This is a genomic window from Streptomyces sp. NPDC001493, from assembly GCF_053597235.1.
The window spans coordinates 1-55,607 of the sequence record NZ_JBSFHV010000021.1; the positions used below are offsets into that span (position 1 = coordinate 1).

Below are 55,607 nucleotides of genomic sequence, written 5' to 3' on the forward strand. Positions count from 1 at the left end.
CGGTGAACGTTTCAACCCACAACGCCTCAGCCCGCAACACCCCACCCATACAGGAGAAATACCCGCAGCGCAGGCTTCTGCAACACGCTTTAGGCCGTGTGTCGAAAGTTCCGCCTGTCCGGCGACGCCCGGCACGCACGCTCGCCGCGTTGTCGGGATCACCCCGATACATCCAGTATCGGGACGACCCTCCGCCTTGCGATCGCACGCACCGGACGCCGCCGGACCCGCCCTCCGGGCGGACGGCGCCACTTTCGACACACGGCCTAGCCAGCACTCTTCGTGCGGATCACGCCGAGCCGGTGTCCCCCGGTCAACCGCCCGTGCGGCCGTCGAGCAGCAGCGCCAGGTCCACCGCGCCGGCCACCCGGACCGCCGTGCTCTCCGCGTGGGCGGCGTCCTCCCGCTCGAAGGCCGGGCGGTCGGCCGTACGCAGGAAGGTCACGACCCCGAGGGTCCGGCCCCGGCTGCGCAGGGCCGCGCACAGGGCGTGTGCCGCGTGCCGGGGCCACTGGCGCTCGGCCGCCCAGGACTCCCCGGCGGGGCCCGCGCTCACCCGGACCGGGGCGATCCGGTCCAGCGACTGGAGGGCCGGGTGGCCGGTGTCGTAACGCGCGGGGAGCGAGCCCCCGGCGACCAGCAGGCAGGGGCCCGGGGCATCGGTCGGGGTGGCCGCCGTACGGACCAGCCGCTCCCCCGCCACCAGGTCGAGCAGCGCGTGGTCGGCGAAGCCCGCCAGCGAGAAGTCGAGGGTGGTCGTCGCCGCCTCCCACGGGTCCTCGCACTCGGCGGCGGCCCTGGCAGCCCGGTGCAGCTGGGTGGAGCGGAACCGCAGCCGGGCCGAGGCCTGCTCGGCGGTACGCGCCTCGGTCACGTCCTGGAAGAGCCAGGCGACCCCGAGCGGCACCGCCTCCTCGGTGAGGGGGGAGCAGAGCCGGAGGAAACCGCTGCGCCAGCAGCGCCGCCGTCCCCCCTCGCGGCTGCGCAGGGTCAGCCAGAGTTCGGCGGGGGCGGGCGGCGCCCCGGCGGCGAGCACATGGTGGAAGGCGCCTTCGAGGTCCTCCACTCCCTGGAGCACGACCTCCCCGAGGGGGCGGCCGAGCAGGGAGGTCCGGCCGCCGCCGAGCGCCCGCGCGGCGTGCGCGTTGACGACGGTGGGCCGCAGATCGGCGTCGACCAGGACCACGCCCCAGGGCCCGTCCTGGAAGAGCGCCTCGCTCATCGCGATGGAGCGTTCCAGGTCGATCTGGGCGTGTGCCTCGCTGAACGCGCAGTAGACCCCGGCCGGCCCGCCGTCCCCGCCGCGCATCCCGGCGGCCTGCATCCGGACGAGGACCCGGCCGCCGTCCTTGCGGACCAGGGCGAACTCGTGGACCTGGCGGCCCGCGGCGTCCTGGATCGCCATCAGCCGACGGCGCACCTCGTCGGCGTCGGGCCCGCGCACCGCCCAGCCCGCGAAGCCGTCCCGGCCGACGACCTCGGCGGCGGACCAGCCGAGGACGCGTTCGGCCTGGCGGTTCCAGTGGGTGACGGTGCCGGCGGCGTCGAGGGCGAAGAGCGCGGTGTCCATGCCGTCGAGGAGCGCGGCGAGGAGTTCGGCACCGGGGGCGGGCCCGGCCGCACCCGTGGTGCCTGGGGCCCCGGTGGCCCCGGTGGCTTCTGTGGCGCCCGAGGCGTCCGACGCGGACTGGCCGGCCGTACCGCTGCCCATGGAAGGACTCATTCCGTACCCCCGCAGAACGTGCCGTCCCCGCTGTCCGTACCGCTGCTCCGGCGGTACGCGTACCGGCGTGCGTTTGCGCACGTCAGATACCCATTGAACTCGACCGTGACGCGGCGCACACCTGCTTCCGATAAATAGGTTGTGCGGCCCGGACGAGGTTTCTAGGCTTGCCGCACACGCTGAAAGGAGGTGATCCGAAAAGTGCAGTCTTATCGGATTCGTGAGGTGGCTGCGGGCTGACAGCCCGTCGTCGCACATCGTGCACCTCGGCAGGTTGTCTGCCGAAACCCAAGCAGTCACCGACCCGCAGGCTCGCCGGTAGATCCGGCCGGCTCCTCCTCACGGAGGGACCCGAGCCTGCGGGTTCTGCTTTTCCGGCCTACGGGAAAGCCCTTGCGCCCGGATCTCAGGGGCAGAGGCGCTCCACGCGCCAGCCGGTCCCGGGCGCCGGGGGACGTACGTACCGCAGCCGGTCGTGCAGCCGGTTCTCGTGGCCCTGCCAGAACTCCACCGTCTCCGGCACGACCCGGAAACCGCCCCAGTGCGGCGGTACGGGCACCTTCTCGCCCTCCGGGTAGCGGGCCGCCAGCTCCTCGTACCGCTCGGTGAGCTCGCGGCGGGAGCCGATGACCGTGGACTGGGCGCTCGCCCAGGCGCCGAGCTGGGAGCCGTGCGGGCGGGTACGGAAGTACGCCACGGTCTCCTCGCGGCTCACGCGCTCCGCGACGCCGGTGACGATGACCTGGCGGGCGAGCGGGTGCCAGGGGAAGAGCAGCGAGACGTGAGGGTTCGCGGCCAGCTCCCGGCCTTTGCGGGACTCGTAGTTGGTGTAGAAGACGAAGCCGCTCGCGTCGAAGCCCTTGAGCAGGACGGTGCGGGAGGACGGGCGGCCGTCCGGTGCGGCGGTGGAGACCACCATGGCGTTCGGCTCGTGCAGGATGCCTCCGGCAGCGACCTGCCGGAACCAGCGGGCGAACTGGTCCATGGGTTCGGGGGCGAGATCCTGCTCGGCGAACGCCTCGGAACGGTACTGCTCGCGCATCGCCGCCGGATCGATGGTGCAATCGGAGGACGGGGACACGGCCGGACGGGAAGCGGACGGAGGTGTCGGGTCAGCTGTGGGCACGGGCCCATCCTGCCGCAGCGGGTCGGACCGGCGGCAATGCGGGCGGGGGCCGACGGGCCGTGAACGGGGGCCTACGGGCCGCGAACGGAGCGTGGCGCGACACGCGGAGGTGTTGTGCGAGACATCACCCTTCCTTGCCCCGGGGGAAGCCGCCACTATCGGGGGTCAGGTCCCATCGAGGGCCTCCGGGGGCTTGAAGGCCACGCACCCGGGGCCTTCACCGACACAGCTCGCAGCCGCACAGAGGGAGCCGCCTGATGTCCGCATTCGTACCCGGACTTGAGGGAGTCGTCGCGTTCGAGACGGAGATCGCCGAACCGGACAGGGAAGGCGGGGCGCTCCGTTATCGCGGGATCGACATCGAGAACCTCGTCGGCCAGGTGTCCTTCGGCAATGTCTGGGGGCTGCTGGTGGACGGGGCGTTCAACCCCGGCCTGCCTGCCGCCGAACCGTTCCCCATCCCGGTCCACTCCGGAGACATCCGGGTCGACGTGCAGTCGGCGCTGGCGATGCTCGCCCCGGTGTGGGGCCTGAAGCCGCTGCTCGACATCGACGCGGCGACGGCCCGCGACGACCTCGCGCGGGCGGCCGTGATGGCCCTGTCGTACGTGGCGCAGTCGGCGCGCGGGCAGGGGCTGCCGATGGTGCCGCAGAGCGAGATCGACAAGGCGGAGTCCGTGGTCGAGCGGTTCATGATCCGCTGGCGCGGCGAGCCGGACCCCAAGCACGTCAAGGCCGTCGACGCGTACTGGACGTCCGCCGCCGAACACGGCATGAACGCCTCCACGTTCACCGCCCGGGTCATCGCCTCGACCGGCGCGGACGTGGCGGCGGCTCTCTCCGGCGCGGTCGGCGCGATGTCGGGGCCGCTGCACGGCGGCGCACCGTCCCGGGTCCTCGGCATGATCGAGGAGATCGAGCGGACCGGGGACGCCACCGCGTACGTGAAGCAGGCGCTGGACAAGGGCGAGCGGCTGATGGGCTTCGGCCACCGCGTCTACCGCGCCGAGGACCCGCGCGCCCGGGTGCTGCGGCGCACCGCCCGCGAACTGGCCGCCCCGCGCTTCGAGGTGGCGGAGGCGCTGGAGAAGGCGGCGCTGGAGGAGCTGCACGCCCGGCGCCCCGACCGGGTGCTGGCGACGAACGTGGAGTTCTGGGCGGCGATCGTGCTGGACTTCGCGGAGGTCCCGGCGCACATGTTCACCTCGATGTTCACCTGCGCCCGCACGGCCGGCTGGTCGGCGCACATCCTGGAGCAGAAGCGCACGGGCCGGCTGGTGCGGCCCTCGGCGCACTACGTGGGCCCGGCGGCACGGGACCCGCGCGAGATCGACGGGTTCGACTCGATCACGCCGATCACGGGCTGACGGCGCGACCGGGTGCCGTGCGCGGGCGTGCCCGCCCCGCACGGCACCCGGTCGCGGGCGGCGGCGGAGCGAGCACGGGCCCGGAACGCTCAGGGCCGGTGGCGGCCGTCGCGGCGTGTCGATCCGGTTGCCCGGGTCCGGGGCTTGTCGTGGGATTCGACGGTCAGGCCGAGCAGGCGCAGTTCACGGGTGGACTTGCCGGAGATCTTGCGGCCGAGGAGCGGACGTCCGTCGTCGTGGCGGTAGACACCGGACGGCTCGGCGGCCAGTGGCTCTTCCCAGCCCCGGTAGAGGGCGGTGAGGCGGACGGCGAAGCCGACGAGGAAGGCGAGCAGCGCGCTCGCGGTGCGTGGGAGTCCCGCCCGGTCGAGGGCGATCCACACGGCACCGGTCAGAGCGGCGATGGTCACGAACCACTCGCTGCGGACGAACTGCTTGGGCGGGACTCCGCAGGAGATGTCGATGAGGAAGCGACCTGCGGTGGGGCCGACGACGGCGAGGACGAGGGACCCGAGAACGGGCAGGCCGGCCTCCGCCCCGGTCTGCGCCCCGACGATGGCGTACCAGGGCAGGGCGAAGGAGGTGACGAACTGGAACAGCCCCTCGCGGAACAGCTGGCCCTCGGAATAGGCGAGGAGGTGTCCGATCGCCCCGGCGATCAGACACAGCACCACGTAGGAGGAGTTGGTCAGCGCGGCCGGGACCCGGCCGACCATGACGTCCCGGCTGACCCCGCCGCCGATGCCGCCGAGCAGCGCCATGAGCAGGATGCCGATCACCGTGAAGTTCTTGTAGTGGTCGGGGCGGCGGGCCAGCAACGCCCCGTTCAACGCGTTGGTGGTCGCCGCGACCAGGTTGATGAACGTGCCGCCGCCGGTGAATTCGAACGATCCGAAGCCGACGGCGCCCACGGCCAGGTGCGCCGGGCTCACCGGGCGGCTCCCGCGGGCGCCCGGCTCCGGCCGCCGGGCGCGGCCGGAGCGTGCGAGGTGCGGGGGGTCACGGTGTCACGATGGCGAAGTCGGGGTCGGGGGTGTCGAGCAGGCCGACGAGTGTGGCGAGGACCTGCGGATCGCCCTGGACACGCACCTCGTCGAGTCCCTTGCCCGCCAGGACGCCGAGGAGTTCCGCCTTGGTCAGGGTGAGGGTCAGGTCGGCCGCCGGGCCGGGCCCGTGCGTCCCCGTGGCGGTGCCGGCGCCTGTGTCGGTGCCGGCGCTGCGGTAGGTGAGTGCGCCGTTGGACAGCAGGATGTGCCAGGAACGGTGCTCGTCGGTGACGTTCCAGGTCATGGTGAGCCTCTCGTCCCACGCCCGGGGGCCGTCGACGCGGATGGCGAGGGAGTCGATGAGCATGTCGACGGTGAGTGCCATCGCCATCTCGGGGTTGGTCGTCTCCAACGCGGTGTGGGCGGTCGCGCCGCGCAGTTCCTGAGCCCCCATCAGGTAGAAGTTGCGCCAGGTGGCGTTCTCCGCGCCGTGCCCGAGCTTCTCGTACACCGAGGCCAGCGCCTGCTTGGCGGGCCCGTCGTCGGGGGCGGCGAAGACCGCGTGCCCCAACAGCGTCGCCGCGAACCGGAGATCCCCCGAGGCCGCGTACTCCTCGCCCTTGGCGATCAGCGCCGGCACACCGCCGTAGTCGGCGGCGAACCGCTTTGCCTGCTCCGTCGGCGGGTGCTCCCACAGGTGGGCCGGATTGCCGTCGAACCAGCCCATGTAGCGCTGGTAGATGGCCTTGACGTTGTGGCTGACCGAACCGTAGTAGCCCCGGTTCGCCCACCGGCGGGCGATCGCCGGGGGCAGTTCGATGAGCTCGGCGATCTCCGTACCGGTCAGTCCCTGGTTGGTCATGCGCAGGGTCTGGTCGTGGAGGTAGGCCCACATGTCGCGCTGGCCGGCCAGATGCTCGACGATGCGGCCCCGACCCCAGGTGGGCCAGTGGTGGGAGGCGAAGGCGACCTCGGCCCGATCACCGAACAGCGTGATCGTCTCCCCCAGGTAGTGCGCCCAGATACGGGTGTCCCGGACCACCGCGCCGCGCAGGGTCAGGATGTTGTGCATGTTGTGCGTCGCGTTCTCCGCCATGCACAGGGCGCGCCGGTCGGGGAAGTAGAAGTTCATCTCCGAGGGCGCCTCGGTGTCCGGCGTCATCTGGAAGACGATCCGCACCCCGTCGACCGTCTCCTCCTGGCCGGTGCGGGTGATGTCCAGCGTCGGCGGTACGAGGGTGATCGTGCCCTTGGAGGTGGTGATGCCGAGTCCGGCGCTGATGTGCCCGGCAGGGCCCTTGGCCAGTTCCGCGCCGTACATGTAGACCGCCCGGCGGGTCATCGCGCCGCCCGCGTAGACGTTCTCCGCCACCGCGTGCTCCAGGAACCCGGCCGGAGCGATCACCGGGACCGGGGCGTGCCCGTGCGGCAGGACCCCGCGGGAACCCCCGAAGTGGTCGCCGTGGGAGTGCGTGTAGATGAGCCCGGTGACCGGTCGGTCGCCGCGGTGCGCGCGGTACAGCGCGAGAGCGGCGGCCGCGGTCTCGGCCGAGATCAGCGGGTCGATGACGATGACACCGGTGTCGCCCTCGACCAGAGTCATGTTCGACAGGTCCAGGTTGCGGACCTGGTAGATCCCGGTCGTCACCTCGAACAGGCCCTGCTTGTTGCAGAGCAGGCTCTGCCGCCACAGGCTGGGGTGCGCGCTGTCGGGGCAGTCCCCGTCCAGGAATCCGTACGCGTCGCCGTCCCAGATCACCCGGCCGTCCTCCGTCCGGATCACCGCGGGAGAGAGGGCGGCGACGAACCCTCGGTCGGCGTCCTCGAAGTCGGACCTGTCGGCGTAGTCGAGATCACTCATGGACAACGAATAGCCCAGAATCCGACTATTCACGCATACCGGCATCACGTGCCCCGCCAGGTGTCCCGTTCGAAGGACGGCCAGGGCCGAGTGCGGGGACGGCGGACCGAGGGTGCGTCCGGCGGATCAGGACCGGAGAGGACGCGGCGTCACCACGGAGTGGAGCCCGGAGTCCGCGATCATCCGGAAGCAGTCGCACGCCCGCTCTCCCTCGGCCTCGCCCCGAGATCCGGCCCCGGCCCCGGCCCCGGCCCCGGCCCCGGCCCCGGCGTGATGGTGAACCTCGGCTCTCGTCCCTCAGTCCAGCGCGCCCTCGACCAGCGCCGCCCACTGCGCCACGACTCTCCGGCGGCGGGCGGTGTCGTCGGTGAGGAGGTTGGCGAGGCCGAGGCCCCGGGCCATGTCGAGGAGTCCCTGGACCGTCTCGCGCACCCCGGGACGGGTCTCGTCCGCGCGGAGCAGGGCGACGGCGATGCGGTGGGTCTCCCGGCCGACGCGGGCTTCCAGTTCGGTTACCCGGGGGCGGAGTTGGGGCTCGTTGGAGGCGGCCACCCAGAGCTGGAGCGCGGCGCGGAAGAGCGGCCCGGTGTAGAGGTCCACGAGCGCGGCGACGACCTCGGCGCGGCCCTGGACGGGGAGCGCCCGCAGTGCGGCGGAACGCTCCTCGGCGACGTACTCGACGGCGCCGGTGAACAGGTCCTCGCGGGTGGGGAAGTGGTGCTGGGCCGCACCCCGGGAGACCCCGGCCCGTTCGGCGACGACGGAGACCGTGGAGCCCGCCCAGCCGTGGACGGCGAGGCAGGCCACGGCGGCCTCCAGGAGCCGCTGCCGGGTGGCCCGACTGCGGTCCTGTTTGGGCGACTTGGCGGTGCCCACAACTGTTCCGGAGTGGGGCGGGTCGTTCGGGGGCGTCACCACACCCATGCGGGGTCCCGTCGTTCGAGGAAGGCCGTCATCCCCTCCCGTGCGTCGTCGGAGGCGAAGAGCGCGGTGGACAGGGCGATGAGGTCTTCGGCGTGTTGGTCGAAGCTTTCCAGCACGGTAGCCGTGACCAGCTGCTTCGATGCCATCAGCCCCTGCGGGGACGCCTTGCGCAGTCCGTCCAGTACGGGTTCGAGCGCCTTGTCGACCTCGTCCGCGCCCTCGCCGGGGGCGGCGGTCCCGGCCGGGTCTCCCGCCGCGAGGGTGACCAGTGAGATGCGGGCGGCCTCGGCCGCGTCGAACCGTTCCCCGGTGAGGAAGTAGCGGGCGGCCGCTGAGCGTTCGAGGCGGGGCAGCAGGGTCAGCGAGATCACCGCAGGGGCGAGCCCGAGGCGCGACTCGGTGAGTGCGAAGCTCGCCCCCGGCCCGGCCACCGCGATGTCGCACGCCCCGAGCAACCCGAGCCCGCCGGCCCGGACATGTCCGGTGATCCGGCCCACCACGGGCTTGGGCAGGGCGACGATCTTCCGCAGCAGGGCGACGAACTCCCGTGGATCGGCGGGAAACTTGAGGTCGGCCCCGGCGCAGAAGGTGGTGCCGGTGTGGGTCAGCACGACGGCGCGTACGGCGGCGTCGGCCGCGCAGGCGTCGAGCGCCTGGGCCAACTCGCCGACCAGCTCGGCGGAGAGCGCGTTGCGGCGGGCGGGGGCGTCCAGGGTGAGCGTGGTGATGCCACGGTCGTGGACGGGTGCGGCGAGGCTGCTCATGCGGGGCTCCCTTCGGTGCCGGCGGCCTGGCGCCCCGACACCTTTTCCCGGTCGCGGAGTTCGCGGCGGAGGATCTTGCCCGAGGTGGCCCGGGGTACCTCGTCGATGAACTCGGCCCGCCGGACCTTCTTGTACGGGGCGACGCGTTCGGCGACGTAGGCGAGCACGTCCTCGGGGGTGAGCTTCCGGGCCTCCGGGGCGGGCGAGCGGACCAGGAACGCCTTGGGGACCTCGTTGCCCGCGTCGTCGTACACGCCGATGACGGCGGCGTCGGCGAGGTGTTCGTGGCCGAGCAGCAGGGCCTCCAGTTCGGCGGGGGCGACCTGGTAGCCCTTGTACTTGATCAGCTCCTTGACCCGGTCGACGACGTAGAGCCAGCCGTCCGCGTCGACCCGGCCGACGTCCCCGGTGTGCACCCAGCCGTCCTCGTCGATCATGGCGGCGGTGGCGTCGGGGCGGCCGAGGTAGCCCTTCATCACCTGGGGGCCCCGGATCAGGATCTCGCCCTCGGCGCCGGGTGCGGCGTCCGTGCCGGGGTCGGCGAGGTCGACGATCCGCATCTCGGTGCCGGGGATCAGCTTGCCGACCGTGCCGTCCGGCGGGTTCTCCTCGGAGAGCGGCACGACGTGGGTGCCCGGGGAGAGCTCGGTCATGCCGTACGCCTGCCGTACGGGCGGCAGCCCGAGCCGCTCCGAACAGGCGCGGGCGAGGTCGGCGTCGAGCGGGGCGGCGGCGGAGACGATGTAGCGGAGCGAGGAGAGGTCGTAGCGGGCGACGGCCGGGTGCTTGGCGAGTGCCAGCACGATGGGCGGAGCCACGTACAGCCCGGCGATCCGGTGCTTCTCGATGGCGGCCAGGAACTGGTCGAGGTCGAAACGGGGCAGCACCACCACGGTCGCCCCGTGCCGGAGCGGCCCGTTCATCAGTGCAGTGAGCCCGTAAATGTGAAAAAAGGGCAATACGGCCAAAATGGGCTCGTTCTGGACCAGGGGGACGAACGGCTGGAGCTGTTCCAGGTTGGTGGCGATGGAGGTGTGGGTGAGCATCACCCCCTTGGGGGCGCCGGTGGTGCCGGAGGAGTAGGGCAGCACGGCGACGTCCTCGTCCGGGTCGGTCTCCACCTGCGGCTCGGGTGCGGTGGAGCCGAGCATGTCGAGCACCGAGGTGTACCCCTCGGCGGTGTCGCAGACGAAGATCTGCCGTATCCCGCCCGCCAGTTCGGCGGCCCGGCGGGCGGTGTCCAGGAGCGGCGAGACGGTGACGATCCAGCGCGCGGAGGAGTCGGTGAGCTGTTTGGCGAACTCCTCGGCGGTGGCGAGCGGGTGGACCGTGGTGACGGAGGCGCCCGCGCGCGTCGCGCCGTAGAACACGGGTGGGTAGGCGATGGTGTTGGGGCTGTGCAGGGCGAGGACGTCGCCCTTGCGGAGCCCGGCCTCGGCGAGCGCGGCGGCGATCCGCCGGTGGAAGTGGTCGAGTTGGGTGTAGGTGAGGGACATCCCGTTCGTGCCGTCGACCAGGGCGACGGTCTCCCCGAACTCGGTGGCCCGGCCGAGGACGGCCTCGTGGATGGGTGTGCTGAGGATGGCGACGTCTGCGTACTCGCTGCGGAACACCATGGCGGTCCCCTGTCGGCGCGGTGGGCGGCTGAGAGCGGTGCTTCTGGGCGCGGGCGCCCCGGGGCGCGGTCAGTACGACTTCGGCAGGCCCAGCGACTGGTGGGAGACGTAGTTCAGGATCATCTCGCGGCTGACCGGGGCGATCCGGGCGACGCGGGCGGCGGTGATGAGCGAGGCGAGACCGTACTCGCGGGTGAGGCCGTTGCCGCCGAGGGTGTGCACCGCCTGGTCGACGGCCTTCACGCAGGCCTCCCCGGCCGCGTACTTGGCCATGTTGGCGGCCTCACCGGCGCCGATGTCGTCGCCCGCGTCGTAGAGGGCGGCGGCCTTCTGCATCATCAGCCGGGCCAGCTCCAGTTCGACGTGTGCGACGGCCAGCGGGTGGGCGATGGCCTGGTGGGCGCCGATCGGGGTCTTCCACACCTGCCGGGTCTTGGCGTACTCCACGGCCTGCCCGAGGGCGTAGCGGCCCATGCCGATGCCGAAGGCGGCGGTCATGATGCGTTCGGGGTTGAGCCCGGCGAACAGCTGGAGCAGCCCGGCGTCCTCGTCGCCGACGAGCGCCTCGGCGGGCAGTCGTACGTCGTCCAGGACCAGCTCGAACTGCTTCTCGGGGGCGTGGAGTTCCATGTCGATCTGCGAGCGGCCGAAGCCGGGGGCGTCGCGCGGGACGATGAAGAGGCAGGGCTTGAGCTTCCCGGTACGGGCGTCCTCGGTGCGGCCCACGACGAGCGTGGCGTCGGCGATGTCGACGCCGGAGACGAAGACCTTCCGGCCGGTGAGCAGCCAGTCGTCGCCGTCGCGGCGGGCGGTCGTGGTGATCCGGTGCGAGTTGGAGCCGGCGTCCGGCTCGGTGATCCCGAAGGCCATGGTGAGGCTGCCGTCGGCGAGTCCGGGGAGCCACTGCCGCTTCTGTGCCTCGGTGCCGAAGCGGGATATCACCGTGCCGCAGATCGCCGGGGAGACCACCATCATCAGCAGCGGGGCTCCTGCGGCACCCAACTCCTCCAGCACGATGGAGAGTTCCGCCATGCCGGCGCCTCCCCCGCCGTACTCCTCGGGGAGGTTCACGCCCAGGTAGCCGAACTTGGCTGCCTCGGCCCAGAGTTCGTCGGTGTGCCGGCCCTCCGCGATGACGGAGGCCATGTAGGCGCGCCCGAAGCGCTTGCCGAGGGCGGCGACGGCGGCGCGGAGCGCCTGGTGCTCGGCGGATTCGAGGACGGTGCTCATGGCTGCGGTGCCTCCTGGACGTGGGATTCCTCTTCGGGCGTGTCCTGTACGTGGGGCGTGTCCTGTACGACGGCGAGCAGCGCGCCGACCTCCACCTGGAGGCCCGGCGCGGCGTGGAGCGCGGTGAGGGTGCCGGTGGCGGGGGCGAGGATGCGGTGCTCCATCTTCATCGCCTCCAGCCAGATCAGCGGCTGCCCGGCTTCGACGGCGGCCCCGGGGGCCAGCCCTTCGGCGAGGCGGACGACCGTGCCGGGCATGGGGGCGAGCAGGGAGCCGGGTTCGCTGCGGGTGGTGGGGTCGGTGAAGCGGGGCAGGGCGGTGAAGGTGTGGGAGCCGTCCGCCGTGTCCACGTACACCTGGTCGCCGTGGACGGTGACGGCGAACCGGCGGGTGACGCCGTCGAGTTCGAGGGTGACCCGGTCGGAGCGGACCTCCGTCACCCGGATTCCGGGGGCCTCGTGCGGGACGGGGCCGGTGCGGGTGGCCCGGTAGGCGGTCTCGTACTCCCCGGCGTCGGGCTCGGCGCGGTAGCGCTTGGTCTGCGGCTGGGAGGGGAGGTTACGCCAGGCGCCGAAGCGGGCGGGTACGGCGGCGTGCGCCGGGGTGCGTACCGCCTCCTCCCCTGCCGTACGGGCCGCACCCCCTGCCGTGCCGGCCGACGCCCCTGCCGTGCGGGCCGCCGCGTCGGCGAGGGTGGCGGCCAGGGCGGCGCGGCGGACGGCCGCCTCGTCGGGGGCGGGGGTGAGGGCGGTGAGGTGGCGGTCGTAGAACCCGGTGTCGAGGCGGACGGCGAGGAAGTCGGGGTGGCGCAGGGAGCGGACCAGCAGGTCGCGGTTGGTGACCGGGCCGTGGATCCGGGCGCGTTCGAGGGTGCGGGCGAGGAGCCGTACGGCCTCGGCGCGGGTGGCGGCGTGCGCGACGACCTTGGCGAGCATCGGGTCGTAGTGCACCCCGATGGTGTCGCCGCCGGTGTACCCGGTGTCGAGGCGGACCCCCGGCTCCTCGGGCAGGTCGAGCGCGTGCAGGAGCCCGGTCTGCGGGCGCCAGTCGTGGGCGGGGTCCTCGGCGTAGAGCCGGGCCTCCACGGCGTGCCCCTCGGGGGCGGGCGGCCCGGCAGCGGGCAGCGGCTCGCCCTCGGCGGTCCGCAGCTGGAGGGCGACCAGGTCGAGCCCGAACACGGCCTCGGTGACGGGGTGTTCGACCTGGAGGCGGGTGTTCATCTCCAGGAAGTAGGGGCGGCCCTCGGCGGAGACGAGGAACTCCACGGTCCCCGCGCCCCGGTAGCCGACGGCGCGGGCGGCGGCCACCGCGGCGTCGTGCAGCCGGGTCCGCAGCTCCTCGCCGAGGCCGGGTGCGGGGGCCTCCTCGACGACCTTCTGGTGACGGCGCTGGAGGGAGCAGTCGCGGGTGCCGAGCGCCCAGACGGTGCCGTGGTCGTCGGCCATCACCTGCACCTCGACGTGCCGGCCGCGTTCCACGTACGGCTCGGCGAACACCTCGCCGTCCCCGAACGCGGACTCCGCCTCCGCTCGAGCGGCGGTCAACTCGGCTGGGAGCGCGTCGAGTTCCCGTACGATCCGCATCCCGCGCCCGCCGCCGCCCGCCGCCGCCTTGAGCAGCAGCGGCAGGTCGGCCTCGGTCGCGGTGGCCGGGTCGACGGGGGCGAGCAGCGGGACCTCGGCGGCGGCCATCAGCTCCTTGGCGCGGGTCTTCGAGGCCATCTGCTCGATCGCCTTGACCGGCGGGCCGACCCAGAGGAGCCCGGCGTCCTGCACGGCGGCGGCGAAGGGGGCGTTCTCGGAGAGGAAGCCGTACCCGGGGTGCACCGCGTCGGCCCCGGCCGCGAGCGCCGCGGCGACGATCAGGTCGCCGCGGAGGTAGGTGTCGGCGGGCGCCGCGCCCGGCAGCCGTACGGCGAGGTCGGCCTCGCGGACGTGCAGGGCACCGGCGTCCGCGTCGGAGTACACGGCGACGGTGGTGATGCCGAGCGCCCGGCAGGTGCGGAAGATCCGGCAGGCGATCTCGCCGCGGTTGGCGACGAGCAGGGAAGTGATCACGTCAGTCCTCTCAGTCCTCTCTGTCCTCACAGCGCTCCCCGTCCTCCCGCCGCTCACATCCGGAAGACGCCGAAGCCGCCGCGGGCGCCTTCGACGGGTGCCGTGTGGATCGCGGAGAGGCACATCCCGAGGACGGTCCTGGTGTCGCGGGGGTCGATGACCCCGTCGTCGTAGAGCCGCCCGGAGAGGAAGACCGGCAGCGACTCGGCCTCGATCTGCTGCTCCACCAGGGCGCGCAGTCCGGCGTCGGCCTCGTCGTCGTACGGGCGGCCCTTGGCGGCGGCGGAGGCGCGGGCCACGAGGGAGAGCACCCCGGCGAGCTGCTGCGGGCCCATGACGGCCGACTTGCTGCTGGGCCAGGCGAAGAGGAAGCGGGGGTCGTAGGCGCGTCCGCACATGCCGTAGTGGCCGGCCCCGTAGGAGGCGCCCATCAGCACGGAGAGGTGCGGGACCCTGGAGTTGGAGACCGCGTTGATCATCATCGCGCCGTGTTTGATGATGCCGCCCTGTTCGTACTCCTTGCCGACCATGTAGCCGGTGGTGTTGTGCAGGAAGATCAGCGGGATGTCGCGCTGGTTGGCGAGCTGGATGAACTGCGCGGCCTTCTGCGACTCCGCGCTGAAGAGCACCCCCTGCGCGTTGGCGAGGATGCCGACCGGGTAGCCGTGCAGCCGCGCCCAGCCGGTGACGAGGCTGGTGCCGTAGAGCGGCTTGAAGGCGTCGAAGTCGGAGCCGTCGACGAGCCGGGCGATGACCTCGCGCGGGTCGAACGGCACCTTGAGGTCGCCGGGCACGATGCCGAGGAGCTCCTCCTCGTCGTACTTCGGCGGTTCGGCGGGTCCCGGATCGGCGTGTGCCTTGCGCCAGTTGAGGCGGGCGACGATCCGGCGGGCCTGGCGCAGCGCGTCGTGCTCGTCCACGGCGAAGTGGTCGGCCAGCCCGGAGGTGCGGGCGTGCATCCCGGCGCCGCCGAGCGACTCGTCGTCGCTCTCCTCGCCGGTGGCCATCTTCACCAGCGGCGGGCCGCCGAGGAAGACCTTGGAACGGTCCTTGATCATGACGGTGTGGTCGGACATTCCGGGGACGTACGCGCCTCCGGCGGTGGAGTTGCCGAACACCACGGCCACGGTGGGGATTCCGGCGGCGGAGAGCCGGGTGAGGTCGCGGAAGAGCGCCCCGCCGGGGATGAAGATCTCCTTCTGCGAGGGCAGGTCGGCGCCCCCGGACTCGACCAGGCTGATGCAGGGCAGCCGGTTGGCGAAGGCGATCTCGTTGGCCCGCAGCGCCTTCTTCAGCGTCCACGGGTTGGAGGCGCCGCCGCGTACGGTCGGGTCGTTGGCGGTGATCAGGCACTCGACGCCCTCCACCACCCCGATCCCGGTGACGAGCGAGGCGCCCACCGTGTAGTCGCTGCCCCAGCCGGCCAGCGGCGACAGTTCCAGGAACGGGGTGTCGGGGTCGATCAGGAGCTCGATCCGCTCCCGGGCGGGCAGCTTCCCGCGCGAACGGTGCCGTGCCACGTACTTCTCGCCGCCCCCGGCCAGCGCCTTCGCGTGCTCGGCCGCGAGGCCGTCGAGCTTGGCGAGCAGGGCGGCCCGATTGGCGGCGTACTCGGGTCCGGCGGTGTCGAGCCCGGTGGGCAGGACGGTCATCGGTGACCTCCGGTGCGGGAAACGAAGGGGGTGGGGTGATGCCTGCGGCTCAGGTCGCCGGGGCGAGCAGGGAGACCGGTACGGCGAGGTGGCGCGAGCGGAGCCACTCCCCCAGCGCCTTGGCCTGCGGGTCGAACCGCGCCTGTGCGGCGACCCCCTCGCCCAGCAGTCCACGGACGACGAAGTTCACCGCCCGCAGCTGCGGGAGCACATGCCGTTCGACTTCCAATCCGCCGGTCTCCGGCAGGAGTTCGCGGAACCGCTCGACGGTCAGCTCGTGCGCGAGCCACCGCCAGGCGCGGTCGTCACGCACCCACACGCCGACGTTCGCGTCACCGCCCTTGTCGCCGCTGCGCGCCCCGGCGAGCAGCCCGAGCGGCACGCTCCGGGTCACCTCCGGCTCCAACGCGGGCGGCAGCGGGGCCTCGGGAGGTACGAGGTCGAGCACCCGGGTCACCGTCGGCGCGGGCACGTCCTGCCGGGTGCCGTCGGGCAGCACGGCGGTGTGCGCGATCTCGGACGCCGGTACGTACGCGGCTTCGAAGACCCCGTACGGCGCGCCCTTCCCGGGCGGGGCGGTGACGTGGAACCCGGGGTAGCTGCCGAGGGCCAGCTCCACGGCGGCCCCGGAGACCGCCCGGCCGACCGCCTCCGCGTCCTGGTCGCGCACCACCAGCCGGAGCAGCGCGCTCGCGGTCTCCTCGGTGGGCGCGTCGGGGTGGTCGGTGCGGGCCAGCTCCCAGCGGACCTCGGCGGGCGCCTTCCCGGACCGGTCGAGCGCGTCGGCGAACTGCTCCTGCACCAGGAGGGACTTGGCCTCGATGTCGAGTCCGGTGAGGACGAAGACGACCTCGTTGCGCCAGCCGCCGAGCCGGTTGAGCCCGACCTTCAGCGTGGGCGGCGGCGCCTCGCCCCGTACCCCGCTGATCCCGACCCGGTCCTGGCCCTCCTGCGCGAGCCGTACGGTGTCGAGCCGGGCGGTGACGTCGGGTCCGGCGTACCGGGCGCCCCCGGTCTCGTACAGCAACTGGGCGGTGACGGTGGAGAGATCGACCACCCCGCCGGTGCCCGGGTGCTTGGTGATGACGGAGGAGCCGTCCGCGTGGATCTCGGCGAGCGGGAAGCCGGGGCGGCGGACGTCGTGGTCGCCGAAGAAGGCGTAGTTCCCGCCGGTGGCCTGCGTACCGCACTCCAGGACGTGCCCGGCGACCACGGCCCCGGCGAGGGCGTCCAGGTCGTCGGGGCCCCAGCCGAAGTGGGCGGCGGCGGGCCCGGTGACCAGGGCGGCGTCGGTGACCCGGCCGGTGACGACGATGTCCGCGCCCGCCCGCAGGCAGGCGGTGATCCCGGCGCCGCCGAGGTACGCGTTGGCGGTGAGGAACCCCTCCGGCACCGGCCGGCTGTCGCCCTCCACATGGGCGACCCGCACCGGGATTCCGAGCTTGTCGGCCAACTCCCGTACGGCGTCGGCGAGTCCGGCCGGGTTGAGACCGCCCGCGTTGGCGACGATCTTCACCCCGCGCTCGACGGCCAGCCCGAGTCCTTCTTCGAGCTGCCGCAGGAAGGTGGTCGCGTACCCGCGCGAGGGGTCCTTCAGACGGCTGCGGCCGAGGATGAGCATGGTGAGCTCGGCGAGGTAGTCGCCGGTGAGGACGTCGAGCGGGCCGCCGGTCAGCATCTCGCGCATCGCGTCGAACCGGTCGCCGTAGAACCCGGAGGCGTTGCCGATGCGGAGCGGGGTGGGCGCGGGCGGGTCGAGCGGGCTCGTGGGGGCGGGGTCCACGGCGGGGCCGGTCGGCTCGGTGACGGAGACGGGGATCGCGACGGGGGCGGGGAGTTGTGTCCCCAGCCCGAGGGGGGCGGGCGACGCGGTGGGGTTCTCCGTGGGCGGGACGGTGGTCATATTCCCTCACTTCGCAGGGGGTTCGCGGCTTCTTCGGACTCGCCCTCTCTCCTGCCCCCGCCCGCGCTCCTGTCTCCGCGCGCGCTCTCGTCCCCACCCGCACCCTTGTCCCCGCGCGGCGCGCGCCCCGCACCCGGCAGCCCGGCGAAGGCCTGCGCGATGTCCAGCCACCCGTCGGCCTCGGCGCCGACCGCCCGCAGCGCGAGGTCGTCCCGGTGGGCGCGCTGCGTCACCAGCAGGCAGAAGTCCAGCAGCGGCCCGGTCACCCGCTGCGCGGCACCCTCGGGCCCGAATACGATCAACCCGCCCTCAGGCACTGTCAGTTCGACCCGGAACTCCTCGCCCGGCGGTGTGGCGCCCCGCACGAACCAGGCGTAGTCCCGGGCCCGTACGCCGATCCTGGCGACATGCCGCAGCCGCCCGGTCGGCGCCCGTACGACCCCGAGCGCGTCGGCCACGTCCTGCCCGTGCGCCCAGGTCTCCATGAGCCGGGCGGTCGCCATCGAGGCGAGGCTCATCGGCGGCCCGTACCAGGGGACGCGGGTACCGGGCACGGCCTCCCGCAACACCTCCTGGAGCCGCTCCCGCCCGGCCCGCCACCGCCGCAGCAGCTCCGACGGCGAGGCGGCGGCGACAGCAGCCCCGGCGGCCTCGTCCACGAAGCTCTCCGGCGCGGCGAGCGCGGCCGCCACCTCCGCCGCGAACGCCCCGGGGTCGGTCGCGGCAGTCACCGCGACCCCGTCGGTCCAGGTCAGATGCGCGATCTGGTGGGCGATCGTCCAGCCGGGCGCGGGGGTCGCCGCCGCCCACTCCTCGTCGCTCAACTCGGCTACCAGAGCGTCGAGTTCTTCGCTCTCGTCCCGCAGGTCGTCGATCACGGCGATGGCATCGGACACGTGCGCTCCCCTCGGGGCATGGCGTGGTGCCCCGGAGCATGGCAGCGCCCGCAGAAACAAGCAAGCATGCTTGCATGATTTTCCGTTCCGGACGCTCCGGTCCCTTCCGCGGAGTGGCTAGGGTCGGGCCCATGACCTCCATGGATGTCTCCCTGCGTCCCGTGCACCCCAGTGATCTGCCTGTGTTCTTCCGGCACATGAGCGACCCCGAGTCGAACCGGATGGCCGCCTTCACCGCCGAGGACCCGACGGACCGGGTTCACTTCGACGCCCACTGGAAGCGCCTCTCCGCCACCCCCGACGTCGTCACCCGCACCGTGCTCGCGGACGGCGACGTGGTCGGGCATGTCGCCGTGTACGGCGAGCCGGGCGAGCGGGAGGTCACCTATGTCGTCGATCGCTACTACTGGGGACGGGGCATCGCGACCGCCGCGTTGCGGATCCTCCTCGACGAGGTCGCCGAACGCCCGCTGTTCGCCAGGGCGGCGGCGGACAACACCGGATCGGTACGAGTCCTGGAGAAGTGCGGCTTCGAGGTCGTCCGCGAGGAACGGGGCTTCGCGAACGCGCGGGGAGAGGAGATCGACGAGCTGGTGCTGCGGTTGGCCGGATGACGTCGCCGGCCCCGTCGACGCGTCGGTGCCGGTATCCGCGCGAGGGGGCGATCAGCACCGCGCGAGGGGGCGGTCAGCGGCGCCGCCGCGCGCCGCACCGGCGGGCCGGGGCGGCAGTCCCCGGTTCAGGGGATGAGCCCCGCCACCGTCCCCGTTCCGGCGGCGCGCCCCCGGTAGCGGAAGGCGAAGTGCCACCCGCTCTCCAGGGCCACGACCTCGTCCAGGGCGACCGTCGCACGGGCCGTGTGCAGCGGGTGGAGTACGTCCGTACCGGACGGCAGCGTCACGGTGCCCCGCACCCCTGCGGAGCCGAAGTAGAAGGTGCACGCGTCACCGTCGTGGACCTCCGTGCCACCGTGCTCCTCCGCCTCCGCCGCCGTCTCCGCCGACAGGACGATGTCCGCGGAGAAGGTGTCGTACGCGCCGATCGACCCCGGTCGTGCGAGGACCTGCCCCCGCTCGACCGCGTCCGCCACGGAGTGGGGCAGCAGGAGTCCGACGTTCCAGCCCGCCTCTCCGACACGCGTGGGCTCGCGGCCCGGCCCCTCGATCCCGGCGACGCGGACGGGCACGTGGACGGGCACGCCGTCGCCCGTACCGCCTCCGCCGGCGCCGACGACCTGCACCTCGTCGCCGACGAGGACCCGGCCCCGCTCGATCCGTCCGGTGACGAGGACCTCTCGGCCCTGGCTGCGGGGGAACACGTCCTCGACCCACATCAGGAACGGCTCCGGCGGGTGCTCCATCGGTTACTCACTCTCGACCATGCGCGGGATCGGATCACCTCGAATCCCCTCGGGAGGTCCGTGGAGAGCGCGCGGGAGCTATGGAAACACGACGCCTTCCTGGAAGCCCCTCAGGCCAGGAACCGTGGTGGACGGGTGAGTGTCCCCCGGCTCCACGACCGACACGCACACCTCGTACTTCTCGCCGTGCTTCAGCTCCTTGCCGACCCGCGCCTCCCTCCACTGTTCGTCGTCCGTCGGCACCTTCCAGACCGACATGTTGTGGTAGCCCAGCGCACCCGTGCTCGCGGCCGGGTAGACGAGCTCGTCGCCCGTGGCATCTTCCAGCCAGACGTAGACGTCCACCCGTTCGTTACCAGTCGTCGTGCGCCATTCGGCGCCGATGTACAGGTGCCCGTCGTCACCCACCCGATAACAGGGCTTGACCTGGACATGCGTCACGCCGGTGTCCGTCCAGGCGCGGCAGTTGTCCATCGGGTTCGGCGCCAGCCCCGCACCCGTCGCCGAAGCCGTGGTGTGCGGTGCCGCGTCCGACCCGGCGTACTCGTCCCACAGCTTGAGGGCGGCGAAGCCGCCGAGGGCCAGAATCACCACCCCGACCAGCGGCCACACCAGGCGGGCCTTCGGCGGTCGGTGCGGGGCGTAGTAATGGTGGTGGTGCTGGTGGTGGCTTTCTTCCTTGATCGTCTGGTTCCCGCCGGCCTGGTAGGCCCGGCCGTGGCCGGACGAGGTGGCCGCCTGGGATGTGGACGCCGGAGACGCGGCAGGCTCGGCGGGCGCGGCAGGCGTGGACGGGTCGCCGGGCTCTTCCGGCGCGGGACGTGCGTGCTTGCTCATCGTTCGTTGATCGTCTGGTCCCCGGCGGACTGGTAGACGCGCCCGTGCCCCGAGGCCGTCGCGTGGAAGACCGTGGAGGTGTTCTGCGGAGGGGTGGGCGCGGCCAGCGGCTCAAGCTCGTCCGCGACGACGCGGCGCAGCTCGTCCACGAGGTCGGGGCGGCGGGCGAGCAGCAGGCGGAAGTTCAGGCGCCACTGCTCTGCCGAGATCTGCGCTTCCTCGCTCTCCGGTGCCGTGAGCAGCAGGGTCCGGGTCTCCGTGAGACTCGCTTCGACCGTGTCGGCCCGCTCCGGGTGGGCGCGCCGCCAGAGTGCGGCCACCGATGTCTGGGCCTGCCGCCACAGGTCGGTGGTGAGAGCGTTCAGCAGTGCGCTTCCCGCTGTGGTCGCGAGCGTCGCCAATTCGGCGTCCATGGTCCCTTTTCCCCCGTTCAGAGCGCCGGTCGGACATCCGGCAAGGGCGCCATCGTAGGGCATCCACAAGGGAGTTCAAGGCCCTGTTCGGCCATGTGGAAACCACGGTCGCGGCGAGGTTTCAGACCGGCCGGAAAACGCCTTCCGGGTCCTCGGAAGCCATGGCGGCGAGCTCGTGGAAGTCCACATTGCTGAGTGCCAGGTCCAGTTGAACGGCGTGGACCTCGCCCGGCACGGTACGGAACTCGCGGGCGGGCGGGTTGTCGATCAGCTCCTGGTAGTACACCGGATCGAGGTCCTCGTCCTCGTCGGCGAACAGGTCCAGGGCGAGAAGCGCCCGAGAGGGGGACCGCATGGTGACCGCGTCGGCGAGGAACACCACGAAGAGGTTCTCCACCGCAGCCGCGGCACGCACGATTTCCTCGACCGTGGCACCGTCCCAGCGCGGATCGTCGATCAGGTGGAACCGCACCTCCGCGCCGCTGTCCTCGTCACACGCACTGCGCAGCCCGGCCACCACGGCCCGCCACGCCTCGCCGTCCGTGTAGTCGGTCCGTACGACGACGGGGTCGAAGCCGTCGTCCGGATACTCTTCGGTCAGCTCGAACGCGGGCAGGGTGCGCACGCCGTCTCCCTCACTCCGGACAGTCGGTCGCCGGGCATCCTCACATGCCCCACCGACAGAGGCGGCCTAAAGGCTGTCCCGCCGCTTCCTCTTCCGCGCCCCGCCGACCTGTCCCCGTACCGCCCCCACGCTCGCGCCGATGACGAGGGCGATGGCGAGGGCGTCCGTGGTGGAGAGGGCCTGGTCCAGGATGAGGAACCCGGCGAGCGCGGCGATGGCCGGTTCGAGGCTCATCATCACGGCGAAGGTGGAGGCGGGCAGGCGGCGGAGCGCGATCAGTTCGAGGGTGTACGGGAGTACGGAGCTGAGCAGGGCCACCGCGGCGCCGAGCAGAACGGTGGTCGGGACGGTCAGCTTCGTACCGGACTCCGCGATGCCGAGGGGCAGGGAGAGGAGGGCGGCGACGGCCATGGCGAGGGCCAGGCCGTCCGCCTTCGGGAAGCGGCGGCCGGTGCGGGCGCTGAAGACGATGTACAGGGCCCACATCGCACCGGCCGCGACGGCCAGTCCGGCGCCGAGCAGGTCGAGCCGGCCGAAGCCGCCCGCGCCGCCGAGCAGGGCCACTCCGACGAGTGCGAGCCCCGCCCACAGGAGGTTGATCAGGCGGCGGGAGGCGATGACGGAGAGGGCGAGCGGGCCGAGCACCTCCAGGGTGACCGCGATACCGAGGGGGATGCGGTCGAGTGCCTGGTAGAAGAGGTTGTTCATCGCGCCCATCGTGACGCCGAAGGCCACCACCGTCCCCCAGTCGGCGCGGGAGTGGCCGCGCAGCTTGGGGCGGCAGACGACCAGCAGCACCACGGCGGCCACCAGCAGGCGCAGCGTGACCACGCCGAACGCGCCGGCCCGGGGCATCAGCAGGGCGGCGACCGCCGCGCCGAACTGGACCGAGACCACACCTCCGACGACGAGGGCGACCGAGACGAGCGTGCCGCCGCGCCCCGTCGGCTGCCCGGAGCCGTGCGGACCGCCGGTGGGAGCGTCGGGTGCTCCGTCCAGGGCGGTCACCGCCTCGGGGACGGTGACGGCGGCGGCCGGCTCTACGGCGCTGCGCGGGTCGTTCACTGGGTGGCCTTCCGGGGTGGGGCGGGAGGGGCGGCGGAACACATCCCCTCAGTGCAATGTAATGCACTGAGAAGTACATTGCACGGGACTATGCGCGCGGGGCCCATCCGTCCACCGTAGGCAGCCGCGCGCCGCGCGTGAAATGCCTTCTGCGCTCCGGTTATGCTCCGCACGCATGAGCAGGGAACAGCGGGACGGCGACCAGGACGGCGACCGTACGGGGCACCGGGACGGCGACCGTACGGGGCACCGGGGCGGCACCGGCCGTACGGGTACCGGGCGCAGCGGCACCGGGCGCCCGGGCACCAGCCGCACAAGCGCCAGCACCGGCACCGGCCGCCCCATCGAGCTGCGTCATCTGCGGGCTTTCCTCGCCGTCGCCGACGAGCGCAACGTCACCCGGGCGGCCGAACGCCTCGGCCTCACCCAGCCCGCCGTCTCCCGGACCCTCGCCTCGCTGGAGGCCCACCTCGGCACCCGGCTCGTCGACCGGTCCACCCATCACCTGGACCTCACCCCGGAGGGCGTCGCCTTCCGGGACAAGGCGGCCCTCGCGGTCAGCGCCTTCGACGACGCGACGGGCACCGGGCGCCCGCAGCGCAGGCCGCTGCGGCTCGGGCACGCCTGGTCGGCGTTCGGTCCGTACACCACACCGCTGCTGCGGACCTGGCAGGCGCGGTACCCGGGGACCCCGCTGGAGCTGCTGCGCATCGACGACCGTACGGCCGGGCTCACCCGGGGCGAGGTGGACGCGGCACTGCTGCGCGGGCCGGTGGAGGCGCCGGGGCTGGTGACGGAGGCGCTGTTCAGCGAGGACCGGGTCGCGGCGGTCACGGCGGACGGCCCCTACGCCGGTCGCGCCGCACTCTCCCTCGCCGACCTGGCGGCAGGGCCGGTGGTCCTGAACACGGTGTCCGGCACCACCACGCTCGGCCTCTGGCCCCCGGACGCGCGCCCCGCCGCCACCCTCACCGTCGCCAACACCGACGACTGGCTCACCGCCATCGCCGCCGGACGCGGCTCGGGCGTCTCCGCCGCGTCCACCGCCGACATGCACCCGCATGCCGGGGTCGCCTTCGTCCCGCTGACCGACGCCCCGCCGCTGCCGGTGCTGCTCGCCCGCCGCGACGGCCCGGGGCACCCGGCGCTCCCCCGGCTCGTGGCCCTGGCGCGGGAGATCATCGCGGGCGGGGGCGGCCACGAGGAGCGGCGGCCCGGCGGCTGAGAACCCGACCGGGTGGTGTCCGACCTCGATCCGCCGGACACCACCTGAGCGCCGCTACCCCTCGCGTACGCCCCTCTCTCCCTCCAACCCCTCCGCCAGCTCCAGCCCCTCCGCCAGCAGCTCCGCGAGGTGCTTGGCCCGCACCCCCGCCAGCTGGTCCAGCTGGGTGCGGCAGGAGTAGCCGTCGGCCAGGATCTCCGTACCCGGGGCCGCCGACCGTACGGCGGGCAGCAACTGCTCCTCCGCGCAGGCCACCGAGACGTCCCAGTGCCCCTTCTCGTAGCCGAAGTTGCCCGCCAGGCCGCAGCAGCCGCCGGACAACTCGCCGTCCAGTCCGGCCCGTTCGCGCAGGCGGCGGTCGGCGGTGTCGCCGAGGACGGCGTGCTGGTGGCAGTGGGTCTGGCCGGCCACCGGGCGGTCCAGCCTGGGCGGCTCCCAGCCGGGGGCGTACTCCTCCAGGTACTCGGCCAAGGTCCGTACCGAGGCGGCGAGTTCGGCGGCACGCGGGTCGTCGGCGAGGAGTTCGGGGAGGTCGGTGCGGAGGGCGGCGGCGCAGCTCGGTTCGAGGACGACGAGGGGCCGGCCGAGGGAGGTGCCGAGCCGGTCCAGGGTGCGCCGCATGACCGTACGGGCACGGTCGAGGCGGCCCGTGGAGACGTAGGTCAGCCCGCAGCAGAGCCCCTGGCCCGTGTGGCGCACGGTCCGGCCTGCGGATTCCAGGACGCGGACGGCGGCGTGCCCGACCTGCGGGGAGAGGTACGTGGTGAAGGTGTCCGGCCAGAGCAGGACCTCCCGGCCGGAATCCGCACCGGCTCCGTCCCCGGAGGCCCCGCCCGCCCCCGCCCCCGCCCACCGTGTGAACGGCTCGCGCGCCAGCGCCGGGATCGGGCGCTCGGGGGCGATGCCCGCCAGGCGCTTGACGAGGGCGGCGAGCGGGCGGATCCGGGCGAGGGCGTTCAGCAGCGGGGCGACGGGGGCGGCGAGGCGGAGCCAGCGGGGCAGCGAGCCCAGGGCGTAGTGGGCGGCGGGGCGGATCCGGCCCTGGTAGTGGTGGTGGAGGAACTCCGCTTTGTACGTGGCCATGTCGACGCCGACCGGGCAGTCGCTGCGGCAGCCCTTGCAGGAGAGGCAGAGGTCGAGCGCGTCGCGGACCTCCGTCGAGCGCCAGCCGTCGGTGACGATCTCGCCCGCGAGCATCTCGTGGAGCAGCCGGGCCCGGCCGCGTGTCGAGTGCTGCTCCTCGCCGGTGGCGCGGAAGGAGGGGCACATGACGCCCGCACCCGGTGCCGCTGTCGTACGGCATTTGGCGACGCCCACGCACCGGCGCACGGCGGCGGTGAAGTCGCCACCGTCCTGCGGGTATCCGAAGGCGACGTCGACCGGGCGGCGGGGCAGGACGTCGAAGCGGAGGTTGGCGTCGAGCGGGTCCGGGCGGACCAGCATCCCGGGGTTCATCCCGCCGTACGGGTCCCACAGGTCCTTGAACTCGGCGAAGAGCGCAACGAGTTCGGTGCCGTACATGAGGGGGAGGAGTTCGGCGCGGGCCTGTCCGTCGCCGTGTTCGCCGCTGAGCGAGCCGCCGTGGGCGGCGACGAGGCGGGCCTGGTCCTCGGAGAAGCGGCGGAAGCGGGCGGTGCCTTCGGGGGTGAGGAGGTCGAAGTCGATGCGGACGTGGATGCAGCCGTCGCCGAAGTGGCCGTACGGGGTTCCGCGCAGCCCGTGTTCGGCGAGCAGGGCGCGGAACTCGCGGAGGTACGGGCCGAGTCGGGCGGGCGGCACCGCGCAGTCCTCCCAGCCGGGCCAGGCTTCGGTGCCGTCGGGCATCCGGGTGGCGGTTCCGGCGGCGTCCTCGCGGATGCGCCACAGGGCGCGTTGTCCGGCGGGGTCGGTGACGACGGCGGCGTCGAGGGCGTCGGCGGCGCGCACGATGCGGGTGGCCCGGTCGCGGGCTTCGGCGGGGGTGGCGCCGCCGGTCTCCACGAAGAGCCAGGCGCCGCCCCGGGGCAGCCCGACCGTTTCCCGCACCAGGTCGGCGGCCATGCCCTCGACGGTGAGCGGGCCGTGGGCGAGGAGTCCGGCGGCGGCCTCGGCGGCGGCCGCTTCGTCCGGGTAGCCGAGGACGGCGAGGGCGCGGGCGGGCGGGGACTCGACCAGCCGGACGGTGGCCTCGGTGACGACGGCGAGGGTGCCCTCGCTGCCGCAGAAGGCGCGGGCGAGGTCGGGGCCGCCGGGGTGTTCGGGGAGGAGGGCGTCGAGGGCGTAACCGGAGATGCGGCGCGGGAGGTCGGGGAAGCCGGTGCGGAGCGGGGCGAGGTGGCGGTCGACGAACTCCCGCAGCCCGGCGGGGGCGCCGTCCGCCTCCCGGCCCGGGCCGGGAGCGGCGCTCCCCGTCCCCCAGCCCCGGCCGAGGCGCAGGGTGTCGCCGCCGTAGCGGGCGACGGTGAGGGCGTGGACGTTGTCGGCGGTGGTGCCCCAGGCGACGGAGTGGGCGCCGCAGGAGTTGTTGCCGATCATGCCGCCGAGGGTGCAGCGGCCGTGGGTGGAGGGGTCGGGGCCGAAGGTCAGCCCGTGCGGGGCGGCGGCGGCCCGCAGGTCGTCGAGGACGACGCCGGGCTGGACGACGGCCGTACGGGACCCGGGGTCCAGCTCCACGATGGCGTCCAGGTGCCGGGTGAGGTCGAGGACGACGCCGGTGCCGGTGGCCTGGCCCGCGATGGAGGTGCCGCCGCCGCGCGGTACGACGGGCACCCCGTGGGCGCGGCAGACGGCGAGGGCGGTGGCGACGTCGTCGGCGTCGCGCGGGGCGACGACCCCGAGGGGAACCCGCCGGTAGTTGGAGGCGTCCATCGTGGTGAGCGCCCGGGAGGCCGCGTCGAAGGAGGTCTCCCCCCGGACCTCGGAGCGCAGGTCCCGGGCCAGGGCGTCGCTGAGGGCGTGCGTATCGGCCATGGCACCAGCATGCCGGGCGGGAACCCGCACTCTTCGGACAACACCGCCCGCACGGCCACATACGCAACACGGAACGAACAGAGAACGACACCAAGACTTCCCAAAAGGACCCTCAATTCTCCTATAGTGAGCACGACTTGCGCTGGAACAATCAGCTCCAGTTGTTACGGCTCCCTCACCCTCCGCGACGAAGGTGACGAAGACCGTTCCCCGACCGCCCCCCACCTGCCGCCCCGACCGCAGCCCCGACCTGACGCCCCGCCTGCCGTCGCGTCCGCCGCGCCGCCCGACCGGTCGGCGCCGCCCGTGCCGTCCGCCCCGAGGACTCCGATTGCGCCCCTCAACCCGGTCGACCGCGCTCACCGCGCTGGTGTCGGCAGTCGTCTCAGGCTCGCTGTGCGCGTGGGCCACCGCCGTGGCCCCCGCTTCGGTGCGGACCCCCCTGGCCTGGGGGGCTGGTGCGGCGGCCGTCGCACTGACCGTGGCCGCGGCCGTCGCCGCCCATGCGCTGGGCACCGCGCGGGCGCTGCGGGAGGCCCGGGCGGCGGACAGCCGGAGGTTCACCGACGAGACCACCCGCCTGGTGTCGTCCGCATCCGCCGACGCGCAGCGCTTCACCGCCGAGACCGCCCGGATCAAGGCCACCGCCCGCGCCGAGGCCACCCGCGCCGCGTCCGAGGCGGCCACCGCACTCGCCAGGGCCACCACCGAGGCGGCCACGGCCAAGGAGCGGCTGGCGGCCGAGACCGAGCGGCGCTCCGCCGAGAACGAGGCCGACCGGGAGCGGTTCGCCGCCGAGAAGGCCGCGCTCTCCGCCCGCCTCGCCCAGGCCGAGCGGGAGCGGTCCGCCGCCCTGTCGACGGGCGCCAACGCGGCGAGCCGGATGCAGGCGCTGGCCACCAGCATGCTGGCCGACCTGCGGGAGATGGAGAACCGGCACTCCGACGAGAACGTCCTCGGCGACCTTCTCCACCTGGACCACCGCACCGCCCAGGCCGGCCGCCTCGCCGACTCCGTCGCCGTACTGACCGGTGCCCGCTCGGGGCGCCGGTGGGCCAGGCCGATCGTGATGGAGTCCATCCTGCGCGGCGCGATGGGCCGGATCAGCGGCTACCGGCGCATCCGGCTCCACTCGACCAGCGACGTGGCCATCGCCGGGCACGCGGCCGAGGGCGTCATGCACGCGCTCGCCGAACTCCTCGACAACGCGGCCAACTTCTCGCCGCCCACCGCCGAAGTGCACGTGTACGTCGAAGAGGTACCGGCCGGTGTGGTGATCACCGTGGAGGACAGCGGGCTCGTCATGAGCGAGGTGCAGCTGCGCCGCGCCGAAGCGGCCGTCTCCCCGGGCGAGAGCGTCGCCGCACCCTCCGGTACCCGCCTCGGCCTCGCGGTCGTCGGCCGCCTCGCCCGCAAGCACGGGCTGCGGGTCTCCTTCCGGCCGTCCGCGCGCGGCGGCACCGGCGCCCTGCTGATGCTGCCGCAGGAGCTCATCGCCCGTACGCCCGTGGGCGCCGCGTCCCCCACGCTCCCGGCCGCCGCACCCAAGCCCCGCACCGCCGGGCCGGAGACGCCCACCGCCGCACCCGAGCCCCGTACCCCCGGCCCGGAGACACGGAGCACCCCCGAGCCCGAGCCCACCCACTCGGCGGCGGACACCGGAGCCACCGGGACCCCCGAGGGCACGGCCCGCCCGGCCGGGGAGGCCGGGCCCGCGGCCGGGGACGAAACGCACACCCGCGAGCCCGCCCCCGAGTCCGAGGCCGAATCGACCGGCTCCTTCCCGAAGTTCGGCGAGAGCGGGCTGCCCCGGAGGCGGCGCGGGCGTACCTTCGCCGCCGCCGAAGCGCGCGCGGCGGCCACCGCCACCGTCGACCCGGCCACCCCCCGGGACCGGGCGAACGACGCGAAGAGGCAGGCCGAGCGCTTCAGCAGATTCAGCCAGGCAGTACGGGCCAACTCACCGCTCCCGGAAGGCAACACCCCATGACCGCGACCACCGACGAGAAGCTGAACTGGCTGCTGGAGGGCCTGCTCGAACGCACTCCCGGCGCCCGGCACGCCCTCGTGCTCTCCCGGGACGGCCTGAAGCTGTGCCGTACCCCCGAGCTCTCCGTCGACCAGGCCGACCAGCTCGCCGCGATCTCCGCGGGCATCCAGAGCCTCTCGCACGGCGCGTCCGTCGAGTTCGGTGACGGCAGCGGCGGCGTACGGTCCGCGATGGCCGAGTTCTACGGCGGGGTGCTGTTCATCGTGGAGGCCGGTACGGGCGCCCATCTGGCGGTCGTCGCCGCCGAGGACTCCGACGTGGGTCTCGTCGGACACAACATGAGCGAGCTGGTCGAGCAGCTCGGCGAGCACCTCGTGGCGCCGCCCCGCGAGACCGACCCGTCCGCCGACCCGTCCACCGGGCCGGGCGCCGACGCGGGAACCGCCGGCTGATGCCCCCGGTGCCGCGCCCCCGCCCCGGCCGTGACGACTCCCCCGACCGGCTCTACACCCTCACCGGTGGCCGCAGCCGGACGGACTCCGACGCCTTCGACCTGGTGACGCTCGTGGTCTCCGAGTGCGAGCCGGCCCCCGGCATGCAGTCGGAGCACGTCGCGATCCTGCGGATGTGCGAGCGCCCCACCGCGGTGGTGGAGATCTCCGCGACCCTGAAACTGCCGGTCGGCATCGTCCGCATCATGCTCGGCGACATGCTCGACACGGGCCGCATCAGCGCACGCCATCCCCGTACCGCCCGTGTCTCGGACCGGCTCCCCGCCCCCGACATCCTGGAACAGGTGCTCGTTGGACTCCGCAACCTCTGACCGCGCCGCCCTTCGGGCGACGGCCGACAACGGACTGAAGATCGTCGTCGTCGGCGGATTCGGCGTGGGCAAGACGACCATGGTCCGTTCCGTGAGCGAGATCCGTCCGCTCAACACGGAGGAGACGATGACGCGCGCGGGCGAGGCCGTCGACCACCTCGACGGCGTGCAGTCGAAGGCGTCCACCACGGTCGCCTTCGACTTCGGCCGCATCACGCTGGACGAGCGCTCGGTGCTGTACCTCTTCGGGGCGCCCGGCCAGGAGCGTTTCTGGTTCCTGTGGGACCGCCTCTTCTCCGGCACGCTGGGGGCCGTCGTGCTGGTCGACACCCGTCGGCTCGCGGACTCCTGGTACGCCATCGACCGCCTGGAACACCACGGCACGCCGTTCATCGTGGCGTGCAACGACTTCGGCGGCCCGCTCCACACCGAGCAGCAGATCCGGGAGGCCCTCGACCTCTCGGCGGACGTACCGCTGGTGGAGTGCGACGCACGCGACCGGTCGTCCAGCAAGTACGTCCTGATCACGCTGGTCGAGCACCTCCACGCGCTGTCCGCCGCCCACGCCCGGACTCCGGAAGGGGCGCTCGCGGGCGCCCCCGAGGCGGCCGGCAGAACCCCGGAGACCACCTCGTGAACGCGTGCCCCGTCGACCACGGTCAGGGTGCGGCCAAGGATCTCGGTCCCGTACCGCTGTCCGGGCCCCGGTTCGCCACCGAACCGCACCAGTTGTACCGGGAGGTGCGCCGGGACCACGGCCCGGTGGCGCCGATCCTGCTGCCCGGCGACGTGCCCGCGTGGCTCGTGCTGGGCTACCGCGAGCTGCATCAAGTCACCACCGATCCGGCCCTGTTCACCCGGGACTCGCAGATCTGGAACCAGTGGCCGGACATCCCCGACGACTGGCCGCTGCACCCGATGATCAGCAAGGACCAGCCGTCGATCCTGTACACCGTCGGCGAGCGCCACAGCCGCCGCTCCCAGGTGATCAGTACGGCCCTCGAAGGCGCCGACCCCTTCGAACTCCGCAAGTACACCGAGGAGTTCGCGGACGAGCTGATCGACGCCTTCTGCTCGGCCGGCAGCTGCGACCTGATCGCGGAGTACGCGATGCTGCTGCCCGTCCGGGTCCTCGCCAAGCTGTACGGCTTCGCGGACGACAAGGGCCCCGCCCTCGTCAAGGCGATGAACGACATGATCAACGGCGGCCCGGACGCGCTGGCCGGCCAGCGTCACATCGCGGGTTCCGTCATCCAGCTGGTGACCGAGCGGTCAGCGGCTCCCGAGGACGACGTGCCGTCCCGGATGCTCGCCGACAACGAGGAGTTCACCGCCGACGAGGTCGCCCGGGACCTCATGGTGATGATGGCCGCCGGGCACCAGCCGACCGCCGACTGGATCGGCAACTCGCTGCGGCTGATGCTCACCGACGACCGGTTCGCCGCCTCGCTCTCCGGCGGGCGGCACAGCGTCGCCGAGGCGATGAACGAGGTGCTGTGGGAGGACACCCCCACCCAGAACGTGGCCGGCCGCTGGGCGAGCCGCGACACCCACCTCGGCGGGAAGCACATCCAAGCCGGTGACCTGCTGATCCTCGGCGTCGCCGCCGCCAACGCCGACCCCCAGGTGCGGACCGACGGCTCGGCCCTGACCGGCGGCAACAACGCCTTCCTCTCCTTCGGCCACGGCGATCACCGCTGCCCGTTCCCCGCCCAGGAGACCGCCGAGGTCATCGCCCGTACGGGGATCGAGGCGATCCTCGACCGGCTTCCCGACGTCGATCTCGCGGTCCCGGCCGAGGAGCTCACCCGGCGCCCGTCGCCGTGGCTGCGCGGCCTGACCGAGCTGCCCGTCCGCTTCACACCCACTCCCGCCCTTGGAGGCACGCGGTGACCGCGACGACCACGGAACCGACCGGCGCGCAGGACGACGAGCGCATCGTCCTCGACATGTTCGTCGGCGACCTCAGGGGCGAGAGCGCCCGGCTGCACGCGGCCGGTCCGCTCGTCCCCGTGGAGCTGCCCGGCGGGGTCCACATCTACGCCGTCACCCACCACGCCGAGGCGAAGGCGGCCCTCACCGACCCGCGCCTGGTGAAGGACATCGACGTCTGGAACGCCTGGCAGCGCGGCGAGATCGCCCCCGACTGGCCGCTGATCGGCCTGGTCAACCCGGGCAAGACCATGCTCACCTCGGACGGTGCCGAGCACCGGCGGCTGCGCGGTCTGGTCGCCCAGGCGCTGACCGTGCGCCGGGTGGAGCGGCTCCGCGAGGGCATCCAGGCCCGTACCGACGAGCTGCTGGACCGGCTCGCCGCGCGCCCGGCGGGCGAGCGGGTCGACCTGAAGGCCGAGTTCGCCTACCCGCTGCCGATGAACGTCATCAGCGAGCTGATGGGCATCGGCACCGAGGACCTGCCCCGGATGAAGGAGCTGTTCGACAAGTTCTTCTCCAACCTGACCCCGCCCGCCGAGGTCCCGCAGGTGATGGGGAACATCCACACCCTGTTCACGCGCATCCTGGAGGAGAAGAAGGAGTCCCCGGCCGACGACCTGACGGGGGCGCTGCTGAACGCCTCCGAGGACGGCGACCGGCTCACCGACGACGAGATCCTCAACACCCTCAAGCTGATCATCGCCGCCGGTCACGAGACCACCATCAGCCTCATCGTGAACACCGTGGTCGCCCTCCAGACCCACCCCGGGCAGCGCGCGCTGGTGCTCTCGGGCGGGGCGACCTGGGAGGGCGCGATCGAGGAGACGCTGCGCTGGTCCTCGCCGACCTCGCACGTCCTCATCCGCTTCGCCACCGAGGACATCACCATCGGCGACCGGGTGCTGCCGAAGGGCGAGGGCCTGATGGTCTCGTTCGCGGCGCTGAGCCTGGACGAGAAGCAATGGGGCCCGGACGCGGCCGAGTTCGACCTCACCCGCTCCCCCAACCGCCATCTCTCCTTCGGCCACGGCCCGCACATCTGCCCGGGTGCGGCGCTCTCCCGCCTGGAGGCGGCCGTCGCGCTCCCCGCGCTGTACGCCCGCTTCCCGGAGCTGGAGCTCGCGGTCCCCGCGGCCGAGCTGCGGAACAAGCCGATCGTGACCCAGAACGACCTCTTCGAACTCCCGGTCACCCTGGGCTGAGCCGTCCTGCCTACCGCACCGGCCTCCTGTTGTCCACGGGCCGGAGCGTCTGTCTCACCGGCCGGACAGGGGCTTTCGCCCCGTCCCCGAGGGACTACGCTCCGACTCGTGGCCGATATCCAGATTCCCGCTGACATCAAGCCCGCCGACGGACGCTTCGGCGCCGGGCCCTCCAAGGTGCGGACGGAGGCGCTCGACGCGCTGGCCGCCACCGGAACCTCTCTCCTCGGTACGTCCCATCGCCAGGCCCCGGTCAAGAACCTGGTCGGCGAGGTACGTGACGGTGTACGCAGCCTCTTCTCCCTCCCCGAGGGTTACGAGGTCGTCCTCGGCAACGGCGGGTCCACCGCGTTCTGGGACGTCGCGACGCACGGTCTCATCGAGACGAAGTCCCAGCACCTGAACTTCGGTGAGTTCTCCTCGAAGTTCGCCAAGGCCGCGAAGCTCGCGCCCTGGCTGGCCGACCCGAGCGTGATCTCCTCCGAGCCCGGCACCCACCCGGAGCCCAAGGCCGAGGAGGGCGTCGACGTCTACGCCTTCACCCACAACGAGACCTCCACGGGTGTCGCGGCGCCGATCAAGCGCGTCGCCGGTGCCGACGAGGGCGCGCTCGTCGTGGTCGACGCCACCTCGGGCGCCGGCGGTCTGCCGGTCGACATCACCGAGACGGACGTCTACTACTTCGCCCCGCAGAAGTCCTTCGCCTCCGACGGCGGCCTGTGGATCGCGGCGTTCTCCCCGGCGGCCCTGGAGCGCGCGGCGCGCGTCCACGCCTCCGGCCGCCACATCCCCGAGTTCTTCTCGCTGCCCACGGCGATCGACAACTCGACGAAGAACCAGACGTACAACACCCCGGCCCTCTCCACCCTCTTCCTGCTCAACGAGCAGCTGAAGTGGCTGAACGGCCAGGGCGGCCTGGACTTCGCGACCGGCCGCACCCTCGCCTCCTCCCAGAACCTCTACGGCTGGGCCGAGGACTCGAAGCACGCGACCCCGTTCGTCACCGACCCGGCGAAGCGCTCGCAGGTCATCGGCACGATCGACTTCTCGGACGACATCGACGCCGCCGCGATCGCCAAGGTGCTCCGCGCCAACGGCATCGTGGACACCGAGCCGTACCGCAAGCTGGGCCGCAACCAGCTGCGCGTGGCGATGTTCCCGGCGATCGACCCGGCGGACGTCCAGGCCCTCACCGCCTGCATCGACTACGTGATCGAGAAGCTGTAACCACCACGGCACCCCGGCTCACCGCCTGGCGCCTGGCATCCGGCACCTGCACGACGGCCCCGTACACCTCGGTGTACGGGGCCGTCGCCGTACCGCCTCACCCTCGCGGGTGATCCTGCGGCTTCGGGGCGGAGGGCGGTGTCCGGGCCCGCGATCATGGTCTCGGCGCCGGTCGAACCAGGAGGCACGTCATGTCGGGAGCAGCGGGCGGGTACCCCTGCGACGGTGAGCCGGAGTCGCTGCTCGACAGCGCCAACAGGCTCACGGAGCGGCTTCCGGGCCACCGCGTCGAGATCGTCGGCGGCGTCATCACGGTGGCTCCACGCATCGATGGCCCGCACGCCGACGCCCTGACCACTCTCATGGTTTCCTTCTTCGCGGCAGGACTCCACGGCAACGAGTCACGCGTGCTCCAGGGCATCGGCCTCTGGCTCCCCGGTGGTCCGCAGGACTACGTGATCCCGGACCTGGCCCTCGTCGACGCCGACTTCGACGCCCATCGGGCCGAGAACCACTGCTACGACCCGGCCGTCTTCCGTCTCGTGCTGGAGGTCACCTCCAGCAACTACCGCAGCGACCTCCACCTGAAGCCGGCCGTGTACGCGGAGGCCAAGGTCCCGGTGTACGTGGTCCTGGACCGCCGTCACGGCCGGGTCCACGTCCTCACCGAGCCCGGCGGCTCGTCGTACGACCGGCACGAGGTGTACGCCCCCGGCCAGACGGTCACGCTGCCCGCGTCGATCGGCGCCGAGGTGACGCTGGACGTGGCGGAGCTCGTCGCGGCGGGCAGCCGGACGGCGGAGGCCGCCCGGCCGACCGACTGACCCCGTCCCCTCCTACACGGGCACCCCCGCCGCCAGCACGGTTCTGAGGCGGCCGATCCCCGCCAGCCACTCCGCCGGCTCGGCGCTCTCCCCCCACAGCTCGCGCAGCTCGGACGTCTCCGCGGTGACCTGGTCGAGGGCCCGCACCGCGAGTCCGAGCAGCACCGGCGACGGGGCACCGCCGGGCAACGGCACCGGTTCGTCGGGGCCGTACGGGGTGTCCACCGGTTCGCCGCCCGGGCACTGGGCAGCGAGCAGCGCGGCGGCGGCGACCGCCTCCATCGCCTCGTCGCTGTCGAGGAAGCCCTCGGCGCCCGCGCGCACGGCTGCTTCCAGCGCCTGTTCGATCAGCGCCGCGCGCTTCTCGGGGTCGCTGTCGTCCAGCTTCCCGCCGAAGTCGGCAGCCGTGTCGTTGTCGAAGTGCCCGATGTCCCACGTACCCATGTGACTCCCCCGTTCTCGGATGGTGACTACAGCGTGTCACCCGCCACTGACAACGGCTTCTCCGGCAACCGTGGTCCCGGCCACCGGCTTCCGCGCCAGCACGAATCCCTGCGGGGTCGGCTCCGGGAACTCGCCGTCGGTGTCGGCTTCGCGCACGGTACGGACGCGGGGCTCGAAGCCCGCCGCCGCGAGCAGGGCCGCGACCGCCTCCGGGCGGCGGCGGTGGAAGTCGAGGGCGATCGGGCGCCCCCAGGCATCGGTCCGGTGCCGGGTCTCGTCGCCGGCCTGGAAGCCGAGTTGCAGGTGCGCTCCCGGGGCCAGTACCCGGTGGAACTCGGCGAAGACGGCGGGGAGCAGGGCGTCGGTGATGTGGATGACCGAGTACCAGGCGAGCAGCCCGCCCAGGGAGCCGTCGGGCAGGTCGAGCGCGAGCATCGAGCCCTCCTCGAACCGGAGGTCCGGGTGTTCGGCCCGCGCCACCGCGAGCATCCCGGGTGACAGGTCGATCCCGAAGACGTCGGCGCCGAGCCCGCGCAGGTGGCCGGTGATCCGTCCCGTACCGCACCCCACGTCGGCGAGGGGCCTGCCGCCGCCCGTCTCCCGTACGAGGTCCACGAACCCGGCGAGCAGCGCGCGTTCCAGCGGCTTGGCGTCCAGTTCGGCGCCGAACCGGGCGGCGTACTCGGTGGCCATGACGTCGTACGAGGCCCTGGTGGCGCGTACGAACTCGGGCTCGGATTCCGCCACCTGGACGATCTCCACGGGGGCGAACTCCACCTCGGAGGCGTTCAGTACCCGGATGCGGCGCCCGGGGTGGCGGAGGTTCCGGAAGATCGCGTTGTGGTGCGCGACCGACCGGTCCGGGGTCGCGTACGCCTCGTCGCCGGGGCCCCGTACGGAGGTGGTGTGCCCGTCCGCCACGAGCACCAGGTCGTACCCGCGGCTCAGGGCGGAGCGTGCGGTGGTGTCCACGCAGATCTCGGTGGCGAACCCGGTGACGACCACCTCGGTGATTCCGTGCGCCCGCAGCAGGCCGTCGAGACCGGTGCCGAGGAAGCTGTCCGGGGCGGTCTTGCGGAGAACCGACTCCCCCGCGCCGGGCGCGAGTTCGGGCACGACCTGCCAGCCCTCGGAGCCGACTTCGAGCCCGCCGCCGCCGTCCTGCACCGTGACGATCAACGCGCCTGCCCTGTGCGCGCGTTGCCGCAGTTCGGCGATGGCGGCGACGGTCTCGGCGGCCCGGTGGGCGATGGCCACCGTGTCGTTCTGCATGTCGATGACGAGGAGCGCGGAGGTGTTCGGCATGGGAGGAGAGCGTAGGGGGTGAGGGCGGGCCGGAGCGCCTCCGGGTCTGCCGGGGCGGCCGGGCGGGGCACGGTTCGGGGCTGGGCGATCCGGCTTCGCCCCGGCCGTTCACGGGCCGTGCCCTCTCGGTACGGTGAATGCGGCGGCTCCGCGCGAGGGGGGCGGTTCGCGGTCGGCGCGGACGGGCGCCGCGAAACGTGGGCGGATGGCGAGTGATCGAGTTCCTGGTGGATCTGGTGGTGGGGGCCGTGCTCTCCCTCCTGTTTCCCAACTTCGGCGCGAAGCGGCGGGCCAAGGCCGAGGGCCGTGCCTTCGAGCGGGGCGAATGGGTTCACTTCGAGGCCTGTCTCCTCGGCGAGCAGCCGTTCCACGAACCGGGCGCCGTCCAGCTCGCGGCTTCCAGGACCGCCCTGCGCCTGGCGCCCGCCAGGGCGGGGAAGGCCGTGCGGCGCGTCCTGCCCACCAAGGAGATCGAGGTCCGCCGGGTCCGCGAACGGAGCGCGTCGGATGCGGAGATCGTCCGGTCCGCGTGGGAGGTCGCCGAGTGCGGCTACGGGAAGGCCGAGTTCGTGATCGCCTGTGCCCCGTCGCACATGCGCCTGCTCGTGGTCTCCCTCGGCGGGAAGGCCGTGCGGGGGCCATCGGCCGCTGCCGGGTAGGGATGTCGGTGGGCGGGAGCAGACTGTCCGCTTGAGCCGTTCCCCGTGTTGAGCGACAGAACCCGTTCTATCTTCGGTGGGTGAACGATGAGCCCCTCCTCTTCGTAGGCGACTTCAGAGAGCTCGAGCACGGCAGGCCGGACGGGCCGTCGCTGCGGTCGGCCGTGCGCGCCCATGAGTCACCGTACGCACGCGAACTGGTCCAGTACCTGCGCAACGGTGCGCTTCTGGCAGCCACCGCCGCCCTCGTGCACGACGTCCTCAGCCCCGATGAGGCCGCGATCGGCGGGCTGCAGCTTCTGACCGACGGGCAGTGGCTGTGGTACTCCGACCTTGCCCACTACGTCGAGCACCACCATGTGGCGCTCGATCGCCAGTTCATCCAGCACGCGCGGGGCAATGACTGGACAGCTCCTGCGCTCAGTCCTGCGGATTTGCGTGAGTTGGAGGCCCTGTTTCTCGGTGAGGTCACGGACTGATCCCACCGGACGGGTCAGGTCCGGCCCGCGAGGGCAGACGGACTTCGGGAGCGGAAGAGCGATATGCAGGACGGCGGAATACGCGAAAGGGGTCATGCCGCCGGCCACCACGGATTCGCACGCATGACCATGCTGCCATCACGATGCCGTTGCTGGGACCGTCCCGCATCGACCCCTCATCACCTGCGCTCATTCGCCCGTTTCCTCGTCGGCCGACGAGTCCTGGTACGCCTCCACCGCCGCCCGAGCACCGGCGCGAGGCCGCATTTCACCAGGTAAGTCAAGACTTATCTTCCGGGGGCGATGACCCTATGGTGTGGCTCGAATCGAAGGAGCCTGCCGTTGTCGAAGATGAATGATTCCGCTGCGCGTGCCATTGACTCGGAGCGGGATTATGTGTCCTCCCTCTACGAGTTGCTCGGCGAAAGGATTTCCGAGGCGCGAGCGCACCGTGCGAAAGTCCTGAAGTCCCCGGCGGAAAGCGCCGGCGAGGCGTACGAAAGAGAAATCGCCGCCGAGCGCCTGACCAAGGAAATCGGCCGGCTGGAGGGTGCCGAACAGGGGCTGGTCTTCGGGCGCATCGACTGGACGGACGGTACGGCTCTGCGTATCGGGCGGATCGGGCTGCATACGGAGGGGGACGACCTGCCTCTGCTCGTGGACTGGCGGGCGAACGCGGCGCGGCCCTTCTACGAGGCGACTCCGGTCCATCCGATGGACCTGCGGCGGCGCCGTCACCTGCGCGTCGAGGAGCGCACGGTCGTCTCGGTGAGCGACGAGCTGCTGGACGGGACCGACCCGACCGACGAGGACGTCGTGGGGGACGGTCCGTTGACCGAGGCGCTGTCGGCCCGGCGTACGGGCAGGATGCACGCGGCCGTCGCGACGCTGCAGGCCGAGCAGGACGAGATCGTCCGCTCCGCCCACCGCGGGGTGACCGTGGTGCAGGGCGGGCCCGGCACCGGCAAGACGGTCGTCGCCCTGCACCGGGCGGCCTACGTCCTGTACGCGTTCCCGCGCGCCACGGAGGAGGGGGTGCTGGTGGTGGGCCCCAACGCCCGGTTCCTCGACTACATCTCCCAGGTCCTTCCGTCGCTCGGAGAGAACGACGTCGTGCTGGCGACCTGCCGGGAACTGGCCGGGCTGCCCTCGGACACGAGGGACACGAGGGACGCGGCGGACGCCGTGCACGCCGTCGGCCCGTTCGACACCGCCCGCCTCAAGGGCAGTTCGGGACTGGCCGACGCCCTGGCCGGTCTGCTGCGCGTCCACCAGGCCCCCTCCGGCGACTTCACCGTGCGGGTCGGTCAGGAGCTGGTGCGCCTGTCCGGCGAGGAGGTCGCCGCGGCCCGCGACGCCGCGAGAGCCGCCGCCCCGGGGCACAACCCCGCGCGCCAGGTGTTCAAGGAGCTCCTGGCCGATGCCGTCGCGGACGCGATGCAACGGGACATGGGCGATCTCCTGGAGCAGATCGACGCCGATGCCGTCGCGATGACGGGCCTGGACCTCGACCGGTTCACGGGAGCCGCCCAGCACCGTGCCGAGGGTGCGGCGGAGTCGGGTCCGGTCCACGAGCTGGACGTGGACGCCCTCCGGGCCGATCTCCTCGACGACGCCGGATTCGACCGTGCCGTCGAGGCGTTGTGGCCGCGGCTGGTGCCGGGTGACCTCGTGAAGGCGCTCCTGACGGACGCCGACGCGCTCGCCGAGCACCTGCCCCGGCTGGCCGAGCGGGAACGGTCCCTGCTGCTGCACGGTCCGGACACCCCGTGGACGGAGGCCGACGGGCCGTTGCTGGACGAGGCGGCGAGCCTGGTCGACGGCCCGCCGGAGCGGACGTACGGGCACGTCGTCGTCGACGAGGCACAGGAACTGACCGCCATGCAGTGGCGGATGATCGTCCGCCGCTGCCCGGCACGGGCGATGACGCTGGTGGGCGACTTTGCCCAGGCGGGTCCGGTCGCGACGGCACGCGACTGGAAGGAGGCGTTGAGCCCCCATGTCGGGCCGCGGTTCAAACTGCACCACCTGACCGTCAGTTACCGCACCACGCAGGAGATCCTGGAGAGCGTCCGGGACCTGCTGACACGGATCGCTCCGGACCAGAAGTCCACCCGTTCCCTGCGCAGCGGCGAGAGCCCGCGCACCGTGACCACGCCTCCGGACGGCTTGGCCGCCGCCGTCGTCCAGGAGCTCCGCGCCCAGAGCACCGCGCACCCGGGCGAGCTGCTGGGCGTGGTCTGCGCGGACACCAGGGTGGGCGAGCTGACGGCCCGGGGCGTCGCCCGCCACGCCCGTATCGTGCCGGCGTCCGAGGCGCGTGGCCTGGAGTTCGACGGGGTCGTCGTCGTGGACCCGGAGGAGATCATCGCGGCCCGCCCCGGTGGGGAGCGGGACTTGTACGTGGCCCAGACCCGGGCCACCAAGCGGCTCTGCACCATCACGGTCCGGCCCGCCTGACGGTCCGGCCCGCCTGACGGTCCGGCGCCCGTGCCGTCGGGCGGAGGCGCTCGGAGGCGGTACGGGCAGAGGCGGTACGGGCAGAGGCGCAGGCGCGCACCCCGGGGCGGTACGGCACCGCCCCGGGCAGCAGCGTCCCGGCCGGTGGGCGGCGGCGCCCCGGCCGGTCAGTCGTGCGATCGAGCCTGCGGTCGGTCGAGCGGTCAGTCGTCGCCGGCCGACGGCCCGAAGAAGACCGACCGGACCTTCAGCCGCTCCGAGCCCCCGCCGGTGTGCGGGCGGAGATTGAAGAAGGCGCCCTCGCAGTCGGCATCGGCGTAGACCGTCGCCCAGGCGTCCGTACGGTTCTTGGGCGAGTGGCCGGGCTCGGGGTTCTCCGGGCCGACGCCCGGGAGGTTGATGCACACGCCGCTGGGCGGGTTGTTGAGGAAGCCGGTCGCGTCGTATCCCTCGTCGGTGACGTAGTCGTACCGGAACTGCCCCTCGGCGGCCGAGGCCGAAGTGGGGACGGCGGCGAGGAGGAGGGCGGCGCCGAGAACGGCGGGGAAGGCGGAGCGCAGACGCATCGTGGGTCTCTCTGCTGGGGGGAGGTTGTCGCGGCCCTCTTCTGCCCAGCGGGCAGAGTCCCGCATCCACGCCTCACTCGTACGGATGGCGGCGAAACGAACCTGCACGACGCCAACCGGTCCACCCGGCCGGACGCCGGGAGGGCCGGCGCCCACGGCACCGGCCCTCCCTACTGCACTGCTTCCAGGCCGACAGCCCGTTCAGGCGTCGGCTCGGCCGGGCGTCAGCTCGACCAGACGTCCGCGTCGTCGGCCGGGACGGTGGTGGAGAGGCCGAGCTCCTTGCGGGCGGCGATGGACTTGCTCGGGTCGATGCCCGTGAAGGCGGCGTCGAGGGCGACGTAGTAGCTGTCGGCGTCGGCGGCCTTCGAGGCCGTCTTCCACGCCTCGTTCGCCTTGGCGAGCTCCGCGCTCAGCTTGACCGTCTCCGGCTGCGTGATGCCCTTGAGCGAGGCGAGGTGGGCGTCGAGGGCCGCGCTGACGGCGGCGGCCTGTGCCTTGTATCCGGCGAGGTCGTCGGCGACCTCGTCCGTCTCGGGCTGGTTGGCCCAGAACGCCGTGTAGACGCCGCTGGAGCCCTTGAGGTAGGCGAGCTGGTCGGCGTTCATCGGCTTGCTCTTCAGCGAGCCGGTGGTGATCTTGCCCGAGTCCTTGGTGTACGTGCAGGTCACCAGGCGGTCGCCGGTCTTCCAGGACTCCTTGGTGGGCTGGTAGTACGAGCCCGAGACGCCGGCCGGGATCGCCCAGGTGTCGGGGGCGAACTTCTGCTCCTCGACCGGGCAGCGCGTGTCGGCGGCCTCGACGATCGCGTCGTCACCGGGGTAGGCGCCGTCCTCGACCTTGAACTCCCCGTAGACCTGGCCGTCGTGGGCTTCGGTGCAGGGCACGACCTCGATCGCGAACTCCTCGGCCGTCTCGCCCTCGGCGACGGGTGCGGTGTTCGGGTTGTAGCAGTCGCCGACCTTGAGGTCGAAGACCGACTTCTGCCGGGCGGCCTTCTTGAGGCCCTGCTTGGCGCTCTCGGCGACCGAGCATCCGGACGCGCCGATGGCGAGAAGTGCGACGACGGCGGCTATGCCGCGGACATGACGGGACTTGGCACCGAAAGACATGGCGTGTGAATCCTCAAGCGGAAGTAAAGGAGCGAACTGATGTGCGCATCGTATGGCATGGCTGTGACAACGCTGTGCGAACAAGGTTTCGCCCCGTCATTCCTGGGTACACGGCGCCCCCGCGTGGCCCGCCCGCCCGCCGCGCAGGCCTCGCGCACGCCCCGCCTTTGCCCCGTCAGCCGCCCGGGAGCCGCCCGTCAGCCGCCTTCCGGCAACCCGTCAGCTGCCCGTGCGCCGCCGCTTCGGCCGGAGCACGAACCACACCGCGCCGATCACCACGAGCCCCCCGAGCACCGTCCCGCCCTTCCTGGCCGTTCCCCCGCCGCTGCCGCCGTCAGCGCTCCCGGAACCCTTCCCCCCGGCCGACGCGGAGGAGGTCCCGCCGGAAGCCGCCGCCCCGCCCGACGCGCTCGGTTCGGGTGTGGCCTGGGCCGCGTTGGTGCCCTTCACCTCCAGGCGCCGGACCTCGCTCCGCTTGCCCTCGGAGCCGAGCATCAGGGCCGTACCGTCCGCCGTGTACGTGACCGACTCGGCCTGTCCCTGGAACCCGGCGCCCACGCCGCGCTCGCGGCCGAGCTTCCCGTCGTCGAAGGTGTACGCGTCGGCGCCGAGGTAGCCGCGCAGCACCAGCCGCGTACCGTCCGGGGAGAACGCGCCGTCAGTCACCCACGGCACCTCGGCGACACGGCGGAAGACGTTGTTCCCGCTGGTGGAGAGGTGCTCCGGGCCCTCGTAGAGGCCGCCGCCGGCCTGGTTCTTGGAGGCGATCCAGACCCTGCCTGTCTTCGGGTGGACCATCAGCGCCTCGGCGTCCCGGGCCCCGTCCGCGTAGACCACGTCGAACTGGGTGGCGCGCACCGTGACGTCCTTCAGGACCTTCGGTTCGGGGAGGCGGTAGATCCAGACGTGGTCCCAGGTGCCGTTGAGGTTGTCGCCGATGTCGCCGACGTAGAGGTTCCCGTCGGGGCCGAGGGAGATCGCCTCGACGTCGCGCGGCTGTCCCACGCCGGTCATGGTGACGGTGGCGACGGTCTCACCGGTGCGGGAGTCGACGGCGTAGAGGTAGGGGCCGTCGTCGCTGTCGTTGTGGGTCCAGTAGACGCCGGGGTGGATGCGGCTCGCGGCGAGGCCGCTGGACTCGGTGATCCGCGGGTCCTCGATGGTGAAGGTCTGGTCGGCGCCGCCGTCCGCCCGGGCCGGGACGCTCCCCGCGAGGAGCAGCAGGACGGCGGTTCCGAGGGCGGTGAGAGAGGCACGCATGGCGCAAGTGTCCATCATCACGGTGCGGCCCGAATGCGGGATCGGGGATGATGACGCCATGCGTTCCCTGCCTGCCGCCGCCGACTCCACGCCCTGCGGCGGTGGGGCATGACCCGTCACGGAACCGATGGCGCCGACGCCGTGCGCTTCCTCTTCGTCGGCGACTCGATGACGGTGGGGAGGGCGGGCGACTTCACCTGGCGCCACCGGATGTGGCAGCACCTCGAAGCGACGTTCGGCGAGGGCGGGTACGCCATCGTCGGCCCGCGCACCGGGCTGTACGACGCCGAGGCGGACGCCGCCGTCTCCACCGCGTACGCCGACCCGTCCTTCCCCGGCCCGGCCCGCCGTCATCTGTCCGGCTGGGGTGAGGGCTGGCTGCACATGGCGCCGCTGATCGAGGAGGCGGTACGCACCTCCCGCGCGGACGTGCTGCTGGTGTCGCTCGGCCTGATCGACCTCGGGTTCTACACCGACAGCGAGCAGACGGCGGCGAACGCGCGCGCCTTCATCGCCGCCGCCCGCGCCGCGAACCCGCAGGTCAGGATGGTCCTGCTGCCGGTCATCCCGAACATCCGGGCCGAGTCGGACGCCCCCTTCGCCGCCTCCTGCGCGCGGTTCAACACCCTGCTCGCCGAGGCCGTCGCGGACCTCTCCACGCCCGGCTCCCCGGTGCTGCTGGCCCCGCATCCGTCCGGTTACGACATCCACGCCGATACGTACGACGGTACGCACCCGGGCCCGAGCGGCGAGCACAAGCTGGCCGCGACCTTCGCGGACGCGCTGCACCGGGCGTGGTCGCTCGGCGGCCCGTACGCGCCGGAGCCGGAGCAGGTACGCGTACCGGCCGTCGAACAGGCACTCGTACCGGCGTCCGCGCTCTGAGGCCGGCCGCCTGCGGCTCCGCACACTTCCTTCACCCCGCCCACGGAACGTGAGCATGCCACTGATAATCTGCGGCCCCCCGCCTGCCGGTGACATGCCCTGGCAGGCGGGGCCCGTATTTCCGTACGTTCCGCACCTTCCGTGCGCATCCGTACGCGGCCAAGGGGGTCTCTTTTGAAGGCAGTTCACAGGTCCGGCACAGTCGCGGCGCTCGCCGGGGCGCTGGCGCTGGCCGCGCTCTCCACCGCTCCGGCCGCACAGGCCGCATCCACCGGGATCACGGTCTCGAACATCAAGGTCAACGGCGGCAAGCCGATCGTCGTGGGCACCAGCGACGCCAAGGAGCCGACGCTCGACTTCCGGGTCACGCTGCCCTCCGGGTACTCGGTGGACAACACGTCCCGCTTCACCGCTGAACCGTTCCTCTACCACGGCTCCACCCCCGCGAAGGGGGTCGCCGCCCGGGACGCCCTCTACCCGGGCTCCTATGTCTGCTACAAGGTGAGCAGCCGCATCGCCGACTGCAAGGGCAACCTCTGGATCAAGCCCTCGCAGCTCAACTCCAGTGCCGACGCGGGCACCTGGAAGGTGGGCTACGTAGCGGAGCTCATCAGCGCCAAGGGGTCGATCACCGCGCAGGAGTACAAGACCGCGACCGGCACCGCTCCCGTACGCCGCTGGGCCAGCCTCACCGCGAACGCGGGCCCGGAGCCGGTCGCGAAGGGCAAGACCCTGACCGTCACCGGTTCGCTCACCCGCGCCGACTGGGCGACCCACAAGTACGCCGGGTACGGCAGCCAGACCGTGTCGCTCCAGTTCCGCAAGGCGACCAGTTCGACGTACACCACGGTGAAGACGGTCAAGTCCGGTTCCACCGGCGCCCTGAAGACGACCGTGACCGCCTCGGTGGACGGCTACTGGCGCTGGACCTTCGGCGGCACCCCCACCACCGGCACCGCCACGGCCACCGGCGACTACGTCGACGTGCGCTGAGCCGTAGCCCCGGCCGGCCGGAACACGGCCGACCGGGAGGCATACGGCCGCGAGGCATACGGCCGGTACGCGGGGCGCCTCCCACGTACCGGCCTTACGTCAACGCCGCCTGGATCATGAGGGGTTCACCCCGTGCGCTGCGTCCCCAGCATCGACAGCGCCAGCTCCCACAGCTCGCGGGAGACCTCTTCGGGGCGGGCCCGCCGGGACCGCCGGGTGTGGTGGGCCATGAGCTCGTGGACCGTACCGACCATGACGAGCACGTCCGCCTTGTGGTCGCCCTCTTCCGCCTCGCCCCGCGCCACCGCGCGCTGGGTCTCGCCGGTCAGCCAGTGCGCCCACACGTCACGCCACCGCTTGCAGTGCGCGTCCACCGCCCGGCTCACGCCCAGCACCTCGACGAAGGTCACCCGGGCCTCGCGGGGGTCCTCGGTCACCGCCTTCACATAGGCGTCGAACAGGACCCTCGTGCGCTCGGCCATCGAGCACTCGTCCATGCCCTCGGCCATCATGGCGTTCTCGGCTGCGCGCAGGCCCTTGGTCGTCACCCAGTCGTGCAGGGCGATCAACAGGCCTTCCAGCGAGCCGTATTCCTCGTACAGCATCGACACCGGAACACCGGCTTTGTCGCACACTTCCTCGTCGGTGGTCTGCGCATAGCCGAACGTGCCGAACATCGCGCGTGCCGCGTCCAGCAGTTGCGCGCGCTCCCGTGTACGAATCCTGTCCACGGACTCGGTACCCAGAGTCCCCCAGCTGTCCGTCACCGGTCCTCCTTAGGCAGAAACGCGGGAGAGGGTCAGGTCGTCGCCTCTGCTATCGAACCGCCCGAGTCATTGTCCTCGCACAACACGCCCGATGGGCGAAACGCCACACTCTGCCACCCATGCAGCTTTCGAACGCGGAAGCGTTGACGTGCGAAATACCGTGCGAAAGAACCCGCCCAACCCGCCTTGTATCGCGGGCGAATTCGAAGACATGCGCGGAAATTGCAGCCAACCCACTCGGACGAGTGACACGCTCCAACCGGAGCGCACGGCGCGGCCGGGCGAGTCGTCACGCGCCGCCCGACCGCTCAAGTGCGGTGTAGGCCGCGGCTTCCTCGGCCGGGTCGTGTTCCGTACCGGGCGGGGCGGCTGCACCGGCGAGGACATCGCGCCAACCGCCCTTGCCGTCCCCGGTCAGCCCGTCCTCACCCCGGGCCCGGGCGGCGGCCTCCCGGTGGGCCGCCCACGCCGCCCACGCCTCCGCCGACCGGCACTGGCCGCACAACACCTCTCCGGACATCGCCCGGAACACGTGATCGTCGCCCGGCCCCTCACAGGTCACGAGTGGCGGCGGAGGCTCGTACGGCGGCTTCTCCTCCACACCCTGGGGACGCACACCCTGGGGACGCACGCTCGGGGAATCCACACCCTGGGAATCCACACCCTGGGGACGCGCCGCGCCCACGGCCACCGCCCCCGGCGCGGCGGCGAAATACTCAAGCGGAGCAGGCATCTTGAGCACCAGCCGCTTCCGCACGAACCCCGGCGGCGAGTGCACCCCGGCCTCCGGCAGCGACGACACCAGCGCCCTCCTCAGCTCGGACGCCGACACACCCCGCCGCATCCACTCCGCCGCCAGATCGACCAGTTGCCGCGCCTCCTGCACCCCCAGATGCAACTGGCTGGACGCCCGCACCAACGACAGCAGCACCCGCTCCGCCGTGACCTCCTCTGCGCCCCACTCCTCCACCGGCTTCCGCTTCGGCTGCGGCTCCGGCTCCGGCTCCGGTTCGGGCGCCTGCGCGGCTGCGTGTACGGGTTCCCGCTCCGGTACGCGCACGGGCTCGGGCGCCACCGGTACGTGCACGGGCACAGGCACCACGGGTACGTGTACGGGTACAGGCGACGCAGGGACCGACACAGGGGCGGCCCCCGTCCCCCGCTCGGCCTTTTCCTCCGGCTCGCCCTGCCCCTTTTCCGTTCTCAGCTTCTCCGACTCCGGGTCGTTCAGCCACTCCGGCGGCTCCACCCAGAAGCCTTCGCCTTCCTCCTCCGCGAATTGCGAAACCTTAGCGAACTTGCGTCCGTACGCTTTTCGTTCAGTTTTCGATTCACGAACAAGCCTGGTAGGTAGGGGGTATGAGTTCTCCAGAGTTTTTACGTCAGGTAGGGAACCACCGATCGACTGGGAACCCGGAACTCCGACCGCCGGAAAGTAATCACTCGGCGCGACCTGCGGCAATGCGACGTCCACGTAACCCCCGGAGCCACCGTCCAACTCCTCGCTCTCCAGGTCCGCGTACTCCCCGCAGCGCTCCCAGTACTCCTCCGCCCGCTGCCGCGTACTCGGCTCGTTCGACAGGATCTGCGCCGTGGCCCACCTGCCACCGGAACGCCGGTACCGCCACTCGTGGAGGTAGCCCTCACGCTTCAGGAACTTCTTGGCCTTCTGGTACGGCCCGGGCTTGATTCCCGCATCGCGCGCGAAGTCACACAACGGACCCAACGCCTGCGGACGTTGCACGGAGGGGTGACTCTCCATGTACAAGATGATGATCTTCGCGTCGCTGTTCATCCGACGCGAGCCGACCAGCCCGCCCGAACGCCGCCCGGTGCCCAACACCGGCGAGATAGCATGCCAAAGCATCGCTGTGGACTCCTAAGTTATCCACTCGTGGTGAAGGCCCTCGGTGCGGTGTGTCTGCACCTCCGGGGGCCGCTCCACGCACCCAAAGGCGCACGGAGCGTGATGACGCGATCACCGTACATCACGCCGTGGGCACGCTTGTCCAGGTTTCTGCAAGAACAACCCCTGCGTGTGATCACGGACTTCGCACCACCCCCGCGCCACGCACACCACCCGCCGAACGAGCCATGCCGCATGGCCCGCACCCCGGATCAGGCGTCCACGAACCGGCTCAACCGGTAGCAGCTCTCCTGCACCAGACGTCCGCACAAGTGGTCGATCCGGAGCAACTCCCCGTCGACCCCCGCCTCACGGAGGCAGCGCAGGTGCGCCCTCAACTCCGCCTGGTCGGCGGTCTCCAGCACCACGACCCAGCGCCCGGCCCCGGGTGCGGTGCGGGCAGCGGTACGCCGCCTCTCGGCCTCCAGCCGCCGCTTCCTCTTCGCCTGTCCCGGCATCGGCCCAGCATCACCGCCCGGCCTGCGAAACGGCAACCCGATCAACCGGCGGCGCAGTTTCAGTCGGCAGCGCGGTCTCAGTCGCCACCCCGACCGTGCGGGACCGGCTCGGGGGTGGACGCGGAGCGCATCCTCAACGCCATGTACAGGGCCACGAACCAGAACACACCGGTGCAGGCGCCCAGCAGGTTGACCAGGATGACCAGCCGCAGGCGCTGCACCCGCCGGTTGTAGGCGATGAACGACGGGATGGCCAGGAAGAGCAGCGAGAGCGCCACCATGACGAGCAGTTCGTAGAAGCCTATGTCCGAAAGCATCGGCTCACCCTATAGGCGCTGCGGCCGCCCCACCCGGCAGCAGGAGCCCTACTGGCCGTCCCCGACGGGCAGTTCTCGTGCCGCGTAATAGGCCCGCAGCGCGGCCTCGCCGCCGGAGCCCATGGCGGTCATGACCCGTTGGAACCGCGCGGAACGCAGGTCCCCGGCCACCACGATGCGGGGATGCTGGGCGGCCGGCGGACAGTAGCCGTCGGCATCCCGGACGAGATCCCCGGGCGGGGCGACGGGTGCGCTCCCGATGCTGAGGTACGCGGCGTCCGCGCCGACCGTGCGCCGTACGCCGTGCCGCATCACCAAGTCCGCCGTCACCGCCCCGTCTTCACCGAGGCTCAGGGTCAGGTCCTCGACGGCCAGCAGGGTGACGCGGGGATCCTCGCGGATCTCCTCCGTCTTGTACGCGTCCGCCTCGGGGTACGCCACGAGGAGACGGGCGCCGGTCTCCGGGTGGGCGCGGAGGAAGGTGCCGATCGGCCGGTCGCCGCCGAGGACGAGGAGGGCACGGCCCTCGGCATCGTCCGGTCCCGCCTGCCAGAGCGGGGGCAGAGTGAGACCGCCGGGAGCCGTGATCCAGGGGACGTCGCCGGGCTGGAGCGGGCCCACGCCGGTGGCCACCACCACGTACGGAGCGGTCAGGCGACTCCCGGTGTCCAGGGTGGCGGTGACATGGTCGTCGCCCGCCCCGAGCGCAACGACCCGGCGGCCGAGCTCCAGGCGGCACAGCTCCGTACTCTCCACCTCAGCGGTGATGGCATCGGCGAGCGCGGGGCCGCTGGTGTGACCGCCGAGGACGTTGTCCAGGGCCCCGATGCGGCAGAGGCTGCGGCACAGCGAGTCCGGCTCGATCAGGATCGAGCGCATGCCGACACTCGCCGCCATGCGGGCGGCCGCACAGCCGGCCGGACCGCCCCCGACGACGAGCAGGTCGGTGTCGTGGGTCATGGGCGGACCGGTGCGGATCGGGGTGGAGGGCATGGGGCCATTCCAGCACCGGGCAGCCAGTGATTGCTGCCGTAGTCGTCCGTCATCTCCAATTGGGCCGTGCAGCTGCCGGTGTTCGCCCGCAGATCGCCGAACGACGGAGGACTCGACGACATCGCGCGCCTCCCGAGCGCCTCAGGGATCGCTCGGTCAGGGGTACTTGTCAGCGGAGATACGTACGCTGCCACTCGGCCAGCGACATCGTTTGGGCCGCTTCCGCGAGCGCGATGGCCGACGGCATCTTGAGCAACGCTCTGGTCGAGTCCACCCACTCCTGAGCGGCCGGGTATCCCTGCTGGAGGTACTCCAGTCCCTGAATCATGCACTCCAGCTTGTCGGCCTCGTGCGCGACCAGGACTTCGAGGGACTCCCCGTTCTCGTACTCGTCGACAATGGCCCTGATTCCGGCCGCGACGGCAGGGTGGGTGTCAGCAACCTGGTCGGCGGTCACGTCCTCGTTCCTGGCGACCTCGATGTACCGCCGGCCGATCCACGGAATGTCACCGATCCGGGTCTCCTGCGTGTCGTGGAAGGTGCAGAGCAGAGCGACCTTCGCGGGGTCCGCGCCCTCCATCATCGCGAGCACGGACCCGACGATGGCCGTCCGCCACGAGTGCTCGGCGATCGTCTCCGGGTCCTTGACCCCGGCGATCCACCACCCGCTGCGTTTACCGCGCTTGAGCGCGCCCATCTCCAGCATGTACCCGACCGTGCCCGTGTCCTCGGCACGCGCCAGGCTCTCAACGACCCGGGCCTGCTCTGCCTCGGTCCGCTCTGTCTCGGTGTGCTCTGCGTCGCTGCGCTCCGTGTCGGTCATGCCGCCCCTCGTACGGTGATCGTGCATGCGTGTCGGAAACCCGTTCCACGTCGTCATGACGGGTCTCGACGGTCACGGGGAACCCTTCCTGCCGCAGCACTGCTCTCACGCCAGGCTTCCACACCCGAGCGCCCGGGATCAGGGATCGGGGAATTCAGCGACGCCGGTCAGGCCGGATTGCGTCCGCTCACCTGGCATCGTTCGCGTCGCGCGGCTGCCGCGATTGCACTCGTACGAGGTCGCCTGTCCGGGAGGACGTCCTCGCCGCCGGTGTCGCGGGTACCGTGATGAAGGGGACTGGTCGAGCAGCGGAGTTGGTCGAGCATGGCGCAGTGGGACGAGCACAGCACGGGAACCCGGATCAAGCTGTTGCGCGGGAAGGTCACGCAGCAGAACCTCGCCGAACTCACCGGCCTCTCGATCGGCGTGATCCAGAAGGCCGAACAGGACCAGCGTATGTCGCTGAACACCCTGCTGAAGATCGCCGACGCACTCGGGACGGACATCTCGGTGATCCACGGGCAGCGGGCCCCTCACCGCTCGCAGAGTCACGAGGACCGCACCGCGCTGCAAGGTCTCTCGCGCGCCGTCCACGACACCTCCGCCGGTTACCTGCCGGCCGACACGGAACCCTCTTCCCTGGCCGAACTCCGTGACGTATCGGGACGTTTGTGGAAGCTGTACTGGAAGGGCCACTACAGCGAGGCGGCCGTCATGGCGACGCCCTTCCTCGGTGAGGCGGCAGCACGGTTGCGGGAGCAGCCGGACGGAGAACGGGCCGCCGCGTGGGAGGTGTTGTCGGACGCCTACCGGATCGCCGCCTACTGCGCGAACCTCATGGGCTCGCGCGACCTGGCGTACGCCGCGATCGGACATGCCAGAAGCTCCGCCGAACAGGCCGCGAACCCCGTACGCATCGCGTTGGTCGACTCCGGCCGAGCCTGGATCTACCTCCGGGACGCCCGTCTGGACGACGCCCTGACGCTCGCCGAGAAGGCCGCTCTCGACATCGAACCGCGGTTCTCGCGCGCCACACCCGATGAACTGGTCGTCTACGGGTCACACATCAACTTCGCCGCCGTCGTCGCCTCAAGGGCGGGAAACCAGGTCCGAGCCCACGACTTCCTCTCGCAGTCCCACGCCACCGGTGCCCGCATGGGCGCTGAACGCAGCTGTCTGGGAACCCTGTTCGGACCGGTGACGGCGACGACACAGGCTGTCGGGGTCTGCGTCTCCCTGGGCGAGACCGGCAAGGCATTGAAGCTCGTGGAGTCCATCAAGGACACCTCGTCGCTCCAGAGCGCGGCCCGCAACCGGTTCGCCATGGACAAGGCGCTCGCGCAGGCCGACGCGAAGATGTGGGACGCCTCCCTGGACACCCTCGAACACACCCTCGTCGGCGCCCCGGAATGGGCCCGCCACCAGGCACTCCCCGGCGTCATCGTCGAGAAGGTCGGCCGGGCGTCGACAGCCCGCCTCCGGAGGATCTCGAAACTCATCGGTACGACACCCGAAGCCGGCGGTTTCAGCGCCGCCACCCGCCGTACCGCGCTGTAACCGCCGGTTTCCGGGCTCCGGTCACCCATCACGTCCGAGTCCCGCACCGGGTCCCCGCGCAGCTCGCCCGATACGGGCGAGTCGGCGTACCACCGACTTCGGAAGTCGCCCATCCGGCATCTTCAGAGTTGAGACACATCGGGCCACAGTGCTGCCATGGTCCAGAACTCCGCAGATGCGGTGGCACGACGGGGTGCCTTAGACGTGGCGCGCGGTTCCCTCACGCGCGTGGGGGTCGTCCTCTACGTATGCGCTCCCGAGGGAACCGACTCCGCCCCGCTCCTCCTCGCAGCACGCACCTACGCACTCGCCAGAGATTTCCGCGTTCTCCATGAACGGGTGGACACCGGCCCGCTCGACGGCGACTTCGCACATCGCCCCGCGTGGGCAGAACTCCGCTCGCATCTCACCGGCAGCAGCGCCCAGGCGGAAGGCCTGATCTTCATCGGCCTCGACACCGGCGCCTGCCCCCGGTGGGCGGACGCCGTGGTCGCCCTGGGCCGTCCCGACCTCTTCGTACAGCACGCATCGCGGACCGTACCCGCCGTACCGACAACGGGTGCCGACCGGTGAACCAGTTGGGCCCGGGGTCTCATCTCACCCCCGCACGCCGGGTGGAAGCCCCCTTCCGTCCCACCGGCACCGCACCCGGCGACCGGACGGCAACCTTGTCCGTCCTCGCGTGGCAGCACAGGTACGTGTCCTCGATCGAGCGGGACCCCCGGCACGTCGGCGGGCAGCGGGCGTCGGTGGCCGGGCGCCTCGCCCGTTGGGGCGTGGACGAGGACAGGACCGCCGAGGTCGTCCTCGCCGTCAGCGAACTCCTGACCAACGCGGTGCTCCACGGCTCCGCCGACACGGTCGGCCTGTCCGTCTGGTGCACACAGGACGAGGTCTGCGTCGAGGTGGACGACCGGACGCCCGGGACCTGGCCCGCGAGGGCCTGCCCGGCGGACGACGACGAGAACGGGCGCGGCCTCTTCCTCGTCAAGGCCCTGAGCACCACGTGGGGCATCAGCGAGGACGGGGCGGTCGTCTGGTGCACCGTCGCCACCGGAACCACCCCAAGGCCGTACACCATGGCGCCCTCCGCGCCTTCAACTCCTACGACCGGCAGGACGACATGAGGCAGACGACCGCCCCGCAAGCACCATCGGCCGTACGCATCGGCGGTCACGCGTGGATCCCGAACGAACGCGGCGACATCCTCACCGTGCGGGCGAACCACGGCCCTTCGGCCGGGTACCACCGGCTGCCGGGCGGGTACGCCGAGCCGTACGAGTCGAACCTGGCCGCGATGCTCCGGCACACCCGGCAGGAGACCGGCATCGCCCCGGTCCCGTTGCGTCTCCTCGGCACGGACTGGACGCCTCGCCACCCGGACGGAGATGCGCCGGACGGGGATGCGCCGGACGGGAACGTACTGGACGGGAGTGCGCCGGACGGTCGCGTGCCGACCTCGACGGAGCAGAACTTCGTCTACCTCTGCGCCAAGGTCAACAGCCTCGCGCACATCGCTCTGCCACCCGCCTCGGAGGCCGGGGAGCTGGAACTGTCCGGGTACGCCTGGCTCGGGCCCGACACGGCTCGTAGCTGTATGAGCCCGGACGAGCTGCCCACGTTCCTCGGGCTGTGGCGGGCGTGGGAGCGGGGCGCGACGGCCGTGCTCCAGGAGGGCCGGCCGGTGATCGGTACGGTCGGCCGGACGGTGTTGTGACCGACGGCCCCGGAGGCGCGGCCCCGCCGGGCCCGTCCCGTAGACGCGGGGAGCGTGCTCCCCGGCTGCGGGCCGTGCCCGGTCGAGGCCGGGAGGTGCGGCGGAGCCCCGGTGCCGCGGCGCCGGTCAGGCGAAGTACGACGTGAACTCGGCAAGGGTGATGCGCCTGTTGCCGTCGGTGTCGGCCGCCCGCACGAAGTCGGCGAGCTTCACGTCGTCGAGGATCCCGTCGGCGTTGTCGTAGTCCCGCAGCTCCCGCAGCCGGATCTCCCCGCTCCCGTCCACGTCGATCTTCGCGAACGCGGCCTCGGCCTCGACCTTGGTCAGCTTGCTCATGCTCTCTCCTCAATGCGCGTACGAGGGGCGGGGCCCGGTCGGCGCCCGAGACGTCCGGTGGGGCCGGTGCACCCCCTCGTGGGGAAGGTCCGGTGCGTCACGCGCTGTGCGCGCACCCGGCCCAACGACTCGCGCCCGCCGGGGATGCGCCCGCGCTGTCGGGCCGTTCACCGTGGCGGTGGTGTGCCCGGTCCCGCGCACTCGCGCGTGGCGCCGGTCTCGGCGAGAGCCACCAGGGACATTCCCTCGCCGTCCCGCCCGGTCCGGAAGACCACCCGACGCTGACGGAACGGCAAGGCGGTGTGCGCGTGACCCACTCCCGAGTCAACTCTCCGTATTGGATCTAGTGCGGAGAGTGACATTCCCCGTACGGTCGGCGCGCTGACAACGCCCCCTCAATGGAGGATTCATGGCACGCTTCCGTACCCGCCCGGCGCTGCTCGCCTCGGCCGCGGCCCTCGCCGCGAGCACCCTCGTCCCCACCCAGCTCGCCGGCGCGCAGTCCGCCACCGCCGCGGCGGACTACGACTGGGTGGCCCTGGGCGACTCGTACACCGCCGGCGTCATCAAGGCCGCCGGTGACATCTTCGAGATCCCCCGCGACGGCTGCGAGCGCACCGACCGGTCCTACCCGCAGATCGTCGAGCGGGACCTCGGCTCATTCTTCGAGCTGACCAATGTCAGTTGCGGCGCCGCCACGATCGAGGACGTCACCTTCAGGGCACAGGTGCCGATCGGCCATGGTGTGCCGGGCGCCCCCGACCCGGAGGCCCCCTTCGACCCGGTGCCGCCCCAGTCCGACGCGGTCAAGTCCGGCACCGACGTGATCACTGTCGGCGTGGGCGGCAACACCCTCGGGTTCGGCGACATCCTCTTCAAGTGCCTGGAACAGGGCCAGGGAAGCGGTGGCGTGGGCACTCCGTGCAAGGACGAACTTGCCGCCTCCGCTCCCGCCAGGCTGACCAAGGTGAGCAAGGAGTACGGCGACATGCTCGCCAAGCTCCACGAGAAGGGTCCGCACGCCAAGATCCTGGCCGTCGGCTACCCCACGATCATCCCCGGGGACACCTCCAAGTGCCGGTACAACGACCCGCACCAGTTCCTCTCGATCACCGCCGGTGACCTGGACTGGCTCCGCCAGGATGTGCTGGAGCCACTCAACAAGGTCATCGAGAAGTCGGCCGACTCGCACGACTCGGCCACCTTCGTCAACCTCTACGACTCCTCCGAGAAGCACAGCGTCTGTGACGCCGGCAAGTGGGTCGAGGGCGTCCTCGACCAGGACAACCGGCCGGCTCTCGTGCACCCCAACGCCAAGGGCCACCTCAACGCCGCCGACCACGTCACCTCGGCGATGCTGAACGCCGTCGCCCCGCAGGACTGACCCACGGTCCACGGCTGCATCCGCCCCTTCGGCGCATCGTCCCCGCACACGCGGTACGAGGACGATGTGCCGCCCCGCGAACACGCACGAGTGGAACCGGACGCCCCATCACCGCACCTCCTACCGCTGTTCACGCACTTCACGCACGGAAGTCGGGTCCTGCGCCTGCCCCGTCCGTCCCGCGGCCCTTCGACGCAGCAGCGCTTTCGTCCACAGCGTCAGTCCCACCAGGGAGCAGATCAGCGTCAGACCGAGGACGACGGGGATGGCGGCCGCCAGGGCGAACGTGAACAAGAGCTCCAGCCAGCCCGGTTCCTCACCCATCGTGCTTCCGCTCTGTTCCATGAACGACACCACGCAGGAGAGGGCGGATCGGTTGCGCGGACGTCCGGGCGCCTCAGGCCGAGCACTCAGGCGCCGTCGGCACTGAAGCCCACGACGCCGAAGCCGGCGACGGCCAGCCGGAAGGCCCGGTCCGCCTGCACCGCCGGGTCGGTGTAGTTCTCGGTGGCCAGGGCGATCCCGACGATCAGGACGAGGAGATCGTCGATGGTGATGTCCGCCCGCACGGCCTGGTCGTCCACGGCCTTGCGCAGCAGCAGGGCA

At 72.1% G+C, this 55,607-nt stretch carries 53 protein-coding genes and 1 pseudogene (1 of these 54 running past the window's edge); 21 read left to right on the top strand and 33 right to left on the bottom strand.

Annotation, left to right across the window (positions count from 1 at the left end; genetic code table 11):
- Positions 1-313: 313 nt before the first annotated feature.
- The gene (locus ACWCWD_RS26660; RefSeq protein ID WP_450776408.1) at positions 314-1,711 is read right to left on the bottom strand and encodes a PAS domain-containing protein; all 1,398 of its coding nucleotides are present in this window, start codon (positions 1,709-1,711) and stop codon (positions 314-316) included.
- Between the two features lie 418 nt (positions 1,712-2,129).
- On the bottom strand, positions 2,130-2,765 hold the full coding sequence (pdxH, locus tag ACWCWD_RS26665; protein ID WP_450776651.1) for a pyridoxamine 5'-phosphate oxidase: 636 nt from the start codon (positions 2,763-2,765) through the stop codon (positions 2,130-2,132).
- 341 nt (positions 2,766-3,106) lie between these two features.
- Here pdxH and ACWCWD_RS26670 point away from each other — a divergent pair, with 341 nt between their 5' ends.
- The gene (locus ACWCWD_RS26670) at positions 3,107-4,216 is read left to right on the top strand and encodes a citrate synthase 2 (protein ID WP_450776410.1); all 1,110 of its coding nucleotides are present in this window, start codon (positions 3,107-3,109) and stop codon (positions 4,214-4,216) included.
- Positions 4,217-4,305: 89 nt separating this feature from the next.
- On the opposite strand, the gene ACWCWD_RS26675 is transcribed toward ACWCWD_RS26670, so the two are convergent.
- The 10 genes from ACWCWD_RS26675 to ACWCWD_RS26720 all read right to left on the bottom strand — a co-directional run bounded on the left by ACWCWD_RS26675 (position 4,306) and on the right by ACWCWD_RS26720 (position 18,105).
- On the bottom strand, positions 4,306-5,148 hold the full coding sequence (locus ACWCWD_RS26675) for a trimeric intracellular cation channel family protein (RefSeq protein WP_450776412.1): 843 nt from the start codon (positions 5,146-5,148) through the stop codon (positions 4,306-4,308).
- A 67-nt stretch (positions 5,149-5,215) separates the two neighbouring features.
- Positions 5,216-7,063: an alkyl/aryl-sulfatase gene (locus tag ACWCWD_RS26680; protein ID WP_450776414.1), complete on the bottom strand. Its 1,848-nt coding sequence runs from the start codon at positions 7,061-7,063 to the stop codon at positions 5,216-5,218.
- A 297-nt stretch (positions 7,064-7,360) separates the two neighbouring features.
- Complete coding sequence (locus tag ACWCWD_RS26685) at positions 7,361-7,987, bottom strand: TetR/AcrR family transcriptional regulator (protein ID WP_450776416.1); 627 nt, start codon at positions 7,985-7,987, stop codon at positions 7,361-7,363.
- The gene (locus tag ACWCWD_RS26690) at positions 7,975-8,751 is read right to left on the bottom strand and encodes an enoyl-CoA hydratase family protein (RefSeq protein ID WP_450776418.1); all 777 of its coding nucleotides are present in this window, start codon (positions 8,749-8,751) and stop codon (positions 7,975-7,977) included. Before ACWCWD_RS26690 ends, ACWCWD_RS26685 begins: the two co-directional genes overlap by 13 nt.
- Positions 8,748-10,367: an AMP-binding protein gene (locus ACWCWD_RS26695; protein WP_450776420.1), complete on the bottom strand. Its 1,620-nt coding sequence runs from the start codon at positions 10,365-10,367 to the stop codon at positions 8,748-8,750. The genes ACWCWD_RS26690 and ACWCWD_RS26695 overlap by 4 nt, the downstream gene beginning before the upstream one ends.
- A 69-nt stretch (positions 10,368-10,436) precedes the next feature.
- Positions 10,437-11,597 (bottom strand): acyl-CoA dehydrogenase family protein, encoded by a 1,161-nt coding sequence (locus ACWCWD_RS26700; protein WP_450776422.1) that lies wholly within the window; start codon positions 11,595-11,597, stop codon positions 10,437-10,439.
- The gene (locus ACWCWD_RS26705) at positions 11,594-13,654 is read right to left on the bottom strand and encodes an ATP-binding protein (protein WP_450776424.1); all 2,061 of its coding nucleotides are present in this window, start codon (positions 13,652-13,654) and stop codon (positions 11,594-11,596) included. Before ACWCWD_RS26705 ends, ACWCWD_RS26700 begins: the two co-directional genes overlap by 4 nt.
- Positions 13,655-13,707: 53 nt before the next feature.
- On the bottom strand, positions 13,708-15,306 hold the full coding sequence (locus ACWCWD_RS26710; protein WP_450776426.1) for an acyl-CoA carboxylase subunit beta: 1,599 nt from the start codon (positions 15,304-15,306) through the stop codon (positions 13,708-13,710).
- A 49-nt stretch (positions 15,307-15,355) separates the two neighbouring features.
- Entirely contained in the window at positions 15,356-17,209 is a 1,854-nt protein-coding gene (locus tag ACWCWD_RS26715) for an acyclic terpene utilization AtuA family protein (RefSeq protein ID WP_450776428.1), read from the bottom strand.
- Positions 17,206-18,105: a TIGR03084 family metal-binding protein gene (locus ACWCWD_RS26720; RefSeq protein WP_450776430.1), complete on the bottom strand. Its 900-nt coding sequence runs from the start codon at positions 18,103-18,105 to the stop codon at positions 17,206-17,208. Before ACWCWD_RS26720 ends, ACWCWD_RS26715 begins: the two co-directional genes overlap by 4 nt.
- 140 nt (positions 18,106-18,245) lie before the next feature.
- On the opposite strand from ACWCWD_RS26720, the gene ACWCWD_RS26725 reads away from it, so the two are divergent.
- Positions 18,246-18,719, top strand: coding sequence for a GNAT family N-acetyltransferase (locus ACWCWD_RS26725; RefSeq protein ID WP_450776653.1), 474 nt, complete (start codon positions 18,246-18,248; stop codon positions 18,717-18,719).
- A 125-nt stretch (positions 18,720-18,844) separates the two neighbouring features.
- Here the strand turns inward: ACWCWD_RS26725 and ACWCWD_RS26730 are convergent, their stop codons facing one another.
- From ACWCWD_RS26730 to ACWCWD_RS26750, 5 genes are all read right to left on the bottom strand, one after another.
- On the bottom strand, positions 18,845-19,465 hold the full coding sequence (locus ACWCWD_RS26730; RefSeq protein WP_450776432.1) for a hypothetical protein: 621 nt from the start codon (positions 19,463-19,465) through the stop codon (positions 18,845-18,847).
- 78 nt (positions 19,466-19,543) lie between these two features.
- Positions 19,544-20,302 (bottom strand): hypothetical protein, encoded by a 759-nt coding sequence (locus ACWCWD_RS26735; protein WP_450776434.1) that lies wholly within the window; start codon positions 20,300-20,302, stop codon positions 19,544-19,546.
- Positions 20,299-20,715 carry a hypothetical protein gene (locus tag ACWCWD_RS26740; RefSeq protein ID WP_450776436.1) on the bottom strand — a complete coding sequence of 139 codons (417 nt, stop codon included), beginning with the start codon at positions 20,713-20,715 and terminating at the stop codon, positions 20,299-20,301. The genes ACWCWD_RS26735 and ACWCWD_RS26740 overlap by 4 nt, the downstream gene beginning before the upstream one ends.
- A 121-nt stretch (positions 20,716-20,836) precedes the next feature.
- On the bottom strand, positions 20,837-21,340 hold the full coding sequence (locus ACWCWD_RS26745; protein ID WP_450776438.1) for a DUF6924 domain-containing protein: 504 nt from the start codon (positions 21,338-21,340) through the stop codon (positions 20,837-20,839).
- 66 nt (positions 21,341-21,406) lie between these two features.
- The gene (locus tag ACWCWD_RS26750; protein ID WP_450776440.1) at positions 21,407-22,405 is read right to left on the bottom strand and encodes an EamA family transporter; all 999 of its coding nucleotides are present in this window, start codon (positions 22,403-22,405) and stop codon (positions 21,407-21,409) included.
- A 343-nt stretch (positions 22,406-22,748) separates the two neighbouring features.
- Between ACWCWD_RS26750 and ACWCWD_RS26755 the strand changes: the two genes are divergently transcribed.
- Positions 22,749-23,630: a LysR family transcriptional regulator gene (locus tag ACWCWD_RS26755; RefSeq protein ID WP_450776655.1), complete on the top strand. Its 882-nt coding sequence runs from the start codon at positions 22,749-22,751 to the stop codon at positions 23,628-23,630.
- Between the two features lie 54 nt (positions 23,631-23,684).
- Here ACWCWD_RS26755 and ACWCWD_RS26760 read toward each other — a convergent pair whose 3' ends face one another.
- On the bottom strand, positions 23,685-26,579 hold the full coding sequence (locus tag ACWCWD_RS26760; RefSeq protein WP_450776442.1) for an FAD-binding and (Fe-S)-binding domain-containing protein: 2,895 nt from the start codon (positions 26,577-26,579) through the stop codon (positions 23,685-23,687).
- A 331-nt stretch (positions 26,580-26,910) separates the two neighbouring features.
- Between ACWCWD_RS26760 and ACWCWD_RS26765 the strand changes: the two genes are divergently transcribed.
- From ACWCWD_RS26765 to ACWCWD_RS26800, 8 genes are all read left to right on the top strand, one after another.
- On the top strand, positions 26,911-28,569 hold the full coding sequence (locus tag ACWCWD_RS26765; RefSeq protein WP_450776444.1) for an ATP-binding protein: 1,659 nt from the start codon (positions 26,911-26,913) through the stop codon (positions 28,567-28,569).
- Positions 28,566-29,021 carry a roadblock/LC7 domain-containing protein gene (locus ACWCWD_RS26770; RefSeq protein WP_450776446.1) on the top strand — a complete coding sequence of 152 codons (456 nt, stop codon included), beginning with the start codon at positions 28,566-28,568 and terminating at the stop codon, positions 29,019-29,021. Before ACWCWD_RS26765 ends, ACWCWD_RS26770 begins: the two co-directional genes overlap by 4 nt.
- The gene (locus ACWCWD_RS26775) at positions 29,021-29,392 is read left to right on the top strand and encodes a DUF742 domain-containing protein (protein WP_450776448.1); all 372 of its coding nucleotides are present in this window, start codon (positions 29,021-29,023) and stop codon (positions 29,390-29,392) included. Before ACWCWD_RS26770 ends, ACWCWD_RS26775 begins: the two co-directional genes overlap by 1 nt.
- On the top strand, positions 29,373-30,029 hold the full coding sequence (locus ACWCWD_RS26780) for a GTP-binding protein (RefSeq protein ID WP_450776450.1): 657 nt from the start codon (positions 29,373-29,375) through the stop codon (positions 30,027-30,029). Before ACWCWD_RS26775 ends, ACWCWD_RS26780 begins: the two co-directional genes overlap by 20 nt.
- Positions 30,026-31,285 carry a cytochrome P450 gene (locus ACWCWD_RS26785; protein ID WP_450776452.1) on the top strand — a complete coding sequence of 420 codons (1,260 nt, stop codon included), beginning with the start codon at positions 30,026-30,028 and terminating at the stop codon, positions 31,283-31,285. The genes ACWCWD_RS26780 and ACWCWD_RS26785 overlap by 4 nt, the downstream gene beginning before the upstream one ends.
- A gap of 56 nt (positions 31,286-31,341) precedes the next feature.
- Entirely contained in the window at positions 31,342-32,529 is a 1,188-nt protein-coding gene (locus ACWCWD_RS26790) for a cytochrome P450 family protein (RefSeq protein ID WP_450776657.1), read from the top strand.
- Between the two features lie 108 nt (positions 32,530-32,637).
- The gene (serC, locus tag ACWCWD_RS26795) at positions 32,638-33,756 is read left to right on the top strand and encodes a phosphoserine transaminase (protein ID WP_450776454.1); all 1,119 of its coding nucleotides are present in this window, start codon (positions 32,638-32,640) and stop codon (positions 33,754-33,756) included.
- Positions 33,757-33,947: 191 nt separating this feature from the next.
- Positions 33,948-34,580: a Uma2 family endonuclease gene (locus ACWCWD_RS26800; protein WP_450776456.1), complete on the top strand. Its 633-nt coding sequence runs from the start codon at positions 33,948-33,950 to the stop codon at positions 34,578-34,580.
- A 12-nt stretch (positions 34,581-34,592) separates the two neighbouring features.
- Here the strand turns inward: ACWCWD_RS26800 and ACWCWD_RS26805 are convergent, their stop codons facing one another.
- The 3 genes and pseudogenes from ACWCWD_RS26805 to ACWCWD_RS26815 form a co-directional block, all read right to left on the bottom strand.
- Positions 34,593-35,024: a DUF4259 domain-containing protein gene (locus tag ACWCWD_RS26805; RefSeq protein WP_450776458.1), complete on the bottom strand. Its 432-nt coding sequence runs from the start codon at positions 35,022-35,024 to the stop codon at positions 34,593-34,595.
- 36 nt (positions 35,025-35,060) lie between these two features.
- Complete coding sequence (locus tag ACWCWD_RS26810; protein WP_450776659.1) at positions 35,061-35,717, bottom strand: class I SAM-dependent methyltransferase; 657 nt, start codon at positions 35,715-35,717, stop codon at positions 35,061-35,063.
- Positions 35,718-35,933: 216 nt separating this feature from the next.
- Positions 35,934-36,329 (bottom strand): annotated as a pseudogene (locus tag ACWCWD_RS26815) (cysteine hydrolase family protein); the annotation flags it as partial.
- Positions 36,330-36,541: 212 nt separating this feature from the next.
- Between ACWCWD_RS26815 and ACWCWD_RS26820 the strand changes: the two are divergent.
- The 3 genes from ACWCWD_RS26820 (at position 36,542) to ACWCWD_RS26830 (ending at position 39,927) form a co-directional block, all read left to right on the top strand.
- Entirely contained in the window at positions 36,542-36,988 is a 447-nt protein-coding gene (locus ACWCWD_RS26820; protein WP_450776460.1) for a hypothetical protein, read from the top strand.
- A gap of 80 nt (positions 36,989-37,068) precedes the next feature.
- The gene (locus ACWCWD_RS26825; protein ID WP_450776462.1) at positions 37,069-37,467 is read left to right on the top strand and encodes a hypothetical protein; all 399 of its coding nucleotides are present in this window, start codon (positions 37,069-37,071) and stop codon (positions 37,465-37,467) included.
- Between the two features lie 396 nt (positions 37,468-37,863).
- The gene (locus ACWCWD_RS26830; RefSeq protein ID WP_450776464.1) at positions 37,864-39,927 is read left to right on the top strand and encodes a HelD family protein; all 2,064 of its coding nucleotides are present in this window, start codon (positions 37,864-37,866) and stop codon (positions 39,925-39,927) included.
- Positions 39,928-40,130: 203 nt separating this feature from the next.
- Here ACWCWD_RS26830 and ACWCWD_RS26835 read toward each other — a convergent pair whose 3' ends face one another.
- The 3 genes from ACWCWD_RS26835 to ACWCWD_RS26845 all read right to left on the bottom strand — a co-directional run bounded on the left by ACWCWD_RS26835 (position 40,131) and on the right by ACWCWD_RS26845 (position 42,865).
- Positions 40,131-40,493, bottom strand: coding sequence for a hypothetical protein (locus ACWCWD_RS26835; protein WP_450776466.1), 363 nt, complete (start codon positions 40,491-40,493; stop codon positions 40,131-40,133).
- Positions 40,494-40,717: 224 nt separating this feature from the next.
- Complete coding sequence (locus tag ACWCWD_RS26840) at positions 40,718-41,605, bottom strand: septum formation family protein (RefSeq protein ID WP_450776468.1); 888 nt, start codon at positions 41,603-41,605, stop codon at positions 40,718-40,720.
- Between the two features lie 219 nt (positions 41,606-41,824).
- On the bottom strand, positions 41,825-42,865 hold the full coding sequence (locus ACWCWD_RS26845) for a WD40 repeat domain-containing protein (protein ID WP_450776470.1): 1,041 nt from the start codon (positions 42,863-42,865) through the stop codon (positions 41,825-41,827).
- Positions 42,866-42,973: 108 nt separating this feature from the next.
- Here ACWCWD_RS26845 and ACWCWD_RS26850 point away from each other — a divergent pair, with 108 nt between their 5' ends.
- Complete coding sequence (locus ACWCWD_RS26850) at positions 42,974-43,750, top strand: GDSL-type esterase/lipase family protein (protein ID WP_450776472.1); 777 nt, start codon at positions 42,974-42,976, stop codon at positions 43,748-43,750.
- Positions 43,751-43,924: 174 nt separating this feature from the next.
- The gene (locus ACWCWD_RS26855) at positions 43,925-44,743 is read left to right on the top strand and encodes a hypothetical protein (protein ID WP_450776474.1); all 819 of its coding nucleotides are present in this window, start codon (positions 43,925-43,927) and stop codon (positions 44,741-44,743) included.
- Between the two features lie 125 nt (positions 44,744-44,868).
- On the opposite strand, the gene ACWCWD_RS26860 is transcribed toward ACWCWD_RS26855, so the two are convergent.
- From ACWCWD_RS26860 to ACWCWD_RS26885, 6 genes are all read right to left on the bottom strand, one after another.
- A complete protein-coding gene (locus ACWCWD_RS26860; protein WP_450776476.1) occupies positions 44,869-45,510 on the bottom strand; it encodes a TetR/AcrR family transcriptional regulator in 642 nt (213 codons plus the stop codon).
- A gap of 289 nt (positions 45,511-45,799) precedes the next feature.
- Complete coding sequence (locus ACWCWD_RS26865; protein WP_450776478.1) at positions 45,800-47,305, bottom strand: hypothetical protein; 1,506 nt, start codon at positions 47,303-47,305, stop codon at positions 45,800-45,802.
- Between the two features lie 323 nt (positions 47,306-47,628).
- Entirely contained in the window at positions 47,629-47,874 is a 246-nt protein-coding gene (locus ACWCWD_RS26870; RefSeq protein WP_450776479.1) for a hypothetical protein, read from the bottom strand.
- Positions 47,875-47,951: 77 nt separating this feature from the next.
- Positions 47,952-48,191: a superinfection immunity protein gene (locus ACWCWD_RS26875; RefSeq protein ID WP_450776481.1), complete on the bottom strand. Its 240-nt coding sequence runs from the start codon at positions 48,189-48,191 to the stop codon at positions 47,952-47,954.
- A 48-nt stretch (positions 48,192-48,239) separates the two neighbouring features.
- Positions 48,240-49,184: an FAD-dependent oxidoreductase gene (locus tag ACWCWD_RS26880; protein ID WP_450776483.1), complete on the bottom strand. Its 945-nt coding sequence runs from the start codon at positions 49,182-49,184 to the stop codon at positions 48,240-48,242.
- A 169-nt stretch (positions 49,185-49,353) separates the two neighbouring features.
- Complete coding sequence (locus tag ACWCWD_RS26885) at positions 49,354-49,890, bottom strand: HD domain-containing protein (RefSeq protein WP_450776661.1); 537 nt, start codon at positions 49,888-49,890, stop codon at positions 49,354-49,356.
- 441 nt (positions 49,891-50,331) lie between these two features.
- On the opposite strand from ACWCWD_RS26885, the gene ACWCWD_RS26890 reads away from it, so the two are divergent.
- The 4 genes from ACWCWD_RS26890 (at position 50,332) to ACWCWD_RS26905 (ending at position 53,281) form a co-directional block, all read left to right on the top strand.
- Positions 50,332-51,564, top strand: coding sequence for a helix-turn-helix domain-containing protein (locus tag ACWCWD_RS26890; RefSeq protein WP_450776485.1), 1,233 nt, complete (start codon positions 50,332-50,334; stop codon positions 51,562-51,564).
- Between the two features lie 228 nt (positions 51,565-51,792).
- Positions 51,793-52,137, top strand: a complete 345-nt coding sequence (locus ACWCWD_RS26895) for a hypothetical protein (protein WP_450776487.1) — start codon at positions 51,793-51,795, stop codon at positions 52,135-52,137.
- 125 nt (positions 52,138-52,262) lie between these two features.
- Positions 52,263-52,691, top strand: coding sequence for an ATP-binding protein (locus tag ACWCWD_RS26900; protein ID WP_450776489.1), 429 nt, complete (start codon positions 52,263-52,265; stop codon positions 52,689-52,691).
- The gene (locus ACWCWD_RS26905) at positions 52,688-53,281 is read left to right on the top strand and encodes an NUDIX domain-containing protein (RefSeq protein WP_450776491.1); all 594 of its coding nucleotides are present in this window, start codon (positions 52,688-52,690) and stop codon (positions 53,279-53,281) included. The genes ACWCWD_RS26900 and ACWCWD_RS26905 overlap by 4 nt, the downstream gene beginning before the upstream one ends.
- A gap of 126 nt (positions 53,282-53,407) precedes the next feature.
- On the opposite strand, the gene ACWCWD_RS26910 is transcribed toward ACWCWD_RS26905, so the two are convergent.
- Positions 53,408-53,617, bottom strand: coding sequence for an EF-hand domain-containing protein (locus tag ACWCWD_RS26910; RefSeq protein ID WP_450776493.1), 210 nt, complete (start codon positions 53,615-53,617; stop codon positions 53,408-53,410).
- Between the two features lie 409 nt (positions 53,618-54,026).
- Between ACWCWD_RS26910 and ACWCWD_RS26915 the strand changes: the two genes are divergently transcribed.
- Positions 54,027-55,001, top strand: coding sequence for an SGNH/GDSL hydrolase family protein (locus ACWCWD_RS26915; RefSeq protein WP_450776495.1), 975 nt, complete (start codon positions 54,027-54,029; stop codon positions 54,999-55,001).
- A 120-nt stretch (positions 55,002-55,121) separates the two neighbouring features.
- Here ACWCWD_RS26915 and ACWCWD_RS26920 read toward each other — a convergent pair whose 3' ends face one another.
- On the bottom strand, positions 55,122-55,346 hold the full coding sequence (locus tag ACWCWD_RS26920; protein WP_450776496.1) for a hypothetical protein: 225 nt from the start codon (positions 55,344-55,346) through the stop codon (positions 55,122-55,124).
- A 65-nt stretch (positions 55,347-55,411) separates the two neighbouring features.
- Positions 55,412-55,607, bottom strand: partial view of a TetR/AcrR family transcriptional regulator gene (locus tag ACWCWD_RS26925; RefSeq protein WP_450776498.1) — the 3' end only. It continues 383 nt past the right edge of the window; the window shows 196 of its 579 coding nt (coding positions 384-579); its start codon lies beyond the right edge, outside the window; the stop codon is at positions 55,412-55,414.

What these genes read in the sequence shown, in the direction of transcription:
- ACWCWD_RS26835 (WP_450776466.1), bottom strand. Translation starts at nt 40,493, where the DNA reads ATGCGTCTGCGCTCCGCCTTCCCCGCCGTTCTCGGCGCCGCCCTCCTC.
- ACWCWD_RS26845 (WP_450776470.1), bottom strand. Translation starts at nt 42,865, where the DNA reads ATGCGTGCCTCTCTCACCGCCCTCGGAACCGCCGTCCTGCTGCTCCTC.
- ACWCWD_RS26905 (WP_450776491.1), top strand. Translation starts at nt 52,688, where the DNA reads ATGAGGCAGACGACCGCCCCGCAAGCACCATCGGCCGTACGCATCGGC.
- ACWCWD_RS26700 (WP_450776422.1), bottom strand. Translation starts at nt 11,597, where the DNA reads ATGAGCACCGTCCTCGAATCCGCCGAGCACCAGGCGCTCCGCGCCGCC.
- ACWCWD_RS26670 (WP_450776410.1), top strand. Translation starts at nt 3,107, where the DNA reads ATGTCCGCATTCGTACCCGGACTTGAGGGAGTCGTCGCGTTCGAGACG.
- ACWCWD_RS26730 (WP_450776432.1), bottom strand. Translation starts at nt 19,465, where the DNA reads ATGGAGCACCCGCCGGAGCCGTTCCTGATGTGGGTCGAGGACGTGTTC.
- ACWCWD_RS26920 (WP_450776496.1), bottom strand. Translation starts at nt 55,346, where the DNA reads ATGGAACAGAGCGGAAGCACGATGGGTGAGGAACCGGGCTGGCTGGAG.
- ACWCWD_RS26875 (WP_450776481.1), bottom strand. Translation starts at nt 48,191, where the DNA reads ATGCTTTCGGACATAGGCTTCTACGAACTGCTCGTCATGGTGGCGCTC.
- ACWCWD_RS26865 (WP_450776478.1), bottom strand. Translation starts at nt 47,305, where the DNA reads ATGAACAGCGACGCGAAGATCATCATCTTGTACATGGAGAGTCACCCC.
- ACWCWD_RS26695 (WP_450776420.1), bottom strand. Translation starts at nt 10,367, where the DNA reads ATGGTGTTCCGCAGCGAGTACGCAGACGTCGCCATCCTCAGCACACCC.
- ACWCWD_RS26800 (WP_450776456.1), top strand. Translation starts at nt 33,948, where the DNA reads ATGTCGGGAGCAGCGGGCGGGTACCCCTGCGACGGTGAGCCGGAGTCG.
- ACWCWD_RS26740 (WP_450776436.1), bottom strand. Translation starts at nt 20,715, where the DNA reads ATGGACGCCGAATTGGCGACGCTCGCGACCACAGCGGGAAGCGCACTG.
- ACWCWD_RS26790 (WP_450776657.1), top strand. Translation starts at nt 31,342, where the DNA reads ATGTTCGTCGGCGACCTCAGGGGCGAGAGCGCCCGGCTGCACGCGGCC.
- ACWCWD_RS26805 (WP_450776458.1), bottom strand. Translation starts at nt 35,024, where the DNA reads ATGGGTACGTGGGACATCGGGCACTTCGACAACGACACGGCTGCCGAC.
- ACWCWD_RS26770 (WP_450776446.1), top strand. Translation starts at nt 28,566, where the DNA reads ATGACCGCGACCACCGACGAGAAGCTGAACTGGCTGCTGGAGGGCCTG.
- ACWCWD_RS26710 (WP_450776426.1), bottom strand. Translation starts at nt 15,306, where the DNA reads ATGACCGTCCTGCCCACCGGGCTCGACACCGCCGGACCCGAGTACGCC.
- ACWCWD_RS26890 (WP_450776485.1), top strand. Translation starts at nt 50,332, where the DNA reads ATGGCGCAGTGGGACGAGCACAGCACGGGAACCCGGATCAAGCTGTTG.
- ACWCWD_RS26810 (WP_450776659.1), bottom strand. Translation starts at nt 35,717, where the DNA reads ATGGCCACCGAGTACGCCGCCCGGTTCGGCGCCGAACTGGACGCCAAG.
- ACWCWD_RS26725 (WP_450776653.1), top strand. Translation starts at nt 18,246, where the DNA reads ATGGATGTCTCCCTGCGTCCCGTGCACCCCAGTGATCTGCCTGTGTTC.
- ACWCWD_RS26685 (WP_450776416.1), bottom strand. Translation starts at nt 7,987, where the DNA reads ATGGGTGTGGTGACGCCCCCGAACGACCCGCCCCACTCCGGAACAGTT.
- ACWCWD_RS26760 (WP_450776442.1), bottom strand. Translation starts at nt 26,579, where the DNA reads ATGGCCGATACGCACGCCCTCAGCGACGCCCTGGCCCGGGACCTGCGC.
- ACWCWD_RS26870 (WP_450776479.1), bottom strand. Translation starts at nt 47,874, where the DNA reads ATGCCGGGACAGGCGAAGAGGAAGCGGCGGCTGGAGGCCGAGAGGCGG.
- ACWCWD_RS26680 (WP_450776414.1), bottom strand. Translation starts at nt 7,063, where the DNA reads ATGAGTGATCTCGACTACGCCGACAGGTCCGACTTCGAGGACGCCGAC.
- ACWCWD_RS26715 (WP_450776428.1), bottom strand. Translation starts at nt 17,209, where the DNA reads ATGACCACCGTCCCGCCCACGGAGAACCCCACCGCGTCGCCCGCCCCC.
- ACWCWD_RS26885 (WP_450776661.1), bottom strand. Translation starts at nt 49,890, where the DNA reads ATGCTGGAGATGGGCGCGCTCAAGCGCGGTAAACGCAGCGGGTGGTGG.
- ACWCWD_RS26850 (WP_450776472.1), top strand. Translation starts at nt 42,974, where the DNA reads ATGACCCGTCACGGAACCGATGGCGCCGACGCCGTGCGCTTCCTCTTC.
- ACWCWD_RS26840 (WP_450776468.1), bottom strand. Translation starts at nt 41,605, where the DNA reads ATGTCTTTCGGTGCCAAGTCCCGTCATGTCCGCGGCATAGCCGCCGTC.
- ACWCWD_RS26735 (WP_450776434.1), bottom strand. Translation starts at nt 20,302, where the DNA reads ATGAGCAAGCACGCACGTCCCGCGCCGGAAGAGCCCGGCGACCCGTCC.
- ACWCWD_RS26690 (WP_450776418.1), bottom strand. Translation starts at nt 8,751, where the DNA reads ATGAGCAGCCTCGCCGCACCCGTCCACGACCGTGGCATCACCACGCTC.
- ACWCWD_RS26775 (WP_450776448.1), top strand. Translation starts at nt 29,021, where the DNA reads ATGCCCCCGGTGCCGCGCCCCCGCCCCGGCCGTGACGACTCCCCCGAC.
- pdxH (WP_450776651.1), bottom strand. Translation starts at nt 2,765, where the DNA reads ATGCGCGAGCAGTACCGTTCCGAGGCGTTCGCCGAGCAGGATCTCGCC.
- ACWCWD_RS26910 (WP_450776493.1), bottom strand. Translation starts at nt 53,617, where the DNA reads ATGAGCAAGCTGACCAAGGTCGAGGCCGAGGCCGCGTTCGCGAAGATC.
- ACWCWD_RS26660 (WP_450776408.1), bottom strand. Translation starts at nt 1,711, where the DNA reads ATGGGCAGCGGTACGGCCGGCCAGTCCGCGTCGGACGCCTCGGGCGCC.
- ACWCWD_RS26915 (WP_450776495.1), top strand. Translation starts at nt 54,027, where the DNA reads ATGGCACGCTTCCGTACCCGCCCGGCGCTGCTCGCCTCGGCCGCGGCC.
- ACWCWD_RS26880 (WP_450776483.1), bottom strand. Translation starts at nt 49,184, where the DNA reads ATGCCCTCCACCCCGATCCGCACCGGTCCGCCCATGACCCACGACACC.